This window comes from Aquimarina litoralis, from assembly GCF_039523995.1.
Classification (GTDB): Bacteria; Bacteroidota; Bacteroidia; order Flavobacteriales; family Flavobacteriaceae; genus Aquimarina; species Aquimarina litoralis.
The window spans coordinates 346,028-403,698 of record NZ_BAAAGE010000001.1; the positions used below are offsets into that span (position 1 = coordinate 346,028).

Annotated in this window: 40 protein-coding genes (2 of these 40 running past the window's edge); 20 read left to right on the forward strand and 20 right to left on the reverse strand. The window is 33.8% G+C overall.

Annotation, left to right across the window (positions count from 1 at the left end):
• The 6 genes from ABD077_RS01240 to ABD077_RS01265 all read left to right on the forward strand — a co-directional run.
• A protein-coding gene (locus ABD077_RS01240; RefSeq protein ID WP_343909700.1) for a tetratricopeptide repeat protein crosses the window boundary here: on the forward strand, nucleotides 1-1,575 show its 3' portion. The gene continues 36 nt to the left of window position 1, outside the view; 1,575 of the gene's 1,611 nt are visible here — the last part of the coding sequence; its start codon lies beyond the left edge, outside the window; it ends in the stop codon at nucleotides 1,573-1,575.
• Between the two features lie 92 nt (nucleotides 1,576-1,667).
• Nucleotides 1,668-2,792 carry a Zn-dependent alcohol dehydrogenase gene (locus ABD077_RS01245; protein WP_343909702.1) on the forward strand — a complete coding sequence of 375 codons (1,125 nt, stop codon included), beginning with the start codon at nucleotides 1,668-1,670 and terminating at the stop codon, nucleotides 2,790-2,792.
• Nucleotides 2,793-2,822: 30 nt separating this feature from the next.
• Entirely contained in the window at nucleotides 2,823-3,635 is an 813-nt protein-coding gene (locus tag ABD077_RS01250; protein WP_343909704.1) for an alpha/beta hydrolase, read from the forward strand.
• A gap of 91 nt (nucleotides 3,636-3,726) precedes the next feature.
• Nucleotides 3,727-4,884 carry a cytochrome P450 gene (locus ABD077_RS01255; RefSeq protein ID WP_343909706.1) on the forward strand — a complete coding sequence of 386 codons (1,158 nt, stop codon included), beginning with the start codon at nucleotides 3,727-3,729 and terminating at the stop codon, nucleotides 4,882-4,884.
• A 36-nt stretch (nucleotides 4,885-4,920) separates the two neighbouring features.
• Nucleotides 4,921-5,229 (forward strand): 2Fe-2S iron-sulfur cluster-binding protein, encoded by a 309-nt coding sequence (locus tag ABD077_RS01260; RefSeq protein WP_343909708.1) that lies wholly within the window; start codon nucleotides 4,921-4,923, stop codon nucleotides 5,227-5,229.
• Between the two features lie 42 nt (nucleotides 5,230-5,271).
• On the forward strand, nucleotides 5,272-6,531 hold the full coding sequence (locus ABD077_RS01265) for an NAD(P)/FAD-dependent oxidoreductase (protein WP_343909710.1): 1,260 nt from the start codon (nucleotides 5,272-5,274) through the stop codon (nucleotides 6,529-6,531).
• Nucleotides 6,532-6,554: 23 nt separating this feature from the next.
• Here the strand turns inward: ABD077_RS01265 and ABD077_RS01270 are convergent, their stop codons facing one another.
• Nucleotides 6,555-7,445 carry an AraC family transcriptional regulator gene (locus ABD077_RS01270; RefSeq protein WP_343909712.1) on the reverse strand — a complete coding sequence of 297 codons (891 nt, stop codon included), beginning with the start codon at nucleotides 7,443-7,445 and terminating at the stop codon, nucleotides 6,555-6,557.
• A 166-nt stretch (nucleotides 7,446-7,611) separates the two neighbouring features.
• Here ABD077_RS01270 and ABD077_RS01275 point away from each other — a divergent pair, with 166 nt between their 5' ends.
• Nucleotides 7,612-9,909: an FdhF/YdeP family oxidoreductase gene (locus ABD077_RS01275; RefSeq protein ID WP_343909714.1), complete on the forward strand. Its 2,298-nt coding sequence runs from the start codon at nucleotides 7,612-7,614 to the stop codon at nucleotides 9,907-9,909.
• A gap of 44 nt (nucleotides 9,910-9,953) precedes the next feature.
• Here the strand turns inward: ABD077_RS01275 and ABD077_RS01280 are convergent, their stop codons facing one another.
• From ABD077_RS01280 to ABD077_RS01295, 4 genes are all read right to left on the reverse strand, one after another.
• Nucleotides 9,954-11,318: a c-type cytochrome domain-containing protein gene (locus tag ABD077_RS01280; protein ID WP_343909716.1), complete on the reverse strand. Its 1,365-nt coding sequence runs from the start codon at nucleotides 11,316-11,318 to the stop codon at nucleotides 9,954-9,956.
• Nucleotides 11,319-11,394: 76 nt separating this feature from the next.
• On the reverse strand, nucleotides 11,395-12,513 hold the full coding sequence (locus ABD077_RS01285; RefSeq protein WP_343909718.1) for an NHL repeat-containing protein: 1,119 nt from the start codon (nucleotides 12,511-12,513) through the stop codon (nucleotides 11,395-11,397).
• Between the two features lie 11 nt (nucleotides 12,514-12,524).
• On the reverse strand, nucleotides 12,525-14,030 hold the full coding sequence (locus ABD077_RS01290) for a DUF1501 domain-containing protein (protein ID WP_343909720.1): 1,506 nt from the start codon (nucleotides 14,028-14,030) through the stop codon (nucleotides 12,525-12,527).
• Between the two features lie 7 nt (nucleotides 14,031-14,037).
• Nucleotides 14,038-17,277, reverse strand: coding sequence for a DUF1553 domain-containing protein (locus ABD077_RS01295; RefSeq protein ID WP_343909722.1), 3,240 nt, complete (start codon nucleotides 17,275-17,277; stop codon nucleotides 14,038-14,040).
• A 406-nt stretch (nucleotides 17,278-17,683) separates the two neighbouring features.
• Here ABD077_RS01295 and ABD077_RS01300 point away from each other — a divergent pair, with 406 nt between their 5' ends.
• A complete protein-coding gene (locus tag ABD077_RS01300) occupies nucleotides 17,684-19,309 on the forward strand; it encodes an alkaline phosphatase D family protein (RefSeq protein WP_343909724.1) in 1,626 nt (541 codons plus the stop codon).
• A gap of 9 nt (nucleotides 19,310-19,318) precedes the next feature.
• Here the strand turns inward: ABD077_RS01300 and ABD077_RS01305 are convergent, their stop codons facing one another.
• From ABD077_RS01305 to galK, 3 genes are read right to left on the reverse strand one after another with little or no spacing between them, the layout of a single operon-like run.
• Nucleotides 19,319-20,347: a LacI family DNA-binding transcriptional regulator gene (locus ABD077_RS01305; protein WP_343909726.1), complete on the reverse strand. Its 1,029-nt coding sequence runs from the start codon at nucleotides 20,345-20,347 to the stop codon at nucleotides 19,319-19,321.
• A gap of 31 nt (nucleotides 20,348-20,378) precedes the next feature.
• Nucleotides 20,379-21,410: a UDP-glucose--hexose-1-phosphate uridylyltransferase gene (locus tag ABD077_RS01310; protein WP_343909728.1), complete on the reverse strand. Its 1,032-nt coding sequence runs from the start codon at nucleotides 21,408-21,410 to the stop codon at nucleotides 20,379-20,381.
• A 20-nt stretch (nucleotides 21,411-21,430) separates the two neighbouring features.
• Nucleotides 21,431-22,579 carry a galactokinase gene (gene galK, locus ABD077_RS01315; RefSeq protein ID WP_343909730.1) on the reverse strand — a complete coding sequence of 383 codons (1,149 nt, stop codon included), beginning with the start codon at nucleotides 22,577-22,579 and terminating at the stop codon, nucleotides 21,431-21,433.
• A gap of 72 nt (nucleotides 22,580-22,651) precedes the next feature.
• On the opposite strand from galK, the gene ABD077_RS01320 reads away from it, so the two are divergent.
• Nucleotides 22,652-23,353, forward strand: coding sequence for an NUDIX hydrolase (locus tag ABD077_RS01320; protein ID WP_343909732.1), 702 nt, complete (start codon nucleotides 22,652-22,654; stop codon nucleotides 23,351-23,353).
• Between the two features lie 169 nt (nucleotides 23,354-23,522).
• Here the strand turns inward: ABD077_RS01320 and ABD077_RS01325 are convergent, their stop codons facing one another.
• The 3 genes from ABD077_RS01325 to ABD077_RS01335 form a co-directional block, all read right to left on the reverse strand.
• Nucleotides 23,523-24,719 (reverse strand): LamG domain-containing protein, encoded by a 1,197-nt coding sequence (locus ABD077_RS01325; RefSeq protein ID WP_343909734.1) that lies wholly within the window; start codon nucleotides 24,717-24,719, stop codon nucleotides 23,523-23,525.
• 77 nt (nucleotides 24,720-24,796) lie between these two features.
• Nucleotides 24,797-26,125 (reverse strand): Ig-like domain-containing protein, encoded by a 1,329-nt coding sequence (locus ABD077_RS01330; protein ID WP_343909736.1) that lies wholly within the window; start codon nucleotides 26,123-26,125, stop codon nucleotides 24,797-24,799.
• Nucleotides 26,126-26,298: 173 nt separating this feature from the next.
• Complete coding sequence (locus tag ABD077_RS01335; protein WP_343909738.1) at nucleotides 26,299-26,946, reverse strand: T9SS type A sorting domain-containing protein; 648 nt, start codon at nucleotides 26,944-26,946, stop codon at nucleotides 26,299-26,301.
• Between the two features lie 662 nt (nucleotides 26,947-27,608).
• On the opposite strand from ABD077_RS01335, the gene ABD077_RS01340 reads away from it, so the two are divergent.
• The 9 genes from ABD077_RS01340 to ABD077_RS01380 all read left to right on the forward strand — a co-directional run bounded on the left by ABD077_RS01340 (nucleotide 27,609) and on the right by ABD077_RS01380 (nucleotide 47,177).
• Nucleotides 27,609-30,653, forward strand: a complete 3,045-nt coding sequence (locus ABD077_RS01340; RefSeq protein ID WP_343909740.1) for a SusC/RagA family TonB-linked outer membrane protein — start codon at nucleotides 27,609-27,611, stop codon at nucleotides 30,651-30,653.
• 19 nt (nucleotides 30,654-30,672) lie between these two features.
• Nucleotides 30,673-32,391 (forward strand): RagB/SusD family nutrient uptake outer membrane protein, encoded by a 1,719-nt coding sequence (locus ABD077_RS01345; RefSeq protein WP_343909742.1) that lies wholly within the window; start codon nucleotides 30,673-30,675, stop codon nucleotides 32,389-32,391.
• Nucleotides 32,392-32,403: 12 nt separating this feature from the next.
• On the forward strand, nucleotides 32,404-33,951 hold the full coding sequence (locus tag ABD077_RS01350) for a hypothetical protein (RefSeq protein WP_343909744.1): 1,548 nt from the start codon (nucleotides 32,404-32,406) through the stop codon (nucleotides 33,949-33,951).
• Nucleotides 33,952-34,133: 182 nt separating this feature from the next.
• The gene (locus tag ABD077_RS01355) at nucleotides 34,134-35,279 is read left to right on the forward strand and encodes a family 16 glycosylhydrolase (protein WP_343909746.1); all 1,146 of its coding nucleotides are present in this window, start codon (nucleotides 34,134-34,136) and stop codon (nucleotides 35,277-35,279) included.
• Nucleotides 35,280-35,465: 186 nt separating this feature from the next.
• Nucleotides 35,466-37,187, forward strand: a complete 1,722-nt coding sequence (locus tag ABD077_RS01360) for an alkaline phosphatase D family protein (RefSeq protein WP_343909748.1) — start codon at nucleotides 35,466-35,468, stop codon at nucleotides 37,185-37,187.
• Nucleotides 37,188-38,363: 1,176 nt separating this feature from the next.
• Entirely contained in the window at nucleotides 38,364-42,236 is a 3,873-nt protein-coding gene (locus ABD077_RS01365; protein WP_343909751.1) for a carbohydrate-binding protein, read from the forward strand.
• 460 nt (nucleotides 42,237-42,696) lie between these two features.
• Nucleotides 42,697-45,291 (forward strand): carbohydrate-binding protein, encoded by a 2,595-nt coding sequence (locus tag ABD077_RS01370; RefSeq protein WP_343909753.1) that lies wholly within the window; start codon nucleotides 42,697-42,699, stop codon nucleotides 45,289-45,291.
• A gap of 210 nt (nucleotides 45,292-45,501) precedes the next feature.
• The gene (locus ABD077_RS01375; RefSeq protein ID WP_343909755.1) at nucleotides 45,502-46,506 is read left to right on the forward strand and encodes a sugar kinase; all 1,005 of its coding nucleotides are present in this window, start codon (nucleotides 45,502-45,504) and stop codon (nucleotides 46,504-46,506) included.
• Nucleotides 46,507-46,508: 2 nt separating this feature from the next.
• Nucleotides 46,509-47,177 carry a bifunctional 4-hydroxy-2-oxoglutarate aldolase/2-dehydro-3-deoxy-phosphogluconate aldolase gene (locus tag ABD077_RS01380; RefSeq protein WP_343909757.1) on the forward strand — a complete coding sequence of 223 codons (669 nt, stop codon included), beginning with the start codon at nucleotides 46,509-46,511 and terminating at the stop codon, nucleotides 47,175-47,177.
• A 44-nt stretch (nucleotides 47,178-47,221) separates the two neighbouring features.
• Here the strand turns inward: ABD077_RS01380 and ABD077_RS01385 are convergent, their stop codons facing one another.
• The 6 genes from ABD077_RS01385 to ABD077_RS01410 form a co-directional block, all read right to left on the reverse strand.
• Nucleotides 47,222-48,235 carry a DUF6588 family protein gene (locus ABD077_RS01385; RefSeq protein WP_343909759.1) on the reverse strand — a complete coding sequence of 338 codons (1,014 nt, stop codon included), beginning with the start codon at nucleotides 48,233-48,235 and terminating at the stop codon, nucleotides 47,222-47,224.
• A gap of 124 nt (nucleotides 48,236-48,359) precedes the next feature.
• On the reverse strand, nucleotides 48,360-48,494 hold the full coding sequence (locus ABD077_RS01390; RefSeq protein WP_299605287.1) for a hypothetical protein: 135 nt from the start codon (nucleotides 48,492-48,494) through the stop codon (nucleotides 48,360-48,362).
• Nucleotides 48,495-48,525: 31 nt separating this feature from the next.
• Complete coding sequence (locus ABD077_RS01395; RefSeq protein WP_343909762.1) at nucleotides 48,526-48,882, reverse strand: hypothetical protein; 357 nt, start codon at nucleotides 48,880-48,882, stop codon at nucleotides 48,526-48,528.
• A gap of 364 nt (nucleotides 48,883-49,246) precedes the next feature.
• A complete protein-coding gene (locus ABD077_RS01400; protein WP_343909764.1) occupies nucleotides 49,247-49,801 on the reverse strand; it encodes a hypothetical protein in 555 nt (184 codons plus the stop codon).
• A gap of 46 nt (nucleotides 49,802-49,847) precedes the next feature.
• A complete protein-coding gene (locus ABD077_RS01405) occupies nucleotides 49,848-50,759 on the reverse strand; it encodes a mechanosensitive ion channel family protein (protein WP_343909766.1) in 912 nt (303 codons plus the stop codon).
• A gap of 2 nt (nucleotides 50,760-50,761) precedes the next feature.
• Nucleotides 50,762-51,274: a Dps family protein gene (locus ABD077_RS01410; RefSeq protein ID WP_343909768.1), complete on the reverse strand. Its 513-nt coding sequence runs from the start codon at nucleotides 51,272-51,274 to the stop codon at nucleotides 50,762-50,764.
• Between the two features lie 531 nt (nucleotides 51,275-51,805).
• Between ABD077_RS01410 and ABD077_RS01415 the strand changes: the two genes are divergently transcribed.
• Nucleotides 51,806-52,327 carry a DUF3124 domain-containing protein gene (locus ABD077_RS01415; protein WP_343909770.1) on the forward strand — a complete coding sequence of 174 codons (522 nt, stop codon included), beginning with the start codon at nucleotides 51,806-51,808 and terminating at the stop codon, nucleotides 52,325-52,327.
• A gap of 64 nt (nucleotides 52,328-52,391) precedes the next feature.
• Here ABD077_RS01415 and ABD077_RS01420 read toward each other — a convergent pair whose 3' ends face one another.
• A complete protein-coding gene (locus ABD077_RS01420; protein WP_343909772.1) occupies nucleotides 52,392-52,901 on the reverse strand; it encodes a mechanosensitive ion channel domain-containing protein in 510 nt (169 codons plus the stop codon).
• A gap of 210 nt (nucleotides 52,902-53,111) precedes the next feature.
• Between ABD077_RS01420 and ABD077_RS01425 the strand changes: the two genes are divergently transcribed.
• Entirely contained in the window at nucleotides 53,112-54,281 is a 1,170-nt protein-coding gene (locus ABD077_RS01425; RefSeq protein WP_343909774.1) for a cation:proton antiporter domain-containing protein, read from the forward strand.
• Nucleotides 54,282-54,295: 14 nt separating this feature from the next.
• Here the strand turns inward: ABD077_RS01425 and corA are convergent, their stop codons facing one another.
• On the reverse strand, nucleotides 54,296-55,363 hold the full coding sequence (gene corA / locus ABD077_RS01430; protein ID WP_343909776.1) for a magnesium/cobalt transporter CorA: 1,068 nt from the start codon (nucleotides 55,361-55,363) through the stop codon (nucleotides 54,296-54,298).
• 153 nt (nucleotides 55,364-55,516) lie between these two features.
• On the reverse strand, nucleotides 55,517-57,671 hold the 3' portion of the coding sequence (locus ABD077_RS01435; protein ID WP_343909778.1) for an FG-GAP-like repeat-containing protein. It continues 941 nt past the right edge of the window; the window shows 2,155 of its 3,096 coding nt (coding positions 942-3,096); the start codon falls outside the window, past its right edge; it ends in the stop codon at nucleotides 55,517-55,519.

The window sequence follows — 57,671 nt, forward strand, 5'->3', positions numbered from 1 at the left end:
GCATTTTGCATTAGTATCTCATGGTCGCAACAACTATATAAAACAAATCAATATCTCGAAAAGGCTAGAGAAAATAAGTTTGTAAACTTTGAAAAAGCTATACATAACTACGAAAAGAGTATCGAGTTTTTTACATTCAAAAAAGACACTTTCAATTTAATTAATAGTATTAACGAACTCTCTGAATTGTATGGTCACAATCTTAATTATGGAAAAGCCTATGATGGATACTGGAAAGCATTATTTCTTGCTGAAAAAAGTGATGATTCATTCTCTAAATCCAGAGTCTATCAATCTCTAGGATGGCTATACAGTTTTTACAATCGCAACACTAAAGCATTAGAAAATTTTGGTAATGCTCTTACTATTAGCAAAGATCTTTCTTCTAAAAATGGTTTTAGTATCGATTACACTATTAGCGACTATTTTTCTATAGCGAATTTTTATAGATATAATAAGGATTATGAGACCGCAAGGACTTATTTGGATAGTTGCTATCTCTATTTTAGGTCTAAAAATGAAGGAGTTCGAAACTATTTTTTAGAATCTGAAAGAGGATTTCTTTTAGCAAATGAAGGAAAATTTGAAAAGGCAGAAGAAATACTTCTAAAATCAGAAGAATATTTCAAAGAAAATAACGAATCCTATTTAGTAATTATACACTACTTTCTTGCTAGACTATATCAGCTAAAAAAGGACTATAAGCAAAGTAAATTTCATTATAACAAATCACTTGAAGTATCTTATGTACATAATAGTCATATGAACTATCAAATTATTAATCACAAAGAAGTATCCCAATTATACTATGACTCTAAAGATTACCAACGTGCGTTTTCTCATATCAAGGAAGCTATTGATCTGGAAAACAAAATATTTGGTATTAATAGCAAAAATAATGAGTACCTATTTGAAATTAAAGATCAATATCGACTACAAAAAGAAAAGCAAGAAAAACTCCTTAAGGAACAACGTTTGTCGGAACTAGAGAGTAAACAAAAAATATCTCTTCTTAGCGCCACATTATTGTTTGTTACCCTCTTTTTTCTAATTATTGTAGGTATAATGACCTTTAAAAATCTAAAAAGAAAACACAAAAGAGAACAACGGTTGTTAAAACAAAAACAACGCTTAAAGCTAAATGAAAGTAAAAAGGCGATAGAGCTAAAAAATAAAGAATTGGCGAAATCGGCTCTTCAGCTTATCGAAAAAGATGAGTTTATTGTTGGCTTAAAAAATTCATTAGCAGAAAATAAAGACAATTTAAATTTAAACTCCGTAAATAAAATCATTAAATCCATCCAATCTGGAATGGGAAGTAACTGGAAAGAGTTCGAAGCAAGGTTTATCAATATAAACCAAGGTTTTTATAAAAACTTAAAATCTAACTTTCCAACACTAACCCAAACGGATCTAAAAATATGTGCCTTGATAAAACTGAATTTTTCCAGTAAAGATATGGCTTCATTACTAGGGATTTCAGTAGAAAGTGTACATACTTCGCGATATAGATTACGTAAAAAATTACAACTCGAAAGAAATGACAACTTAGTAGAGTTTATATCTAACTATTAGTCGAGAACATATAATACAACCAATTGCTAAAACAGTTTAATAATTAGCACTTACTAAACACTAATTTGCAGCTAACAATTATACTTTTACGGATGTTAGCAAAAGCAGCAATTACTGATGGAAATGGCGATTTTTCAATTGAAGATATAACGATAAGCGAACCAAAAGGAGATGAAGTTATCGTAAAAATAATGGCAGCAGGATTATGTCATACTGATTATGATTCTCTCCACTGGGGAAGACCTGTAATATTAGGACACGAGGGCGCCGGAATTGTAACGGATATTGGACCCGATGTCACATCTGTTTTACCAGGAGATCACGTAATTCTCAATTGGGCCATTCCTTGTGGGACCTGTTTTCAATGTCAAGAACAAAATCAGCATATTTGCGAGAATAATTCTCCAGTAGTTGCAGGAGATGCTTTACCAGATGGAGAAGTTTCAGCAGGACATGCTAGATTAGAAAGCACTACTTTTAATGATAAAGGTATAGAACGCTCTTTTAATATAGGCACCTTATCTACCCATACTGTTGTAAGAGAACAAGCTGCAGTAAAATATCAAACTGAAATCCCTTTCAGTTCTGCATCTATTGTTAGCTGTGGAGTAATGACTGGATACGGCTCTGCTGTAAATACAGCAAAGGTAACTCCAGGATCTACCGTAGCGGTTATTGGAACTGGTGGTGTAGGTCTTAATGTAATTCAGGGAGCTAAAATATCGGGCGCAGCTAAAATTGTAGCCATAGACATTAATGAGTCAAGATTAGAAATGGCCAAGCAATTTGGTGCAACCCATTTTGTACTAGCTCAAAAATCTGATAAAGGTTTAAAAGAAGCTACGATAAAAGTTAAAGAGATTGTGGGCAAAAGAGGCGCCGATTTTGCATTTGAATGTACTGCTATACCAGAATTAGGTGCTGCACCTTTGGGAATGATTCGTAATGCTGGAACCGCAGTTCAGGTAAGTGGTATCGAACAAGAAGTAACCATTGATATGCAACTATTCGAATGGGATAAAATTTATATCAATCCATTATATGGTAAATGCAGGCCTCATATTGACTTTCCTAAAATTTTGGAACTTTATGATAAAGGCGATTTGTTACTAGATGAAATGGTAACCTCAACATATAAATTCGAGGAGTTACAACAAGCTTTTGACGATATGCTTGCTGGAAAAAATGCGAAAGGAGTCATTGTTTTTGAACCTTAATGAGGCATTAAAAATCAAAAAAACATCGCTATGACATCAAAATTCAAGACAACAGAAATTTCAGACCCTCGTTTTGAAGCCAATCATCTAAGACATATTACCGTAAAAAGCGCTCATCTCAAACAAAGAGGTGATATTACCGTATATGTTCCTTCTGTTAAAAATCTGAAAGATCTACCGATCACTATTCTATTACATGGTGTTTATGGAAGTCATTGGATTTGGTCACAGAAAACTGGTATTCATGTAAAAATGGAATCCTGGATTCAAAACGGTGAAATTGAACCCATGATTATCGCTATGCCATCTGATGGATTATGGGGAGATGGAAGTGGATATCTTCCGCATACACATGCCGATTATGAGAAATGGATTACCGAGGATGTTATAAATGCTGTTATCGAATTGATCCCACAAGCTAGTACCAACTCCAAACTATGTATTGCCGGACTATCTATGGGTGGATTTGGTGCTTTACGATTGGGAATCAAAAACCATCAAAAATTTGAGGCCATATCAGGATTATCCTCTATAACGATACTAGAAGAAATGAAACTTTTTGTAGAAGAGCCTTTAGATGCTTATTTTCAGGAAGAGAAAGAAAATGAATCCATCTATCAAACCATCTTAAACTACAAAGAACATCTTCCTAAACTACGATTTGATTGTGGTATAGATGACCTTCTAATTGAAGGTAATCGAAAATTGCACCGCCAATTAAAAGAATTAAATATAGCGCACACTTATCTGGAACATCCAGGAAAACATGAATGGAGTTATTGGGAAACTCACATAAAAGACACGATACTTTTTTTCAATAATATCCTTCAAACTGATAAGTAAAATAGGTTAAAATAATTTAACTATTTATCAAAATAAGCTAAGTTTTTCAAAATACATCTCACTTACTTTGTTACACTAAATAATTCAGCTTATGAAGAATAGTAAGTTTTCTGATCCTTTTAATAAAGCTCGACAAGAAAAGGGATACGGTGAAATGAATGATCAGGATGATCCTGTTACTATGGTGTTACGTCTTAAAGATGTTAGAAAGTGCGCCCACAACTGGAAAACATATCAATCTGGAGCAGCTCCGGGAAGAATTGTAATTCCATCAGAAGTTCATATACGAGATACGCGTCAAATCCCATTTGAAGTAGACCCACCAATGCACAAAACCTACAGAGATCTCATTGAAGAATGGTTTAAAAGACCTCTACTTCCAGAGTATCAAGCTCAATTGGTTAACATTATTGAAGATATAGTTGATGAAGCCGTTACTAAAAATGGTTCTGTAGAAGTTGTAGAAGAATTTGCTTTACGCTTACAATCAAGAGCCTTAACCTTATTACTAAATATTCCGTATGAAGAATCTGAAACTTGGATCTCTTGGGGAACTCATGTATTTAGAAGTGAAGACAGTGCATTAGATGGTAGCAAAGCAAATATCTTATATGATTATATAGATGCGCAAATTGAAAACGTGTTAAAAAACCCAGGTAAAGACTTATACTCTGTGCTTTTAAATTCAGAAGTTAATGATCGAAAACTTACAAAAGAAGAAGTAAAGGGAGTTATGATTTTAACCTTTGCTGGAGGAAGAGATACTGTAATTAATTCCATCACAAATACGATTGCCTATTTTGCTGAACATAAAGATTCTTTACAATTACTAAAAGATGATCCTGAGATCATTGGTAAAGCTGTAGAAGAATTGATACGATATTTTGCACCATTAACACAAATGGGAAGAGTAGCTACTCAAGATACAGCAGTTTGCGAGCATGCAGTGAAAAAAGATACTCGTATTTCTTTATGTTGGGCATCTGCTAATAGAGATGAAACTGTATTTGAAAATCCAAATGAAGTAGTATTGGACAGAAAAATAAATCCTCATATAAGTTTTGGGTTTAGTCATCACAAATGCTTAGGAGCTACACATGCTCGTCAAATAATGAAAATACTCTTACAAGTCTTAACTAAAAAAGTAGTCTCTATAGATATTATTGACGCCCAAGAAAATATCGAGGAGCTTGGAGAATTTAAAAGAAAAGTAGGTTTTGATAGCTTAAGTGTGAAGTTTAACAAATAACGCTCTTTTCAAAAAAAATAATTAAAAAATATAAGTATGCCTAAAATAACTTTTATCACTAGTGAAAACGAAACCATTTCGGTAGAAGGAACTTCAGGATCTGTAATGCAGCTAGCTGTAGATAATGATATCAAAGGAATTGACGGAGATTGCGGTGGTGTTTGTTCTTGCGCTACCTGCCATGTATTTATTCATCCAGATCATTTCGAAAAAACAGGTGTTCCAGGAGAAATAGAAAAAGATATGCTAGAACTAGACGACAATGTAACCGAATATAGTCGATTGTGTTGTCAATTAGAAATTAGTGATAGTTTGGATGGCTTGATCGTCACAGTTGCTCAATAAATTTATGATAACCAGTCCGCTCTAATTACCTCAATTATTACTATGCTAAACGAAAACACAAAAGTTCCAATATGTTTGGTTATTGGAGCAAGTCATGCAGGAGTTAATTTTGCATTTTCTCTTAGAAAACAAGGGTGGACTGGTTCTATCATTATATTTGACAAGGATCCAGAGACTCCTTATCACCGACCTTCATTATCGAAATCCTATTTAACCTCAGCAGATGAGACGAACAATAATTTATTAAAGTCATTAGAGAGCTATGAAAAAGAGAATATTACGTTACGTCTTGGTGTTTTCGTAAAGAAAATTGACCGTATCAATAATACCGTTATTACAGAGGATGGGGCAATACATAAATATGACAAGCTTGTAATCGCTACTGGTGCAAGACCTCTAATTCCACCTATTAAAGGTTTAGACAAAGCAACTGAAGTATATACCCTTAGAACAGCATATGATGCTACTACGATTCGCCGGAAAGTTAAAGAAGATACAAACAAAAGAGTTCTAATTATTGGTGGAGGATATATAGGATTAGAGATTGCAGCATCATTAAGAAAACTCGGAACTTCTGTTACTATTTTAGAACGCGAATCCAGAATACTAGCAAGAGTGACATCTCCTATGATGAGTCAATTTTTCTATGACGTCCATACCTTAAACGGAGCTCAAATTCATACCAACAAAAATGTTTCTTCAATCACATCTATAAACTATACAAATACGATCACTTGTGATGATAGCACCTCGTATGAAGCCGAATTAATTATATTAGGTACCGGTATAATTGTAAATACTGAACTAGCAAAAGATGCAGGAGTTCAAATCGAGAATGGTATAAAAGTAAATCAAGCTTGTCAAACAAACGACAAAGATATTTATGCCATTGGTGATTGTACATTCCATCACAATCCTCATTATAATCTTTTTGTACGTCTAGAGTCTGTACAAAACGCTGTAGATCAAGCAAAAATTGCAGCGGCTTCGATCTGCGGAAAAGAAGTAGTTTATAATTCGATCCCATGGTTTTGGTCAGATCAATATGACATTAAACTACAAATGGTAGGTTTACCTTTTGATTGCAATGAAACAATTATTAGAAATGAAGAAGAAACTACCTATAAGTTTTCTATTTGGTACTTCCACAATGATGAATTATTGGCGGTAGATGCTATCAATAATGCGAAAGCATATGTATTAGGCACTAAATCCATTAAAGAGCACTTAAAAATCAATAAAACCAATCTTCGGGATTCTTCTTTAAAGCTAAACCTTGCAAATCTAATCTTGAAAAAATAAAAAACTGTTTTAAAAAACCACTATTAATCTTTAGCAGATTTTCGCAGGGTATAAGGTGAAACCTTTTCTATTTTTTTAAACTGTCTATTAAAATAAGGAACAGAATTGTATCCACACTCAAAAGCAATTTCTTTGATTGGCATGTCTGTATTGATCAATAATTTTTTAGCAAAATCTATTCGTATTTTATTTAAATAATTGGTGAAGGTAAAGCTAGTTTCACTTTTAAAATATCTACAAAAAGCAGATACCGTCATATTTACCATTTCGGCACACTTTTCTAAAGAGACATCTTGTTTATAATGCTCCATTATAAATTCGTGCACTTTTAAAATCCGATTTGATTTAAAATAGAAACTGTTTTTCAAATAATTTTCTGATGCTAATACCTGATATCCTGAAAGATTAATAAGGTCCAGTATTTTAATTAGTTTTAGCAACTGATCCAAAGGAGAAAACTTAGGGATTTCCTGAAGCAATTCAGCGATATGAGTTCGATGTTTTCCTATAATTTTTATACCTCTTTCAGATGCCTGAAGTACTTTACGCACTCCTTTCAGTTCGGGCACATCTACAAAATGAGATCCAAAAATATCTTTTCTAAATTGCACATAAATAGACTCACAGTACTCTTCAGAACTCTCCTCCAGAAATCGGGCATCCGGAATCCATGCATGAGGTAAATATCCACCAAGCAAAACCAAATCTCCTACTTCAAAATCTTCGCCATGATCCGCTACTAATCTTTTGCCTTGCCCATTAACAATCAATAATAATTCAAACTCGGGATGATAGTGCCAGTTACCACTAAAATAAGGTTGTTTGTACACTCCTGTATGAAAAGAAGCGTGTTGAGAAGTTTCTATTTTTTCTAGTGAAACTTCTATTTTTGGATGTTCTGAAACTGGTTTCAATACGGCAATAAAAATTAACTTATTGCAAAAATAGTATAATTACTATTCTCGACAACATTCTATCTTCGTGAAATCGATATACCAGAACTATTTATTTTTACAAATAGATTATTTATTATACCGATAATTGTATCTTCCATTTCATTAATTTCTTCATTTCACAAAAATGGCTAATTCCAAAAGAAATATTTCTATCACTGGATCTACTGAGTTTTCTGATTTACTAGTAAAAGAACCTTCTACCTATGCTGCTGGAACCAAAGCGGTAAAAGTAGCTTTACAGCATGCTTTTAAAGAAATGGGGGTTGTAAAATCGTTAAAAGGACTTGCTCAAATGAATCAAAAAGAAGGTTTTGATTGTCCTGGTTGTGCTTGGCCAGATCCTGATAAACCTTCTAAAGTTGCAGAATATTGTGAAAATGGAGCAAAAGCATTGGCAGAAGAAGCCACCAACAAAAAAGTAGATGCTGCTTTTTTTAAAAAATACTCGATAGAAGAAATTTCACAATGGACAGATTATCAAATTGGGAAAAGTGGACGGATTACAGAACCCATGGTTTTATATCCAGATAGCATACATTATGAGCCGATTAGTTGGGAGAAAGCTTACGAACTTGTTGCCGAACACTTACATCAACTTAAAGAACCTGATGAAGCTATCTTTTATACCTCTGGAAGATCCAGTAATGAAGCTGCTTTTTTATATGGACTTTTTATACGAGCTTTTGGCACTAACAATATGCCGGATTGCTCCAACATGTGTCATGAATCTAGTGGTGTGGCGCTTAGTGAAACGCTAGGTATTGGCAAAGGTTCCGTTACACTAGATGATTTCGAAAAAGCTGAAGTTGTTTTAGTTATCGGACAAAATCCAGGAACAAATCATCCTCGTATGTTATCGGCATTACAAAAATGCAAAGAACAAGGTGGAAAAGTAATCAGTATCAATCCGCTTGAAGAAGCAGGGCTTATTCGATTTAAAAATCCTCAGGAAGTAAAAGGTCTTATTGCAGGAGGAGAAGCGCTTACTGATATTCATTTGCAAGTAAAGATCAATCAGGATGTAGCATTATTAAAAGCTATTCTTATCAAACTTGCTGCATTAGACCAGCAAACAAAAAAGGTGTTTGATCATGAGTTTATCCAAACTTACACGCAAGGGTATGAATCACTTTTGGAACATCTGGAAAATTTTGATGCCCAAGAATTGATCAAACAATCAGGAGTATCACCTGCCTTAATCGACCAAGTTGTGGAACTACTAGCTCATAGAAATAGGATTATTATTTGTTGGGCTATGGGGCTTACTCAACATAAAAATGGTGTAGAAAATATTAAAGAATGTGTAAATCTATTATTGCTAAAAGGAAGTCTAGGCAAACCTGGCGCAGGAACTTGTCCCGTAAGAGGACACAGTAATGTGCAAGGAGATCGATCTGTAGGAATTGTACATCATGCATCCCCAGCATTTAATAGTGCTGTAGAAAATGTTTTTGGTTTTACACCACCTACTAAAGCAGGGCTCGATACTGTACATTCTATAAAAGCAATGCATGAAGGAAAAGCAAAAGTATTTTTTGCGCTAGGTGGTAATTTTGTGTCTGCTGTTTCAGATACAAAATATGCTGCAGATGCTTTACAAAATTGTGAGTTAACCGTGCAAGTAAGCACCAAACTAAACCGTACGCATACTACTGCTGGGAAAACAGCATTAATACTGCCAACTCTAGGAAGATCTGAATTTGACCTAAAAGATGGGAAACCACGATTTTTCACCGTAGAAAATAGTATGGGAAAGGTACACAGATCAAAAGGAATGCTATCTCCTGCTTCAGATAATCTTAAAAGCGAACCTGAAATCATTGGTGGTATTGCAGATGCTTATTTTAATGGAAATCATCCCGTAGATTGGCTACCATTAAGCGAAGATTATACGGCTATAAGAGCAAAATTACAAGAAGTTATTGCTGGTTTTAAAGGAATAGAAGAAAAATCCAAAGGATCAGGCTTTTATCTTCCTAATAATGTTCGTGAATTAGATTTTAGTAAATTACCAAATGGTAAAGCTCAATTTAGTATTTGTTCTGTACCAGATCATCATTTACAAGAAGATGAATTTTTAATGATGACTATTCGCTCTCATGACCAATTTAATACCACCATCTATGGTATGAATGATCGTTATCGAGGTATTTTTAATGAAAGAAGAGTGGTTTTAATGAATCCTAAAGACATTGAGAAGTTTGATCTAACCCCTTTAGAAATTGTTGATCTTACCAGCAACTATGACAACACCTTAAGGAAAGCGGAAAACTTTAAGATAATTTCCTACAATATCCCTCAAGGAAATATTGCTACGTATTTTCCGGAGACTAATATTCTGGTTCCTTTCAACCATTATGCAGATAAAAGTAATACTCCTATTAGTAAGTCCGTAGTGGTTAAAATATTGAAGAAAGAATAATCGAGATATGATCTAATTTATACAGACGAAGTAATACTTTGTTTCTATAAAATTACTTTCTTATTCATGCTATCTTCTTTTTTAACAGAAGTGTTCCACAGGTATATTTTTTCTAGCTTTTTAAATTTGGAAAGCTGTTGGATACTTTTATTCGTTATTGAAGAATTACTATGTAAGTTTAAGCTTTCTAATTGTTCTAAACTAGTTAAATGTTGAATACCAGTATCCGAGATATTATTTTTCTGCAAAGCCAACTTTTGTAAACCTTTAAAACTACCTATTATTTCTAGATGGGTATCTGTAATTCCTTGAGATGGTAATGACAGCCAAACAATATTATCCTTAATTTTTGAGAGTTCTTCCAGAATTTCTTTTACAACTTTTACTTCAAATTCTTTGCTGTTTTTAGGTAACATAGAAACATCATATCGGTTTGATTCTGACACGATTTCTCTCATGTTCACACCTTTTTGTAGTAAGCTTGCTATAACTTCTTCTGATACTGGTGAAGCTACACTCATCGTTGACCGAACAGAATGATCATTATCTAAATGAAGTTGCTCTATTAATAGTTTTTTAATTTCTTCTGAAGTATCTATCGTTCCTACTGTTGCTTTAAAATCCGCTTGACCATTATCTATCCAATACTCAATTATTTTTATTTCCTCTTCTGTTAAAGGCGTCTTTCCTTCAGGTGGCATGAATTCTTTGTCATCTGGATCTAGATGAACTCTTTTAATCAACTCTGATTGTTCACTATTTCCAGCAATTAAAGCAACATCATTTTTTCCTCCTTTTAGAATTGATACCTGATCCGCTAACGAGAGTCCTCCCTTTTTCTTAGAGTTATTATGACAACTCAAACACTTATTATCCAAAATAGGATGAACGACATGAGCAAATAGTTGTGCCTCTTCAATAGAATTGATTTTAGGCACTTCTTTTTTTTCTTTCTTTCCAAAAGGCAAATAAGCTGTTAAATAATCCGAACCATGAGTTAGATTACCTCCATAATGTCCTGTAATACTTAATAACAAAACAATAAAAGTAAGTGTAGCAATATTCAATCTTACAGATTCTTTAGTAATGTATTTAATTCGTTTCGTTTTTAACATCCAAGCGAGAATCGCTATCACTGTAGTTGCTATACCAAACCAAAAATGTTTATCCAAAGCTTCACCTTCATACTCACCGCTTAATGACAACATATATCCTAATATACAAGCAACAATAGCACTGAATCCTCCTAGAAATAGGGCTAATGGTATTGCTTCTTTCAATAGCTCTTTTTTCTGGTATTTCGCTGCTATTTCAAGTATACATGCAAAAAACAAAAACCCAATTGGTAAGTGTACAACTAGTGGATGAAACCTTCCCAAAAACAAAACAAAATCAGATACTTCGTTCATGAATATTCTTATATAATTTTATTACCATATCTCCCAAACTCCAACTTCGTAGTTTGAGAAAATTATTTTACTTTTCTTAAACTCTTTCTAATTTTAATGGAGGCGTTCCATTGGCATTCCATTGACAGATATATAGGTTCTTATCCTCGTCAATACACACATCATGACCATGTAAAATTGGCTTATGCTCAAGCTGATATGATTTTTGTAATTCTCCATTAACATATAAGGGTTTTGTTCCTCCAGGATTAGATACAACTTTATCATCTTCCAAAATGGTCACAAAACCTGTATGATCTTTCCAGGTAGTTCTTCCAACCTTAGGTTGTGACCAACAAACACCTGCATATAAATTCTGATCATCGAAAACAGGTCTACAGACTTGCATATTTGGTAAATGCAATGTTTTTACATATTTCCCTTCTAATGTGAACCATTTAAAAGATTCTTCATTTCTAGATGTACAAACTACTAATGGGTTCTCTTTATCACGATAATCAATAGCCACTCCATGGGCATTATCCAATCTATAGTTACGGTCCTCATTTTGTTTACCACCCCAATGTCTTATATATTTCCCATTAGCATCGTATTGGATGATATAATCCATTCCGTATCCATCTGCTACATAAATATCTCCATTAGGTGCTACGGCAGTTTCTGTAGGACAAAAATGATCTCCAGCTTTGTAAATTCCTATAGTTTGAGGATGTCCAATATCAAAAATTACTTTCCCATCGGTGGTAGTTTTTGTCACTCTCCCATTATGATGTATCCATTTCCCATTTTTGTCTAGAAACCATCCAGAATCCGTAAGAAATAATACATCTTCTCCTCCTTCATCAAACAACGTAAGACCGTGTCCTCCTGGATATGCAGTACCCCAATAATCCAAAAGCTTCCCAGATTTATCAAAGATCAAAATATTATTATTTGTATGATCTCCTATCATGATTAATCTGCCTTTGCTATCCATTTGCATTTCATGACAGTTAAGAATAGGATTTCTGACAGTACTGATATCTGCCCAATCTCTTATAATTTTATATTTATAATCTCCGTGACCTACTATATTTTCTTTGTTCACAGTATTCTTTTTAAGAATATGAAATCCGAAAGAAGGAACGGTCGCCGCACCTGCACTTAATAAGGTAGTATTCTTAATAAACTCTCGTCTTGAATTTTCTTTATTCATGGGAAGAAAAATTAGCTTAGTATATCTTTTACTATATGTCCGTGTACATCTGTCAATCTGAATCTTCTTCCTTGATGCTTGTATGTTAATCGTTCATGATCAATCCCAAAAAGATGAAGTAATGTAGCTTGAAAATCGTGTGTATGAACAGGATCTTTAATTACATTATAACTAAAATCATCTGTCTCTCCATAGGTGATTCCAGGTTTTACACCTGCTCCTGCCATAAACATGGTAAAGGCTTTAGGATGATGATCACGACCATAATCTGTAGCCGTAAGTTTTCCTTGCGAGTATACTGTACGACCAAATTCTCCTCCCCAAATCAATAATGTATCTTCGAACATGCCTCGTTGTTTTAAATCCTTGATCAAAGCAGCATTTGCTTGATCTGTTTTCCGGGCATTTCCTAAAATTCCTTTTGGACATCCGATATGCTGATCCCAACCTTGATGATATAACTGCACAAATTTCACTCCTTTTTCCAGCAATTTTCTTCCTAAAAGACAATTTGCAGCATACGTACCTGAATCTCGACTATCTTTTCCATACATATCGAAAATATACTCGGGTTCATCACTCATATCAGTTACTTCAGGTATCGATGTTTGCATACGAAAAGCCATCTCGTATTGGGACATTCGGGCATTAATTTCGGGATCTCCATAAAAACTGTTTTGTACATCATTCAATTTCCCTAGATAATCTAACATATTCCTTCTATTATGCCCATCATAGTTTTCAGGATCTGTGAGATATAATACAGGATCTTTTCCGCTTCTAAATTGTACTCCTTGATGTTCTGTAGGCAAGAAACCATTTCCCCAAAGTCGAGCATATAAAGGTTGTCCTCCTCCATTTTTAGAGATTAACGTAATAAATGTGGGTAAGTTTTCATTATCAGAACCTAAGCCATAACTAATCCAAGAACCTATAGAAGGTCTTCCCGGCTGCTGACTACCTGTCTGAAAAAAGGTAATGGCGGGATCATGATTAATAGCATCAGTTTGCATCGATTTTATGAAACAGATATCATCTACTACTTCCGACAAATAAGGCATAGCACTACTCACCCAAGCTCTAGATTCTCCGTATTGTTTAAAATCGATAATAGATGGAGCAATAGGTAAAGAGGTTTGATCAGCACTCATACCCGTAAGACGTTGTCCTTTTCTTACCGAATCTGGTAATTCCTGACCAAATAAGCCTTTTAGTTTTGGTTTATAATCAAAAAGTTCAATTTGTGAAGGACCGCCACTCTGAAATAAATAAATAGCTCTTTTTGCTTTCGGAACATGATGTGGTAATCCTAAATCATTTCTGCTAAACATTCCTAAATCAGGCTTAACGTTATTTTTGACAGCGCTCCAAGCTTTATCTGCATTTAGAAGAGAACCTAAAGCCAAAGCTCCAAAACCTAAAGACGTTTTGGTTAGAAAAGCTCTCCTATCCATCATTTTTTCTACTTGTTGTAGGTCTTTATTATCAGACCGTAAGGTATCGTGGTGATCGCACATAATCGTATTATCTTTTGGTTATAGTGGCATCCGAATTCATAATGGTACTGGCAACTATTGCATTTGCTGCTATCATCGATAAGTTATCATCTGGATTAAAAGCAAAATCTCCTGATGCCAACCAGCCTTTCGCTTTTGAAATATCACCATTGAACCTATTATATTCTTCCTGTTGAAGAGTAACTAATAACTGTAACTCCTTTTGAGATATCTGTCTTCCTGTTAATCGGATATAGATATCTTTAATACCTTCTTCTACAGAAGCAAAAGCTGTCATATTTTTGCCCATTACTTTAGAAGCTTCAATGTAAGTTGGATCATTTAGCAACACTAAAGCTTGCAAAGGAGTATTCGTTTCTTGTCTTCGAGTCATACATATTTCTCTGGTTGAAGCATCAAATGTTGCAATGGTAGGATTGGGAGCTGTTCTTTTCCAGATAGTGTATAAACTTCTTCTGTATAACTTATCTCCAGTATCTCTTTTATAGGGTAAGTGTGTCATCTTCCAAAGTCCTTTTGGTTGATATGGTTTTACACTTTCGCCTCCTATTTTAGCATTTAACAATCCACTTGCCAATAATGCATTGTCACGAAGCATTTCACCTGATAGACGTTTAGAGGGTCCTCGAGCTAATAATAAATTATCGGGATCTATCTCTCTCAATTCTTCTGAAACATTAGAATCTTGCTGATAAGTCTGAGACATCACAATCTGTTTATTTAGTGCTTTCAGATCCCATCCAGACTCCATAAAATTAGTAGCTAGCCAATCCAGTAACTCAGGATGTGTTGGTAAGCTCCCTTGATTACCAAAATCTTCGGAAGTTTCTACGATTCCTTTTCCGAAAAAATTCTGCCAATATCTATTTACCGCTACCCTAGCAGTTAATGGATGTTTGGAATCTGTTAACCACTTAGCTAATCCCAATCTGTTTTTCGGTAAATCATCTGACATTGCCGGCAAACTGCTTGGTGTATTTGAGAAAACTTCTTCTCCATGAGCATGGTATTGTCCTCTTTCTAATAAATATGTTTTTCTGAGTCCTGGAGAATCTTTCATTACCATTATCTCTTTAATATTATCTGCACTATCTGCTTGTATGGTTCGAACATCTTGAAGAGACGAAATTGCTTCTCTAGCAGGAATTGATTTTACGGACAAATAATAGTCGGTAAGCAGTTTTTTATCTGTATCCGAGAGTTCTTTGGATGTTTTTGAAATCAAAGGTTTCAAAAGCTTAGTGTCAGAAAGTTTTAAAATCTCTAAAGGAGTTAGCTCTTTGGTAAATACTTTTAAGTCATCTACGATTGCTCCTGCAATTCCTTTACCACGCCATCTAGCTCCAACTTGTAAACCAGGTTCTATGGGTTCTGGATAGATATAATCTTTTAAATCATGGAATATAATATCTTTATATAAGTTGTCGATTTCTATATTAGTTTGCATATGTTCTCCGTTCATATACAACTTTAATCCGCTAGCTTTGCTAGAACCATCATAGGTCATTGTTAGTTGAATCCATTGCTCCCTTGGTACTTCTTTAATCGTTGTCTCTACGATCGCATTATCTGGCCAAACGTGTGCTAACAGTAACTCAAAAGTGTTGTTTTTTGTAATCGACAAATGGTATCCTCGATAACTATGCAATCTTGTTCCTTGTGCTTTATGAAAAATTACTCCTTCTTTGAGATCCTTCGGAATAAAAACACGTATTCCAATACTGAAATTCTCACTTCTCTGAAACACTCCCACTTTACCTAAATCTAACCATGCATCACCATCAAACTGAAGTCCCTTCCCTTTGTACCCTTCTTTTAGAACAATTTTTTGATTTCCAGCAAACTGGGTTTTCATTTCTCCCTTATCTTGATAATTTAATTTGTTTCGTAAAGAAGAGTTCTCAAAGTCATAATATGCTACCAGATGTTTGGAATCTGTAAATGAATCTTTTTGATACTTTTCATTAGTAATCCACTGATCTGCTTCTTCCTTTTCACTGTATACAACTTCTTTTATTTTATTTTGAGAGTTTTTTACAAGATCGTTGATGTAGGCCATCATTTGCTCTTCTTCTTTAGTAGGAAGTAACATTGTAGGAACAGGCATTGACCAGTCCCACGGAATTTGACCAGATTCATTTACCTGATTAAAAAAACTAAATAATTCAAAGTAGTTTTTTTGAGAAATCGGATCGTATTTATGATCGTGACATTTAGCACAGGCAACGGTTAATCCCATGATACCTTGTCCTACCACATTGGTTCTATCTGAAACATACTCTACTCTAAATTCTTCATCTATAATACCGCCTTCCAAATTCTGGGGATGCAGCCTGTTAAAACCAGTAGCCAAGATTTGGTCTTTTGTTGGGTTTGCTAATAAATCACCTGCTAACTGCCAAGTAATGAATTGATCATAAGGCATGTTCTTATTAAAAGAGTTAATTACCCAATCTCTCCAAGGACTCATATCTCGATAGCGATCTACAAAATATCCGTGTGTATCTGCATATCTTGCCAAATCTAACCAATCGATTGCCATCTTTTCTCCATAATGTTCTGAAGCCAGAAGCCTATCAACTTGTTTTTCATATGCATCGGGACTTTTATCATTCAAAAAATCAAACAATTCTTCTTTGGTTGGTGGTAGACCAGTAAGGTCTAATGAGACCCTTCTTAATAACAACTCTTTACTAGCCTTTTTTGCTAGATCTAAATTATTTTCTGATAGTTTTTTGATTACAAAATTGTCAATCGGATTTTTCTCTGAGGAGTTTGTTTCTATCTCAGGTATCTTTGGTTTACTTGGAGAAATAAAAGCCCAATGATCTTTATATTCTGCACCTTCTTCTATCCATCTAATCAAAATTGCTTTTTCTTCAGGAGAGAGTTTCAAATAAGATTCTGGGGTAGGCATCACCAGTTTAGGATCTTCGGACAAAATTCTATGAAAGACTTCTGATTTTTTTAAGTTCCCCGGATCGATAGCAAACTTACCAGGTGATTCCGGCAATTCCAGAAAAGCAGTTTCCTCGGAATGTAATTGTAAACCCGCAGAGATCTTTGCTTTATCAGGACCATGACATGCAAAACATTTATCAGATAGAATTGGTTTTACATGCGTATTATAATCTATAGTTTTAGGAAGTTTCTCATATGCATCAGCTACGTTCTCTGGTAATGAGGGCTTACAGCCTATACAGATATTCGAAAGAACCAGTATTATCAAAAAAGAACCTTTTTTCATTTTTTATTAATTATTCCACAACATTATTAAACCAAAACTACTATATTATCAATTTTATGTTGACTACATTGCCTGAACAAAAACTGTACAATCACTGTTTTAAAACTAAACTGATATGAATAAATCAATAAAAATCTCATCAATTTGTTAGAAAAATCGAATACAACAAGATCCCTATAGAATCTAGTTTTTGATCAGAACTTTTTACCGAAAAGTGTTGAAAAACAAAACGAAATACCTTTATTATTAAGAAGAAATTGTAAATAATTATTTAGAGACGATTCTTCACATTTTCTTCTTGTTTAGTTTTTGTCCAGTCTATTTTTTTTAACAAACTAGAGAACTTCGTAATTTTCAATTTCTAATAAATAACACAACCACAACTTTTATATTCATATTTCCAATCATGAAAAAAGCTTGCTATTTCCTTATCTTATCTATTTTGCTTCTAGGATGTTCCAATAAAAAATCACAAAAAGAAACGGCATCTGACCCTACATATGTAGAATCACCATTTACTGGTATTGATACTATCTCCACAAATGATTGGTGGAATAGAAAGTCGAACACCATCATTGATGTAAAGGTTCCAAGAGAAGAAGTTATTGCATTCGGGATTTATACAGTTAGTAATCAAACATTAAAATTAACTGCACAATTATTTCCTTTATATCCAAAAGAAACAAGGGAAGTTAGGTTAGAAATCAAAGAAAATGGAACATGGAGAGAAGTCCAGAAAAAAATGGTGAACGAACTTGGTTGGTCAGCTACTTTTAGAATTAACAATTGGAACTATAAAGAAAATATATCTTATCGGATTTTACACAGCTCTGAAGCTAGGTATGACGGTGTTATTAGAAGAAATCCTACTGACAAAGATGAGATTACCCTAGCTGCTCTTTCTTGTAATAGTAACAAAGATAGAGGTGATAGAGATCACTATATACGAAACATAAATTTTCAGGATCCTGATTTAGTCTTTTTTGCTGGGGATCAATCATATGATCATCAGGAGCATACTGCTGCTTGGTTAAAATTTGGATTGCAGTTTAGAGAAGTTTTTAGAAACAGACCTTGTATCACCATACCAGATGATCATGATATAGGACAAGGAAATTTATGGGGCGAATATGGTAAGAAAGCTTCTACTATGGCGGGAGATGATGGTGGTTATTTTTACCATCCTGAATATGTAAAAATGGTTGAAAGATGTCAAACCTCACATCTTCCAGATCCGTATGATCCAACACCAATACAGCAGGATATTGGGGTTTATTATACTAATTTGATTTGGGGAGGTGTTGATTTCGCCATTATTGAGGATAGAAAGTTTAAATCAGGCCCAAAGGGTAAGATTCCTCAAATTGGCCCAAGACCTGATCATATTAGAGATCCTAATTATGACCCTAATACCGTGGATCTAGATGGATTAGAATTATTAGGAAATCGGCAACTTGAATTCTTAAAATCTTGGGGTAGCGATCAACAGACAACCAATTTTAAAGTAGTTTTATCACAAACTGGATTTTGTGGAGGAGCACATTTACATGGTTCCATGGATAATAGATTACATGCTGATATGGACTCTAACGGATGGCCACAAAAGGGAAGGAACAGCGCTTTAGAAGCGATAAAAAATGCCAATGCAATACACATTGCTGGCGATCAGCATCTGGCAACCGTAATAAAACATGGAATTGAGTCATATGATGATGGTCCTTGGGCTTTTGTTGTACCTGCCATTGTAAACAACTTTTACAGCCGATGGTGGTGGCCAGAAGATGCAAAACCTGCTACATCTTCTGATAGGCTTCCTTGGATCGGCAAATATCTAGATGGCTTTCATAACAAGATTACTATGCACGCTTATGCCAATCCTGATAGCCCTTCGAACGGAGCTGGTTATGGTATGATTAGATTTCGAAAAAATGAAAAAACTCTAACCTTTGAGTGCTGGCCAAGGTTTGAAGACGTTCGTAAAAAAGGGGCTAAACAATTTATTGGCTGGCCAATAACTATAGAAGTAGAATAGATTGATTTGCTACTTAAATTTTGTAGAACCTCTTTCTATTAGATAAGTTTCAAGTACTGTAGTTTCATAGGTAATAGCTTCCTTCTGGCTGTCTTCTAACCTACTAATTATATTATTAGCAGCTACTTTTCCAAGTTCTACAGCTCTTTGATCTACAGTTGTCAATGGAGGATTACTATTACCAGCAAGAATCCCGTCAGTAAAACCAATAACAGAAACATCTTCGGGAACTCTATGACCCGCACCAATTAACAAATTCATTGTATAAATTCCAGAGAGTTCATCAGCCGCAACAACACCATCTACTTTATTATCCTTTAGAAACTCTGTAAAGCTATCTGTAAACTTTTGGTAATCTTCAATTACCAAAACCTTGGGTTTCCCTTTTCTTTTTAATATGTCCTTTAATGCTTTTTCATATCCACTTACCCTATCTAATCCTACACTTGTATGATGAATTGGCGTTACAAAAACAACATTTTTACAACCCGATTTGATTAGCTTTTCTGTAGCGGTATAAGAAGATTGAAAATCATTAATAACAACTTTATCGCAATAGACTTTATCAGTCACCCTATCAAACATGGATATAGGTAATCCTTTATCTATAGCTCCTTGTAAATGCTTATAATTCTCTTTTACGAAAGTCTCTTTAGATACCGATATGATAAATCCATCAACACTTCCATTTGCTAGCATTTCTATACTTTTTACTTCTTTTTCAAAAGATTCATCCGAGATACAGGTAATAATATTATATCCTTTTTCTGTTGCTTCTTTTTCAATACCAGATAAAACTTTAGCAAAAAAATGAGCCAAAATATTAGGAATGATCACTCCTATAGCTCTTGTTTTTCTCTCTTTTAGGTTTTTGGCAGTTATGTTTGGTTTATAATTGTAAAATTCTGCCAGCTTTTTGATTTTATTTTTGGTCTTTATACTAATCTCAGGGTTATCAGCCAATGCTTTTGACACGGTAGAAACCGAAAAATTAGATAGCTCTGCAAGCTTTTTTAATGTCATCATTTGATTACTCATATCTCACTTTTTATCGACCGCTGAAAGAAAATTACTCTATAGTATAATGCACTGTTGATAAGGATTTTAAAGTTCCTGCTGCTTGTTCTGCCGTAATATCACGCTGTGGATCTGCAAACATCTCATAACCTACCATAAACTTTTTTACGGTTGCTGATCTTAATAATGGAGGATAAAAAGACATATGAAAATGCCATTCTTCATGAGGGTCTCCATCTGTTGGGGCTTGATGAATCCCTGCAGAATACGGAAAACTGCAATTGAATAAATTATCGTATCTAATCGTTAAATCCTTTATGATTTGCGCAAACGAGGCTATCTCCTCTTCATTTAACTCTTTAATACTTCGTTTATGTTCTTTTGGTAATATCATAGCTTCATAAGGCCAAATTGCCCAATATGGTACCAGAGAAACGAAGTGATCATTTTCTAAAATTATTCTCTCCCTAGCTTCTAGCTCCTGTTTTAAGTAGGCTTGTAATAAACTTTGATTCGTATCAAGCCAATATTTCTTCATTTGCTCTGTTTTCTTAGAAACTTCTAGCGGAATAGACTCTTGAGCCCATATTTGACCATGAGGATGCGGATTACTGCACCCCATGACATCTCCTTTATTTTCAAATATCTGAATATGGTTGATATACGACACCTCACTTAATTCCTCATATTCTCTTTTCCATAGTTTAACAACATTCTGAATCTCTTCTACCTTCATTATGGGCAATGTCAAAGAATGATCAGGAGAAAAGCAAACTACTTTACAGATACCTCTTTCAGACACTCCCTTTAGCAATCCTTCGGAAAAAACCTCTTTTGGAGTTTCAGACAATAAGGCAGAAAAGTCATTTACAAAACTGTAAGGCCCATCATATTGAAGATTTGTAGCTCCACTTGCTCTAGTATTTCCAGGACATAAATAACAATTAGGATCGTAAGAAGGTCTCTTAGCTATAGATTGTTTTTCTTCTTTTCCTTGCCATGGCCTTTTGGTGCGATGAGGAGATACTAAAACCCATTCTCCTGTTAGTATGTTATATCTTCTATGAGGATTTTCGTTAATCATGTGATATCTTTTTTAACTTACTATGATACTTTAGACTCTGTAAATTCAACACTCGTTCCTTTGCTTGGCATTACCTGAAAAGCATCTAAATCGATATTAAATCGTTCTTTATATGCTATACTCACTTCTTCTGTATAAGCATCGATGTAATCTTTATGTACAATATTTACCGTACATCCTCCAAAACCTCCACCCATCATCCTAGATCCAATTACATATTCCTTTTCTTTGGAGAAATCCACTAAAAAATCTAATTCATCACAACTAACTTCGTACTTATGTCGAATTCCATCATGACATTGATATAAAAGATCTCCAAACTCATTTAGCTCGTTATTTTTTAAAAACTCCGCAGCCGCTAAAACTCTTTTATTTTCTTGGATAATATATTGACATCTTTGGAAAACAGTTTGACTTACTTCATCTTTTACCTCTTCTAACATATCTAAATTAACGTCTCTAAGAGACGAAACATTTGGATGTCTTTTTTTTATAAAAGCTACTCCTTCCTCGCATTGTTGTCTTCTAACGTTATACTCGCTAGTAGCTAGGTTATGTTCTACATTGGTATTTAGAATTAGTATTTTATAATCCACCAAATCAATTGGAATTAAACTGTGTTCTAGAGATTGACAATCAAGAAATAGAATTTTGTTTGTTTCACTAAAAACAGAAGCATACTGATCCATTATGCCGCATTTAGTACCAACATATTCATGTTCAGCATCTCTGCTTAGTACAGTAATTTCTTTTTTAGAAAGTCCTAACTCGAATAATGAATTTACACCGTATGCAAGACCACACTCTAGAGCAGCAGATGAACTTAATCCAGAACCAATTGCCAATTCACTAGAAAAGAAACAATCAAAACCTCGGATCTTATCTGATCTTTTAGATAGCTGATGTAGTACTCCTAAAATATAATTTTCCCAATTTTCTGTACTAGGTGAAATATTATTTAGATCTACTCTTAAGGATTTATCATAATTTCTACTATAGAAATTACAAATATCCGCTGTTCCATTTTTTTTAAACTCAAAACGTATTTTTTTATCAATAGCAGTAGGAAGTACAAAACCATTATTATAATCCGTATGACCACCCATAAAATTTATTCTCCCTGGAGAAGATACTATGAGCTCTGGGATAAATGTATTTTCTTTGTTCATTATTAAAACCTTTATTTATAACAAAAATAATAAATGTAATTATTACATTTATTATTTTTTAAAGAATATTTTATGGAGTTTGCCAAAAATCAGCAAAATAGTTGGTATGAAAATAAAGAGCAGGTATTAGTTGCTGTAGACTGTATCATCTTTGGATTTGATAATGAAACTTTAAAACTTCTTGTTTTTAAGCGAGAAATACAACCTCTTAAAGGTTCGTGGTCTTTGATTGGAAGTTTTATCAGACAAAATGAAAATGCTAATCAAGCTGGTTTAAGGATCTTAAAAGATATTACGGGCCTAGAAAACATTTTTATGGAAGAGCTAAAGACCTACTCGGCAGTTGATAGAGATCCCGGAGCACGCTGTATTTCTATTGGCCAATATGCGCTAATCCGAATCGATGAGAATAATAAAGAACTCGTGAATAAACATGGTGCCTTTTGGTTTTCGCTAGATGAGTTACCAGAATTGGTATTAGACCATAATCAAATGGTAAAAGATGCTTTGGATAGACTACGAGAAAAGGCTAGATTTTCTCCAGTTGGATTTGAATTACTTCCGAAGTATTTTACTTTACCCCAAATTCAAACCTTATATGAGCAAATCTTTCAGAAAAGATTGGATTCTCGAAACTTTAGAAAAAAGTTACTATCACTTAATTTTCTTAAAAAAACAGAAATTAAAGATAAATCCAGTTCCAAAAAAGGAGCTTACTTATATGAGTTTGATTATGAAAAGGAAACAGATCAAAGCTTTATATTTAAAGGATAGTATAAGATTTCTTAAATAGAATTTTCGATATTTTTTTCAAAATTAAGAAATTACTCTTCAATAGTTTTCAGCAAGTTTGAAAAGAAAAGCTTAGTTTATAACTAAAAGTAACGAGTCTTACCAAGCGTTTATCTTTTCTCACTTACTTCAAACAAAAATCTAATCTAAATCAATTAACTTCTTTAGGTTCATATATACGTATCCAGTCTACCTTAAAGGTATGATTGTCTTCATTTTGGATCTCTGAATTAGAAGGAGTTCTCCCATTACAAGCGTTCCAATTTTGATCCTCAACATTAATAATAATATCCATTTCTTTATCCAAATTCATCCCATTATTAAGATAATTAAGAGGATCTATAACACTGGTAGAAGAATTGCTTTGCGCTTGATCCAAGCTACTCGCTTGATTAACTGCTTGGAATCCATTGGCCGCAGTTGGCAAAGAACCATTGCTAACAGGTTGTGGATAAGTATAAGACCAATTACCATTCACATCTCTACTTGCAAATGTATTGTCCGACAATATTCTTACTTTTTCACCATCAATGTAATATTCCAAATGTTTTGGATCTCTCCAATACACTCCAATTCGAACCCATTGACCACCCCACTGACTTACTCCATTTTTTCTCCACCAACTTCCTGCATCTCTTGGCTGATAATCTTGAAAAGGATTTCTAATAAAAGTATGATGACTAAGGTGTACCCGCTCTGCTAGCCATAAGTTTCTATCATCTTCTCCAGTTCCACCATAGGCTTCGATAATATCTATTTCCTGAGTATCATCAGGGCTTAATAGCCAGACATCAGAAGCTGTAACTGCATCTGCAACTCTTACTCTTGCTTCTACATATACAGGGTACATTACTCTAGTGGTAGAGGTAATACAGCCTGCTCTGGTAGTAGGTAAAGTCCAAGTTTCTGCCACACCATCTACATCACAATCTACATCAAAAGATTTCGTTTCTCCTGTGACTCTTGTAGCCTTGATTTTAAGATCTCCATCTCCGACAGAAACATTTTCTCTAACCCACTTGGTAGGACCTGGTCCTTCCCAATCATTGTGATAAAAATTAGTCCATTTCCCTCCAAATGTCGCTGCACTTGGCGTAGCGTCAAAATTGTAATTAAAATCATCCGAAGCTTCCTGATTTAATTTCCAAAACTTGCCTTCGCCTGCTTCCGGCGGAATATCTACACCTTCCCAATCAAAACCTTGATCATCTGGATCCGTTAGAACGATGTCAGGATCAGGATCGGGATCAGTAATGGTTATAGGATTTGCTATATCATCTCCATTAGAACAGGATTTTAATGATATAAATACGCTAAAAAGTAATAAGAATGATATTTTCATTTTCATAATATTGAGCTTTTTTTTCTCTAAAAATTTACAGGGTTTTAAAAGCTTTTTTAAATATTTTAAATGTTCTCTCCGGCTTACTTATCTTCTAATTTCCAAGTTCTCACCCAATCAACTCTCATAGTGTTAATGGTATCATCTCCTAAATCGGACTTTGGTGGAAGTCCTCCTAGCCAATCCGCTTCATTAGTCCATAAATCAAAAATTATCTCTAAATCTCTGGTAAAAACACGACTTGGAAAATTATCTCCTGTTTCATGGTTCCCAACTACTACACTGCCTGCAGGTTCACCATCTAGATAAAACTGAACATTTTTATTATCCTTCCACCATACTCCCACGACATGATATTCCTCATTCCATTGCACTCCTTTTAGCGGGTTTGCGTCTGATAGATTATTATTACTATAATTTCCTTTATTTCTTATGGTAACTGGTGTCAAATTTGAATCAGCATGAAAATACTGAGAGTTCATAGTTGTTGGAAAGTCTGGTTGACAATTACATGAAGGTTTAGAGTTGTTTTCTATAATATCAATTTCATCTCTATCAGAAATATCACCATTATTTAACCAATAGGTATTATACGCAGATATATGAGCTGTTTTTATTCGAGCTTCTGTATACATCGGATAGCTTGTTTTCTCTCTAGAATGGATTCTTGCCGTTTGAAACCATCTTTGTTCTGGGTTAGATTCATTAAGAGTAGCCTTTATCCATAAATTACCGTTAGCAACGCCCGAATTTTCATTGGAATTAGACATAAAAACTGGTACTCCATAGTTCCAGGTGGACTTAAACCATTTATTAGCATCCCAGACATCAAATTCATCCGACATTGCTTCCATTTTTACCCACTTTTTGTCAAGAGGTGTGGTATCATCTATAGAAACAAAAGATGGTAGATCGGGATTTATATTATTAAAATCATCTGCTGTAGGCACAAATGGATTTACAGTTATACTTACGCTTGCTGTAGCTTCATCTCCATCCGCATCTGTTATGATATATGTAAATCGGTCTGTTCCGTCATAATTGTAATTAGGAATATATTCGAATACACCATCACTAATTTCAGTAAGTGTACCATTCGAAGGTTCGGTAGATATACTATAATCATCTCCATCTCCACCATTTTCTCCAATAATATCATTTGTAGAAACATTGATTCTATTTGCCTCACCAGAACTACTATCTTCTTCAACTGTTAAGGTATCATTTACAGCTACTGGTTCGCTATCCATAGAATTCGTATCTGGCTTTGAGTCTTCATTGGAACAATTAGACATTACCATTGCGAAAGCAACTATTGGTACAATTCTTAAGTCTATTTGTGAATACAATTTTTTAAACATTTTCTTTTTCTTTTTAATTAATTCAACTTTTTTATCCAGGCTTGACTTCATATCATAAACTTCTTATGTGATAGGATCTAATGACACAAGTCAACCATAATTAAATGTTCTAGACATAATTTTACGATCCAAAATAATTCGTTTAGGAGTATTGTATAAATAAGTATGATTAGGCATTAAAAAACGCCCAATCATACGAAACAATAAAAACTAATAACTCTAAATTAGATTTTTACAAATTTTCCAGTTCCTTTTTCAGTTTGTATAAAATAGGTACCTGCGGTTAATTCCTCGACATTCAATGAGGTCGCTCCTTTTACAGATTTTACAGTCCTTCCTGTAAAATCGATAATAGTATACTGATCGGAAATCAATTCATCATTAAAGTATAAAACATTCTTTACTGGGTTTGGATAAAAACCACTTATACTTTTTTCATTATCAAAGGAGTCTATAGATAGTGTTGAGTCTACTGTTATACCTGTATTATCATTAACAAACCCACCGTCATTATTATAGGACATGAATATGATCAATAAATATTGGTTTCCGGATGACAAACTACTTGAATTTGGAGCATTAGCATCAATAGTATAATCAAAGGTCACATTGTTTTGAGCATTTGGTTGTTGACCAGCATTTTCATCTATAGGAAATATCTGATTGTAATCATTTACAATATTAAAGGCAGCATCAACCTCTCTTAATATGATACTAACATAGAAAAAGTCTTCTGAGCCTGCATCATAGGAAACATCCATATTAATAGTTTCACCAGGAACGACTGCACTAATTGGATTGTTCCATGTAATACTTTGAGAAAAACCTAAAGAAATAATAAAAAGGAAATAAATTAACGTAACTTTTTTCATGATCTTAATTTTTAAAGATCTAAAATTAATATTTAATAAAACGATAAAATAAATAAGTAACTAGACTAAAACTGAACTAAATTGTATAGTTTAGAAAAATTATGATAAAATGATATCTTTTAAACTTTATCACGCAGGAGGTTCACAGTTTTTTCAGGTAATTTTAAAAAAAGTAAACTTTTGTAAAGATACGATCCAAAAAGCGATACTTTTTTTTAAACAATTTATTATCTTATTGTTTCTAATACGTTAAGAACTAAAAAACCTTGAAATCCAATGATTATTGGGCTTTTGAATTTGTTTTTCTTATCAAAAAGAAGAATTAGCATTAATAAATATATGTCTTTATTAAATTGCAAATTGTTAATACTACCTCTACCTTATCTAAGCAAATTTTTAACACTTTTTTTTACAAAAACTCATTCGTCTATTTTTTGTCTAGTTTCTTTTTTTTTAATAAAACCTTAAGATTTATATGTTTGTTTTGATCATTTCAGTGAATTGAGTTTAAAAAAATGAGAAATCATTAATAAGTATTAAATTTTACTAAGTTTCTATTATCATTTATGAAAAATAACAAAACAACTATGACCAAAAAGTATCATTGGTTATTGATCTGTCTACTGATGTTATGTTTCGTCAGTACGAAAGCGCAAGATAAAATGAATATTACCGGACAAATTATAGATGAAACCGGCATGCCCTTATTAGGAGTAAACGTTTTAGTAGAGGGAACCAAAAGAGGAGCCGTTTCTGATTTTGATGGAAATTATGAAATAAAAGCTTCTAAAGGAGAGGTCTTAGTATTTTCATCTCTTGGTTTCACCACACAATCTATAACCATAGGCAATAACACTACAATCAATATTGTTCTCGCTCAGGATAGTCAAGAACTGGAACAAGTAGTCGTTATTGGATATGGAACGCAACGAAAAATTGAAGTTACAGGAGCAGTAAATACAGTAAGTGCCGAAGTTATTTCTAAAGCACCTGTATCGGATGTTGCAGAATCACTCCAAGGACAAATTGCTGGTGTTAACATACAAGCAAGTAATGGTAGACCTGGTGAAGAGGCAAACATACAAATTAGAGGAGTTGGTTCTTTAAGCCCAGGTTCATTAGGTCCTCTTTTTGTCGTAGATGGAATACCTTTTCAAGGAAATCCTAATATAGCACCAGAACAAATAGAGTCTATTGATATTTTAAAAGATGGTGCTTCTGCTGCTGTTTATGGAGTTAGAGCTGCGAATGGAGTTATCCTCATAACCACAAAAAAAGGTAGGCAAGGACAATTAAAAGTAGATTATTCAACTTACTTAGCTGTTCAAAATATTACATCTGGTGTTCCTTTAATGAATACGAATCAACAACTTTTTTCTGATCAAGCAGTAAATGATGCTGATGGAACAGTAAACAATACATTCTTTTTAAATCCGAATGCTCTGGATTTTGACAGTGACTTTGTAGGTGATGTTCAAAATGACAATGCTTTAATACAAAATCATAATTTAAATATATCTGGAGGAGTTGGTGATCTCTCTTTAAATATTAATGGTTCTTATTTTGATCAAGAAGGGGTACTTATCAATTCTGGTTTTAATCGATTAACCACTAGAATTACAGGACAGTATACCAAGGAAAGGTTAAAAATCTTTACAAGTATTGGTATTACGGATGAACTGAGAGTTCAGGAACCATTTGCCCTATTAGAGCAAGCAGTTGCCCAAAGACCTTTTCAGCCTCCGATTTCAAATATACAACCCGTGAATGGTGTGGTACAATTAGGAGTGGGAACTGGACAACCGGAGTTGTTGAGTTTTTTAACGAGACTTTTGAATGATGAAGATGAAAGACGCATAAGGAGTTCTAACATTGCTTTTAGTTTAGATTATGAAATTCTTAAAGGATTAACCTATAAAGTGAATTTAGGTAGGAATAATTGGAATTTTAGGAGAAACTTTTTACGCCCACAGTATCTTCTTTTCAATGTACAAGGAGATTTTGTACCTGGTGCATCACGTGAAGATGCAATCCTACAAGAGAGTTTTATTTTTACACAAAGAAATACTATAGAAAACTCTTTAAGCTATAATGTTGATTTTGGAAATCATAATCTTAAGCTTCTTGCGTTGACATCTTATGAACAATTTGATTCTAAAAATTTAAGTACTGGTGTTATTGGTCTTGCTAGTAATAATACACCTGTTCTAGGTCAAGGACAAGAACCTATAAATCCAACTGGGTTTGACATAACCAATAAGTTAAGTGGTTTATTAGGAAGAGTTCAATATAATTTTGATGATAGATACCTTTTATCCGCAAGTATAAGAAGAGATGGATCTTCTAATTTCCCTACTTCTAATAGATTTAAGATCTTTTATGGAATTTCCGCAGGCTGGAATGTTAGCGAGGAACCATTTTTCAAAAATGCAAATCTCGACTTCATTAATAACCTTAAATTTAGAGGAAGTATCGCCGAAGTAGGAAATCAAACCATAGCAGGTACTAATCCGACTCCATTTATACCGACAATAGAATCAGGAGTGAATTTTATTTTTGGAGAAGCCGAAAATTTGGCATTTGGTCAAATCGGAAGACGTTTGGTAGATCCTGATATACAATGGGAAACTAAAATCTCCAGAAACGTAGGTGTTGATTTATCCATGTTTAGCAATAAACTTAATTTTACAGCTGACTATTACCTAAATGACAGAAAAGATCTTCTATTAGAAGAAAGACTTCCGCCATCAACAGGAACCAGTGCACCAAGAGATCAAAGTTTTAGAAGTCGAGTTGTTAATGCCGGAAATTTAACAAATCAGGGAATTGAAATAGCATTATCTTATAAAGATCAGACTTCTTATGGATTAAAATGGAACATTGCGGGTACTTTTACACGAAATGTCAATGAAGTAACAGATCTTAACGGTACAAGCAGAGGTTTTTCTGGGGGAACTCCCGTATTTACTGTAGGTAATGTTGATAATACTACATTTTTAGCAGAAGGATTTGAAGCAGGTGCATTTTTTCTACTTCAAAATGAAGGAGTAATCCAAACAGAAGAAGAGTTACAAGCCTATCAACAAATAGTTCCTGATGCAAGAATAGGTGATATAGCTTATATTGATCAACTTACTGTAGACACTAATGGTGATGGAATTCCTGATACAGCAGATGGTACTATTAACGATGATGATAGAGTCTACGCTGGTTCTGGACAAGCTGATTTCGAAGCTGGTCTAAGTTTAAATCTGGAGTATAAAGGTTTTGATTTTTTCATACAAAATTACTTTTCTTATGGTGCAGAAGTGTATAACGGAGCACGTCTTTTAGCTTACATTAATGGAAGACATGAAGAACAATTCAATCAATGGACACCACAAAACCCATCCTCTAATATTCCAGCAAGAAGGGCAGGAAATGTCTCTACTGCGAGTACTAGAGCAAGATCCGACTTTTTTCTAGAAGATGGATCCTATTGGAGAATACGAAATATTACCTTGGGCTATTCGATCCCTAAGGATGCTTTACCAAATTTCTTTTCCAGTTTTAGAATATATGCTACTTCTCAAAACCCGTTTACGTTTACCGAATATACAGGTTTTGATCCTGAAATTGGAGGAGACGGAATTTTTACAAGAGGAGTTGATCAATTGACCTATCCAGTATCCAGAAGAATTTTATTTGGTGTTCAACTTGGTTTTTAAACTTACAATATAATTTATTATGAAAATTAAACATAAACTAATCACGTACATCGCACTAATTTTAGGCTTTATTGTGATATCCAGTTGCGAATTAGACGTAGATAATCCAAATGCAGTAACTGAAGAAACTTTTTGGAGTACTCCAAATGATTTTGATGCAGCCCTCACAACTGTGTATGGTGCGCTTCAGTTTCAAGGTATCAGTGGATCTGGATTAGCATTTGAGATGCTTTTAGGAGATGAAGCAGGTACCGAAAACTTTTATAGACAAATTGAATTTGCTTCTTTAAATTTTGGTGATGCAAGTGAGCAAGTAGTAGATAAATGGAACGAACTATATATTGGTATCTTCAGAGCTAATCAAGTACTTGAGCAACTTCCACTAAACCTTAATGTATTTGATGATCCGGAAGAAGCAATATCTATTGAAGCTCAAGCACGATTCTTAAGAGCATTTTATCATTTCCAGATAGCACATTCTTATGGTGGTGCAGTTATTAGAACCTCTGTTGCAAGGACTTCAGAAGAAATAGCAGCTCCTTTTAGTTCAATTGAAGAAGTAACTAATCAAGTAATCATCCCAGACCTTATTTTTGCTAAAGCTAATTTACCAGAAACTTGGCCTTCCAACGACTTGGGTAGAGTTACTTGGGGAGCAGCTACAGCTTTATTAGGAAAAACATATTTATATAGTCAACAATGGGAACAAGCTGCTAACGAATTTAGAGAAGTGATAGATTCTAATCTTTATAGCTTAGCTCCTAACAATCTTGACAATTTTTCTCATTTAACGGAATTCAACTCTGAATCCATTTTAGAAACCCCTTATTCTGTAGAATTTAATCCAGGAGCAAATGGTAATGTTGTAGATGATAATACCTTCGAAACCGGAGCAGAAGCAAGTGGAGTAGCTCAGTCTATGGGACAATTACAGTTTGGAGCATTTAATGTTGTGCTTCCTACCTATTATCTTCATGAGCTTTTTGTACGAGATGAAATCGACCCTAACAATCCAATTAATGATGGAAATATGCAATCCAAAAGAATGGGAGCTAGTATTGTTCCTGTAGATGGAGATGGTCTATATTATGGATTGCCTATTAATGATAAGCCTGGTTGGGTATTTGGTCAAAGTTCTTACGCAAAAAAATATTCTAACTGGTATCACTTGGAAAGTGAAGATGGGAATAGTCGTTCCGAAATCAATTTTAGACATATTCGCTTAGCAGATGTGTATTTAATGTATGCTGAAGCTGTTCTTGAAGCAAATGGGGATGTTGACACAGCAATAGAATTTATTGACCGAGTAAGAAGAAGAGCTGGAGTCATTACCTTAGATCAGTATATAAATGATAATGGAGGATTTCCTCAATTTCATATTAGTGAGCAAGTAAACGGCATACAACCTTTTGTATCGGCTTCTGTAGCCACGGTAATGACGCACTTAAGACGTGTAGAAAGGCCTTTGGAATTATGTTTTGAAGGGCATAGATGGAAAGATCTGGTTAGATGGGGAATTGCAGGTAATGTCTTAAATGAATTAGTACAAGATGAATTGTGGAGAGAAGCAAATTTTGATGCTCTGGACATTGGCGGTGTTGGTGTAGCTCCACTATTTATTAGAGAAAAATTAAGACGCGATTTTGGTATAGCAAGCCAAAATTATAACTCGGCAGTTCATGACTATTTCCCTATTCCAGCTGCCGAATTACAAACAAATGATGAAATTGGTAATTAAAATTCTGCAAATATGAAGAAGTTATTAAAATTTATAACAGTACTGATAATCGGTTTGATTACCATTATTAGCTGCCAAAATGATGATGTAGATACTGATGTTCCAAGCCAACGAGTAATTTTTACTTCAGAGCAAAGTCAGGCTAATCAAATTAGAGTAAATACAGATCTGACGTTCGGTGATGTCTCTACTGGAGTAGTTTCCCGAGTATGGAAATTCCCAGAAGGTGTTGCTAATGTTACAGAGTCTAATAGTGATGTTGTAAAAGCAATCTTCACACAGGTTGGAGAACATAACGTAACCTTAAGTCAGGTTTTTGAAGAAGATGCTTTTGTAGATGGAGAACTTAGAGGACGGGAATTAGACACAACTATTGTAGTAACTGTTATAGAACCAATTGCCATAGATCTAAAGGCTAATTATATTAATCCGGATGGCACTCTGGGAGCTGCACTAACTATAAGCGATAATGCCGAAAATGAGGTGATTGCTAGTAGGGCTGTTCGTTATACTTTTGACCTTGTCGGAGAACCTTTAAACATCGATTGGACAATAGACGGTGGAGATCCAGAAACAGCTACTGGAACTAATCAAGTAGATGTTATCTATAAACGTTTAGGAACTTATGGAATTAATGTAGATGCAAATACCAATAGGCCGGCAGGGCAAGCTATAGCTGCTTTTTCGAACTTAGTAAAAGTTATACCTTCTACAGATCCTGTTACTTTGGATGGAGTTCAAGGAAAAAGAGATGGAACCTTGGCGTTAGAATTTAGCAGAGAAATGGATGAAGCTACCGTTGTAAGTGATCAATTCTCCATCAACGTAGAAAATAATGGAACTCCGATCTCCGCAACCATACAAAGTGTTCAAGTGAACCCAGCAGAAAGAAATATTTTATTAGTTTCTTTAAGTGGAGACCAAATCTACATTGATGACACAGTATCTGTTTCCTATACTGCAGGATCATTATTCACTACAGATGGAGTTCAGGCAGATAGTTTTATCGATGTACCAATGGATTCTTTTGAACAAGGAGAAAACTTATTGGAATCCACAACAATTGACTATAGTTTTGAAAATTCTGCTGATGACGCAAATTGGCCCTATCAATTCTGGGGTGGAAAATGGGAGTTATATGATTTCTCAATTGATTTTTCCAGAGCACGAACAGGAACTAGAAGTGGAGTAGTTGATATGCAAGCAAATGGGGGTATGATCATTGCACATACAGCTGGAAAATTACCAATAGAATCTGGTAAAACATATGAAATTGGTGTTTGGGTATTTGTAGAAAATGTTGGAAATACTCCAGCTGGATCTAACAATCCTGATCTCAGAATTTATTTAAGACCTTCACCTGACTTCGGAACAGGTCCAAATCCAGAATTTAGTGCTTCGTTCCCAACAGGAGAATGGGTATATAGCTCCATTTTAGTAACTGGAAATGCGTCGGAAGAAAAGGAATTACTTATAAGAGGAGACAATGAGTTTAATAATATGCCTATTAAAATTTATATGGATGATTTATTTGTAAGCGAGGTTGAACTTAGACCATAATATATTAGCCAATTTTTATTTTCATTTATTACCAAAGTAATATCTGAAATAAGAGAGAAAGAGCGCAGGGTTATTCTAAACAGTTGTTTTTTAGTCATAAACAGTTTAGGCCTCTTTCTCTTTTTTTTAACATTTTCCTTTTGTCCAATATAGTTGCCATTTAATTTAAAGTTTTATCGAAAATGAACAGAAAAACAAGCTTATGTAACCTTTCGGGATTGATCATATTTTTTCTTTGTTGTATCCTTGGTTGTAATAACGATGATAACATTCTTCCAGAAAACAATTCAGATGATCCTGACGAGGAAGTTGAAGAAGAAGAGGAAGAATTAGGTTCAATAGCTATTTTATCTGATTGCTTATTCGGAGACACCAATTTATTTGACACTCCAGTACATAATACTATAGAAGAAACTTCTTTAGTTGATAATGGAATGGAAAACTGGCAAAAGGTAGAAATATTATCTGATGAATTTGATTATATAGGAGGGAAACAATCTCCAGAATTTCAGAACAAATGGCGACTCGGATATGTAAACAATTTTCAACCTTTACCAACCATATGGACTGGTGATCAAGTATCATTTGAAGATGACACTTCCAATACAGGAAATCGAATACTAATTTTACAAGCTATAATTGATGAGACAGGAAATGAAAAAAGACTACGTTGTGGTATGATTTCATCAAAAGAAACAAGTACCTATCCGCTCTATCAAGAAGCCAAAGTAAAAATAAGCAACTCTCAATTAGCTAATGCTGTTTGGATGATCAGTAAGGAAACACAAATAGAAGAGATCGATAACGTAGAGGCATATGGACCGCGAATAAGAATAGATGGTCAAGAATGTGATCGACCATACTTCGCGGATAGAATACATCTTAGCCACCACACATTTAGACAAACTGAGACTGAAAGGTTTGATTATCAACCACAAAAACATACTTGGATGTCTAGAAAAAAAGATAATAACGATTGCTCTAGAGATAATGATGTAGTTTGGAGTGAGCAGTTTCATATTTTTGGAGTTAAATGGGAAAGTCCTACTAAATTAGTCTATTTTATAGATGGAAAAAAGGTGAAAACTGTGAATGGTTTGAGAGAAGAAGATGCTATAGATCCAAGAGGGTATACTACTTGTGGAGACGGTCTTACTAGAGAGATGCATATGTTGATAAGTCAGGCTTCACAACCGTGGCGATATGGAGGTGTTGATGCTTTTTGGAACAGTAATGACATAAAATCTGGTCCTAATACTAAAATGGTGGTAGATTGGATCAGAGTCTACACACCAAATGGTCAATTGAATAAGCAAACTTGTAATTAATACCTAATTTATTAAAAATCTATACCCGAAACACTAATGAAAATAAAGAATCGAACCTATGTTAAATTACAAACAACTTTATTTTTAATACTATTTTTAATTCCCTTTTTTACAATACAAGCACAATCAAAGGATCTTTATTCTTACATAGCATACAACAAATTAAAAGATAGAATTTGCTTTGCCATGTACACCGTTCATGAAAATAAGCTTAAACTAACCGCACAGTTTTATCCTATAAAAAACTATGAGCCTTTTGAAGCTTCTTTAGAAATAAAAAAAGATGGAAAATGGTTAGAAATAGCCAAAACAGACATAATTTATCCAGGATATACAGCTCCGTTTAGTATAGAAAACTGGGATGACTCTAGAGAGATTCCATATCGTGTTGTTTACAATGAAAAAGCAACTTACGAAGGTATTATAAGAAAAAACCCTATTGATAAAGACGAATTTGTAATGGGAGTACTTTCATGTAATTCTTCATTTGCTAATCATGGGGGTGACATTTCTCGAAATGACATTGTAGAGAATTTTAAAAAGATTAAACCAGATTTATTGTTTTTTGCTGGTGATCAAGTATATGAACATAGCGAACATCTTGTTCATTGGTTGAAGTTCGGCCGAGATTTTGGAGATATTATTCGAAATACTCCGACTATCTGTATAACAGACGATCATGATATCGGCCAAGGTAATATTTGGGGACAAGGAGGTATCAAATCTGATTCTAGAAGAGGTGTTCACGGAGGTTATTATATGCCTATAGAATATATAAAAGAAGTAGAGCGAGCACAAACAAGCCACTTGCCAGATCCTTATGATCCAACTCCTATCGATAGAGGAATTGGTGTGTATTACACGGATTTAAAATGGGGAGGAATAAGTTTTGCAATTTTAGAAGATCGTAAATTCAAATCTGGTTTAACCGAGGTAACCAATCAAAATCCAGATATCTTTAAAAATGGTCCAGCCGAAACCTTATTTCGAAAAGATATTAATGTTAAAAAATTAGATGTCCATGGTGCCACTTTATTAGGAAAAAGACAATTGGAGTTTTTAGAAAATTGGACTACTGATTGGAAAGACAGTGAAATGAAAGCTGTCCTTTCTCAAACGATATTTGCTCAAGTAAGCAACTATACTGGTAAATCTACGAATGAAGTTACTCAAGATTTTGATAGTAATGCTTGGCCTCAATCACCTAGAAATAAGGCATTGTCTGTTATTCGAAAAAGCTTTTCTCCCATGATAGCAGGAGACCAACACTTAGCTTCTTTTGTACAACACGGTATTGATGATTGGGGAGATGCTGGCTTCTCTTTTGCTACTCCAGCAATAGCAAATCTATGGTTACGTTGGTGGAAACCTTCGGAACAAGCTAGAATTGATAAAGTTATCGATAACTCTCCTAGCTATACAGGTAAATTTCTGGATGGTTTTGGAAATAAAATGACCGTCATGGCTGTCGCCAATCCTACAGAAGATGAGATTAATAAAGGTAAACTATTATCTACTAGAGCTGCAGGTATAGGAATTGTAAAATTCAATAAACCAAATAGAACAATCACATTTGAATGTTGGGAGAGAAATGTGGATATTACAGACACAAAGAGCAAACAATATTTGGGATGGCCTATAACCATTTCTCAAACTGATAACTTTAAGATTAAAAAAGGCTTTGAACTTCCTACACTATTACTCAATAAAGAAAATCAAGTTGTTTCCATCAGAGACAGCTATACTAAGGAACTAATTTCCTCAATTAGAGTAAAAGGTGAAACGTATCAACCAAAAGTTTTGAAAAAAGGTGAATATGACGTTGAGATAGGTGAAGGCAACCTAAAAAAGATCATTTACAAGATTTTATCTAGAAAAAAGAATAAAGAAAAACTACAAGTTAAATAAAATAAAAATCATAGTAATTTTAATGGTATGAAGATGTAAAAAATTAAGAAAAAGTACATTATCACGCTTTTTTCTAAATGCGAAAGTATTATGCTTTTGTTTTACTAAAGTAGATTTCTTCTTACTTTCTACTTACTCTTGTTTAAGCTTTAATAGATATTCTTTCGATATACAAAATTAATATCCCATAGAATTACTTTGTAACATCCCCCTTTACCAATAAAATTTCAAGTAATAGATTAGAAATAAAAACTTTATAAAATTCACAACACATGGCTTTTATTGTTAAATTTTTATGAAAAAAATATTCAATTTACTCTTTTTAAACCTTACCATTATAACAATATTTTTTTAGATGTTTTAATATTAATTATTCTTTTAAAAAGTTAAAAAAATATTGCATTCACATTCGTTTATTCATTAATTCTTCATTTTGTTGAATATTAATCCAGTTCAATTAAGGAATATTATCGTTTTGTACAGTTTTTGTCTACGCTCTTTTTAGGCCTTTTATCGCTAAGAACTTATAATTTTATTATTGTTTTTACGAAGCATGGATTAGGGATAAATTTCATATAAATTATCCTCGCTTAAGTTTTTTATACCAAAGTTTTTATAATCGATAATTATCCATTAAAGAATCTCTTATCTATTTTCTAGAATGGTTAAACTAAAAAGTTCTATGGAATATTGGATATAAAATATGTGAGTGCTAATATATTCTGCTAGTCAAGAAAATTTTAACTCTTTTAATAATGCCACTCGAATTGTTTTGTCTAATTAATCACTATTACCTTATGTAAACTAAAACACAAACTCAACCAACATTACTCTTTTCAATTAATACTTAAAACCTATTTTCTACGAACCTTATACTTTATAGAAGTACACTTTTAATTGCTTGATAAAAGGCAATTGACAATAGATTTACCGATCACAATTATGTTCATCACCAAAACTTTGAACATGTACAATTTGATGTGATTATTGAAACATAACAAAACTCAACACATAAGAACAAAGTATTTCAATCGATTAGTTCTTGATTCAATATATCTCATCTTTTTTAAAAGTATATACACTTTTAACAGGGAGATCTATTGTCAAAATTTAAAACCTAATTAGAAAAAACTCCGAACCACACACATATATATTATAAACTCAATTTTATTAATCATGAAAAAAATCAATTTCATTATTGTAATGGGCCTTTTTATGCTATTTCCTATAGCAAACAGGGCTCAAAACGTCGAAGTAGATGTCAATGTAGACATTAAACACTCTGTAAACGGGGTCTCCGATTTCGGTAGAGAAAGACACATTACCATCCATTCAAATTTATATGAAGGTGACTGGAATGGAGAACTGGATAAAGCAAAATACCTAATCGATGATCTGGATGTCTATTTTGGCAGAGACAACGGAACCTCATCCTTCCTATTTGGATTTTCACCTGCCGATACAGAAAGACCTAACAAACACGATAGAGATAGCTTAACCAATATGTTAGAATTTTGGAGAGGCTTTTTTGAAGATCGATTGGTAGATGAAAATCGTGTTCAATTTAAAGATAAAATCCAAAGTATGATTATGGGAACTAATCCTCATCCTACCTATCCTACACTATCTTATGGTCATCCTAGCGGATCTGTTTGGGGTAGAGAAAACGGATCGATTTGGATTCCTCAGGATATCGAAACTTCAGCTGAATGGGTAGTGCAATATATGGATGAATTTTTTACCCAAAATGCGGGTAATGAGATGCCAAAGCCTAAATATTGGGAAGTCGTTAATGAACCTGATTTTGTACTAAACACAGGACAATTTATGATGTCTAGTTGGGAAGACATCTTTGAGTATCATAATCTGGTTGCTAAAGGTATCAAGGAAAAACTGGGAAGCAGAGCTCCAAAAATAGGTGGTATGACATGGGGACTTCATGACCTGTTCAATGGTGATGGTTTTTCACGTTTTCAAACTGTTGATTATGTAAATGGTTTTTATGGTAATACTCCGGCTGATGAAATAGCAAAAGCCTACGCTAGAAACCAAGTAGACAAACCTTCTTTTTATATTGATAGAAATCAACCTTGGTTTCAGTGGGATGTGCTATGGAAAGGCTTTATGGATACGGCAGGAGATAATATGGATTTTTACGCTGTACACTTATATGATTGGCCTACATACGATGCTACTGGCGGAACCACTCGAAGAGGTGGTCATGTAGAAGCCACATTAGAAATGTTGGAATGGTATGATGTATCAAAAAACGGGGTTAACAATAGAAAACCAGTAGTTATATCAGAATATGGAGGTGTAAATAATGCATGGGATTTTAAACCTCATGATACAAGATATGATTGGGAAATTATGAAACCTTTCAGTTCCATGTTGATGCAGTTCTTAGAAAGGCCTGATTATGTAGAACTATCCATGCCGTTCACTCCGATTAAAGCGCAGTGGGGAGATACGGATTCAAACGGAGATGGTATTCCAGAATTTTTTTATCAATATAAAATGCTTAGAGATGATGACCGTGATGGAAATTGGGAATGGAGCGATTATATCAAGTGGTTCGAACTTTGGTCTGAAGTAAAAGGAACTAGAGTAGACACAAAGTCGACTGATCCAGACATTCAAGTAGATGCATATATAGATGGTGATGATGTCTACTTAATTCTAAATAATCTAGAACCTGTGGCCAAGAGTATAAATCTTAATTTCTTTGGAAACGCACCTAACCTTCAAAATGTAACCACAAAACATTTATACTTATCTGGTGTAAGAGATATACGATTGGATAGTAGTTCGGATAATGTTGCTCCCAACACGATACAGTTGGCTGCTGATGGAACTATGATATTAAAATATACTTATTCAAGTAACATCAATATAAATGAAGACTCCATAGAAAGGAAATTTTATGGAGCTGCCGTTAGTAATAATGAACGAATCCAGATACAACCAGGTGATAATAATTTCTTTGTAAATGGGGTCTCTGTTCCACAAAATCCAGATCAAGCAGAAGCAATATTAAAAGTTACTGCCAATCTTTTTAATGACGATGATAATGATCCTGCCAGCTTTTTAAGTATCGATAAATTCGTTTTTAATGGCGTTGAAGTCGAAACTCCAATTGACTGGAGAGGAGGAAACCAAAATAGAAGCAGATGGTTTGGAACTCTTGAAATTCCAGTTCCAGCCAATTTGATCCAACAAAACAATACCATTACATTAGATTTTCGTCATGTAGGAGAGGTTTGCGTAGTAAACCTAGTAACATGGGAATTTACCAAAAAACCTGGAAGGTCAGATGAAGGACCGGGAAGTCCTGATCCTATAGCAGTTACTGGTGTTACTGTTTCACCGACATCTATAACCTTAGATCAAGGTAATACTGCGACAATTACAGCAACGGTAGCTCCTGCTAATGCTACTGATAAAACAGTTACTTGGTCTTCTAATAATCCTTCTGTTGCTTCCGTTTCTAGCAATGGCTTGGTAACAGCCTTAGCAATGGGTACTGCAATTATAACAGCAACTACAGTAGATGGCAACTTTACTGCTACTGGTACTATCACTGTTAATGACATCACTATCCCTCCTTCTGGAGATCACATCATTATTGAAGCTGAAGACTTTATCGCCACTGGTGGTACCTTTAATGATTCATCTGCAGGTGGACCTGGACTTGGAGTAAATGCTAATGCTAATAATATCAATTATGTAAATAGTGGAGATTATGCAGAATATACCATTAATGTTGGAAATCCTGGTGCTTACAGAATCGATTATCAAATATCTACACCTTCTGATAATGCACAAATCCAACTACTCATTGATGGAACTGTAGTAGCTACAGATAATGTGCCTAATAATGGACAATGGGATGATTACAGCGTATTAGTATCATCTAGTACGATCTCTAATCTAACTGCTGGTGTACATACAGTTCGTGTGGTAGCATCTGGATCTAATCCGTGGCAATGGAACTTAGATAGAATTACACTGACTAGAATAACAGGAAACACACAAGTAGATGGAGGAACCATAACGGGTGGTCCTTTTGTATTTACTGTAGGCGACGGAATTGAGGATAATGTATCTGGAATTACACTTTCAGGAAATTCAGGAACTAATTCACAATGGGTGGTAACCGATGACCAACAAAATATATTAGGGCTACCTCCTACTCCTGAAGCTGTAAATTTCGATGAAGCTGGAGATGGATCTTGTTTTATCTATCATCTAAGCTATGAAAATGGAATTAATGGATTAAGTGCTGGAGCTAATCTATCTGGACTTTCTGGAAACTTCGACCTTTCTAACAGTATAGAAGTGATCAGAAACTCAGTAACACCTCCTAGCGCATCCTTGATCATAGAAGCTGAAGATTTTATCGCTACTGGAGGTACTTTTGATGATGTTTTTGCTGGAGGACCAGGTTTAGGAGTGAACAGAACCTCTTCTAATATTAATTATGTAAATAACGGTGACTGGGCAGAATATACCATTAATGTTACAACAGCTGCAATGTATAATATCGAATATTTGATCTCCACGCCTTCCAGCGGAGCACAAATTCAATTGTTTGTAGATGGAAACCTTGCAGCTACATCTAATGTACCTTCCAATGGAGCCTGGGATAACTTTACTTCTCTTGTGGATGGAACGGTAACTTTAGCAACAGGAACACATACCATTAGAATACAAGCATCAAGTAATACAACATGGCAGTGGAATCTGGATAAAATTATATTATCTACTAACAATGCTAATCGCATTAATCCTGATACTACAACCAAGCCCATAGCACCAGAGGTATACCTATTCCCTAATCCTGCTACTGGTAGTGTATTTATCCAAGGATTATCTCAGGAAAAACAACACAACATCAGAATTTATGATATCAAAGGAGCTACTTATGTAGATCAAAAATTAAACGAAAATCATATCATAGACATACAAAGTCTACCTCAAGGTATTTATTTCTTAACGGTAGTAAATCCTAAAGATGGAAACAGAACCCTAAAACTGATTAAAAAGTAAAATCCAAACTACCGATTGAAATGTAAATCCTATTTCAATCGGTAGTTTTTAATGATATTTTTTTGCATTGTACATAAGCATATTATAGGATGATTTTATAAATACAAAGATGACCATTTTATATCTAGTTTTATTTAGGATCTATTGGCTTTTGTTCAGTTTTTGTCTATGCTCATAAATAAACAACAACAGTATAAAAATTTAATTTTGTAATTATATTTTGAACGATTTCACTTGTTCAAACTTATGCAAGTCTTTGATTTTTTTACCTACTACTTCCCACCCATTTTTAGGTAATTATAAAATCATAATTATTAATTATAGATCTCGATTTTGGATAAATTCCAAGCTGGATTGTGGTACGTTTTAACCAAATCCTCTAAAGTTTATTTCAAAAAGATTTCTACGAACCTAAATATCATTTAAAACCTATTAACTAAACAGTAATTTATTGTAAACCATGAACTTTCTAACACACTTTACAAATACCTCATTTGTAAAAAATCAAACTCAACTATTATTTTTATTCTTTTTATGTACTATTTCTTCCATCGCACAGGATTGGAACGGAATACCTGTGCCTGCCAATGCAGGACAAGGAAATGTTTGGGAGCTTCAACCAGCTCCATCAGATGATTTTAATTATACTTTTAACGAAACCAATCAATTATCCAACTTTGGGAATAACAAATGGTATAACTTTTATCATAATGGCTGGGATGGTCCAGGTACCACCTACTGGAAATATAATCATGTATCCGTGGATGGTAATGATTTAATACTAAGGGCATCTCGTTGGAATCGTACTGGCGGTGACCTTCCTATTACAGGGCTTCCTGATAAAATGGGACGCCCTAATGACGGAGTAAGTTCAGGATGTATCACGGGGAATACGCGTGTTAAATTTCCAGTTTTTGTAGAAGCAAGTGTAAGCGTTGCCGATATTGTACTGGCATCAGATGTTTGGCTTTTAAGCCCTGATGATACACAGGAAATCGATATCATCGAATGTTACGGAGGAGATGAGCAAGGAAATGAATTCTTCTCTGAATTTATTCATCTAAGTCATCATTCGTTTATTCGAAATCCATTTACAGATTATCAACCAAGAGACTTTAATAGTTGGTGGAGTCAATCAGATGTTTCTGTATGGGGAGAGCACCACTGGAATAATGGAAACAGAAGATATGTTCGCATTGGTGTAAATTGGATAAGTCCATTTCATTTTGAGTATTATATAGACGGTAACCTAGTACGTGTGCTATATGATAAAGCAGTTGCTACTAATAGAAATGGCACCTGGACATATGCATATCCAACAATGACAAATGGCCAGTTAGATTTTGATGCTACAGGCTTCCAACAAATGACGGAATTTGCAACAGGAACTTCTTATTCTTTTCAAACTCTACAACAAGCCAGTAATACATCTTCTGTAAGTATTATAGACCCATTTAATTTTCAAGGAGGTAACGGATTTACCAAAGAAATGGATATTATTATCAATGTAGAATCCCAAGACTGGCATGTATTAGCCAATCGTACACCTACTGATGCAGATCTAAGTGACCCTGCTAAAAACACTATGAAAGTAGATTGGATACGCGTATATAAACCCGTTGGAGGAGGTACTAATATTCCTGTCACTGGAGTAAATGTAACACCTGCCAATCTTACTCTGGTTGCAGGAACAACAGGAAATTTAACCGGAGCGGTTACCCCTGCAAATGCAACTATTAAAACCATGACATTTACCTCTAGTAATACATCTGTAGCAACGGTAACACAAAGTGGTGTTGTTACAGCAGTTTCTGCTGGTATGGCAACCATAACTGTAAATACAACCGATGGTAATTTTACAGATACTGCTACCATAACTGTAACAGGAGGTTCTACAGGAGATGGACAAACTCCATTTGGTGGTAGTCCTCATCCTTTACCAGGAACAATCAACTCTGTTGATTTTGACAATGGAGGTCAAGGAATAGCATATAATGATACAGGATCTGGTAATAACGGAACCGGACCAAGACAGAATACTGATGTAGATACCGAATTTAGGACTCCTGCCGGTAATATCGGATGGATTTCTAATGGAGAATGGCTAGAATACACCGTTAATGTAGCCACAGCTGGAACTTACACTATTGATGCTCAGGTAGCTTCTATAAATAACAACGGAGCCTTTCATATAGAATTTAATGGTAATGATGTCACTGGACTTCAATCTGTAAGTTCAACTGGGAATTGGGGTTCTTTTGTAAACAAAACAATTTCAAATGTATCTCTTCCTGCGGGTCAACAAGTAATGAGAGTATTTATGGATCGTGGAAGTTTTAACTTAGGATCCATGAATTTCACAGCAACTGGTGGTGGTACTAGTAATTTAATCATAGAAGCAGAAGATTTTACTGGTACTGGTGGAACTTTTAACGATGCTTCTGTAGGTGGTCCAGGATTAGGAGTTAATAGAAGAGCTACTACCATTAATTATGTTAATAATGGTGATTGGGCGGAGTATGCTGTTACTATTCCTACTGCAGGATTCTACAATATTGAATATCTAATTTCCACACCATCTAACGGAGCACAAATTCAGTTATTGGCAGATAATGTTCTGGCATCTACCACTAATGTTCCTAACAATGGGGCTTGGGAAAGCTATGAATCATTAAATGGAGGTGTCTTAAATCTTACAGTAGGACAACACACTATAAGAATATTAGCGTCAAGCAATACTCCTTGGCAATGGAATTTAGACAAAATCATACTTACTAGAGATGTTAATAGAAGTAATGAAGAAGAACTAACCAAAGAATTAGATAAACTTCAGATGTATCCAAACCCATCATCGGGAGAAGTATTTCTAGATGGTTTAGATGCTGAATTAGAATATCACATTCGCATATATGATATCAAAGGAACCACACATATGAATACAACTTTGAATCAAAATCATATCATTAATATTGAGAATTTATCTAAGGGGATCTATTTCCTATCTATAAAACATCCTAAAAAAGAGACTAAAACATTAAGATTGATTAGAAACTAATTAATTTCTAATACTATCAAAATTTGCCTCAATCCCGTTTCGATGATAAAGTTGTATAACAATATCGAAACGGGTTTTTATTTTAAAATAAATGTATTTTTTACATTTAAAAAATGTAATTTTGAAATCATTAAAAGTAAGTCAACATTTTGTTCTTAACTACGGATTATTTTGTTATAAAATTACTTTGAGAACAATAAAACCCTGCAGATGAAAAAAGTTGTAACCTTTGGTGAAATCATTATGAGGATTTCACCTCCTGGCAATAAAAAGCTCATCCAATCGAATCAATTGGAATATTATTTTGGTGGAACAGAGGTAAATGTAGCCATATCCCTTTCGCAATTGGGAAATGGGGCAAACCATGTTTCTGCAGTATCTAATGACTTTCTCGGAAAAGCAGCCACAAGTTATTTGAATACTTACGGAGTTGATACTGATTTTGTGCAAACTTCAGAAGATCCTTTAGGTTTATATTTTCTTGAAGTCGGTGCTGTTATGCGACCAAGTACTATAAGTTATCATAGATCACATTCTGCATTTTCTACAATAAAATCTTCTGATCTCGACTGGGAGCAAATTTTGGAACATTGTAACTGGTTTCATTGGACAGGAATCACACCAGCATTATCTGAAGAAGCCTATAAAGGATTAAAAAATGCGCTTTTAGTAGCCCAGAAAAAAAATATTCCTGTTTCTGCAGATCCTGCATACAGGAAAAACCTTTGGAATTATGGAATTGATGCCAGAGCAGCACTATCTGAATTATCAGGTTTATCAACTATTTTTATCGGTGGTCCGAATGAGATCAATGAATTATTAGGTACTAATTTCACTAATGATACAGATGATTTTATCAAAAGTTGTAAGTATCTACAAGAGAAGTTTCCCTACATAGAAAAAGTTTTTGATAAAACAAGAGTATCCTTAAACGCGAATTGGCATAAGATTAAATCTCGAATGTGGGATGGAAACACTTTTCATGAAACAGAAGAATTAGAAATTACTCATATTGTTGACCGAATAGGAACTGGCGATGCCTTTGCCTCTGGGTTGATTCATGGACTATTACATTATGATGATCAGAAAGCATTACAATTTGCCAATGCATCCTGTGCATTAAAACATACCATTGAAGGTGATGCTAATTTGGTAAACGAAGAAGAAATAGTATCGGTAATAGAAGGAAATTTAACAGGAAGAATAAAAAGATAAACATGGCAAAATATACTAGAATAGAAGTTGCGCAAACAATGGGAAGCACTAAGATTGTTCCCCTATTTTATCACGAAGATATTACGATTGCAAAAAAAGTATTAAAAGCTTGTTATGATGGTGGTGCCAGAGTATTTGAATTTACCAACAGAGGTGATCATGCTCATGAAATTTTCTCAGAATTAATAAAGTGGGTAAACTTAGAATTACCAGGCATGGTGCTAGGTATTGGATCAGTAGTAGATGCCGGCACAGCTTCTATTTTTATACAAAACGGTGCTAATTTTATCGTTTCTCCTGTACTAAATCCTGATATGGCTAAAGTATGTAATAGAAGAAAAGTTGCCTGGTTACCTGGATGTGGAACGTTGAGTGAAATTAATTATGCAGAAGAATTAGGAGCCGAGATTGTAAAAATATTTCCAGCTGGTCAAATTGGTGGTCCTGATTTTATAAAATCAGTGAAAGCACCTTGTCCTTGGTCACTTATCATGCCTAGCGGAGGTGTTACTCCAGAAGAAGATAACCTAAAAAAATGGTTTTCTTCTGGCGCTTATTGTGTGGGACTAGGTTCCAAATTGATATTTAAAAATAATAATGGTGATTTCGACTATGAAGCGATCACGGCAACCACGAAAAAATCAATAGCAATAGCTTCTAAGTTTCAATAGATTTCTTGATAATCATAAAACAATTTATCTAATAATCTCTGCTATTAGAATCCGAAATTGAGCCCTAGAGATGCTCCACTGTATTCGGCTATGTTATACTCTAGATTTGCTTTAAAAAATCCAAGAGAAACCTTTGCTCCTATCGTACCTCTTACACCAGATACTTTACTCTCTATCGAAAAAGGATCTGTAATCTCTTCGGATGATATAACACCCGATTGTACTCTGTAGACTCCTTTTAAATCAGTATTAGAAGTTCCCGAGATATACCCAATTCCTCCGTAGACATTAAAAACAGGTAATTTTGTTGATCCGATCAACTGAAATAATAGCGTATTGGTATCATTCTCGAAACGTTGGTTTTCTCCATCTACAATACTAGTATCTGTAAAATCATAACTCCCGTCTAAGTGCGTGTACGCTATTAACCCAGCAATTGCGACTGGAAATAATTTCTCAGCTGGCAACCAAGATGTAAATTCATGTTGCAACCCTATTCCATAAAATCCAACCTTTGCATCACTTGTATTTATTTGCGGGAAAAAACGCGCTTTTATTTCGGTTCCTTTTAACGGGCTAAAACTTGCTTGTAAAAATGCTGTCGGTACAAAATTGATATTAGATTCTCCTAAACCAGTTGGCAACTCAAATTCAGCATCTTGTGGAGGTAATCCTGGTATAGTACTTTCTCCTTCTACAAAAACAACAACTCCTTCAATATCTCCAAAAGCGGTCGCCACTTCTTGCTGCGTACTCCCATCTCTAAACTGAAGATTTTCATACTGCGAGGTATCTAGAATAAAAGACTTATTATCACTTCCTACAAAAGAAGCATTAGCAATGAGAGAAATTTCAAATCTAAATTTCTTCTTGGATTTTGCACTATTAAACCAACCTTGATTCATACTATAAATCAATCCATCTGAAGCTGGACGTAAGTAATCCGATGCAAAACGTTGGGCATCATTTACTCCAGCGGCTAATAGATCATCTATATTCTGTTGTCCAAAAGTATAGGAGAGATTACACACTAAAATAAGAAGCAGTATTTTTTTCATAGGTTTTAGGCTTTCAGGGAATTTTTATATCAACTACAAGATAACTTTTTTATTTAAAAACAAAAAAACGTTCCTACAATTTGTCTGTAGAAAACGTTTTTATGATTGGAAAACTCTTGTTTCCTTATAAAGCCGAGTTTGTGCTTACAACTTCCCAATAAGACATTTCCGAGAAATCCGTACACTTTCTTTTTTCATTTTGTTTTTTCCAATAATCGATAGCTGTTTTTATTTTTTTTGAGTTTTCTGTTTTTTCCAAAATATAAATGGTTTTGTTTATGTGGTTTTTATTATAGTGAATATACCATCGCGTTGATGTTATATCTTTTTATTAATCTTTCTGCATGTGCTTTATGTCCTTTGGGAGCTAACAAATGTAATTTTCCTCTTTTTACACCTGCGATAAAACTAAGTACCTTCCATTTTACAACTTGCTTTTTAGTATCCATGTTTTTTAACGCTATTTCTATAAAGTGTTTAGCGCCTCCATGGGTTACAAAAGATATATCTGCTCTGATTTTTTCTTTTGAAGATTTACTAATAAAAGCTTTAGGATCATCATAATCTTCTGCTATAGAATTTACAGATACTGTTGATCGTTTTTCGACCCAGGATAATGCTTTTTTCAAATATTTGTCTTTTCTCATATCGTTTAGCTATATATAGCTTTTTTAGGTTTCATATTATGTTTTATTTTATTTTGGAGCTTTCTTAAAAAACCTTTGCTTCCGAAATATTTTTTTCTCAGCCCAGGTCTCTGTATATGGTGTTTATGTTTCATAGTTTAAAAATTAAATGAGTATTATTATTAGTTTCAATTCATTATCGATGAATAGCATTGCTGCTGGCAGCGGGTAATTCTTTCACAAACTTCATCACGCTATTCATTAATATTCTTAAGTATCTGTAATATATTGTCATCGTATTTCCTTTAATGTGATTATATTTTTGAAACTGGTAAAGAAGTCGATTTCTCAACCTCTCTCCAGTGTATATTATTTTAGATCTGGCTTATTTTAATTCGTCATAAGTTTCTACACTTATTAAATGCCTATCCCCATTTGCAAAGGTGAGTTCGTATAACCCTTCATCATTCAATAAATCAGTATCAAGCATTTTTCCATTTTCGATTTTATCAATCCCTTTTATGCTATTTTCTTCATCATCTGCCGATACAGCCAATCCTTTACTGGTAAGATCAAAATCATATAATTCCTTTTCTCCTCGTCTATAAAATAATGAGATCATTTTATCATAAAACTCATCGCTATCGTTATCCAACATAATTACTTTTGTTACCTTATGTGGTATATCTGACCTATCCTGATTTAATTTATATTTATCTTCTTGATCCAAAACGATAGATTGCTCTGCTGACTCTGTTTCGAATTGCTTAAAAGTAATTTCTTGCCCATCTTTAATCACTTTATTCTCTTTTTTTATAGTCTCTATCAATACATTTTTATTCTCCTGGGCAAATGCACTGATTAAGGCAAATGTGAATAGAAATACCGAGGTCAATGTTAGTATGATATATATTTTGTTTTCTTTATTATTTGATTTCATATGCTTTAATTTTTGTATTTGTAATTATTTTTTCAATTCGTATTCTTTAATTTATTCCAAGGGTTTCTAATTGTTTTAATTCACTGGTTAGGTGCTTTTCATTTACATGTAGTGTTCGGATAGGAAATGGAATATTTACTCCATTCTTATCAAACGCTTTTTTAAGCTCAATAATCGCCTTACTTTTTGCCCTTAATCTGTCTAAACCACTCATTCCTTCAATCCAAAACCTACATAAGAAATTAATAGAACTGTCCTCAAACCCTGTGTAATAGAATTCTATCTGTTTATTAATTTTTTCTTGGTCAAATAAGTTCGAAATTGTTTCGATAGTAAGCTTTTGAACGGCTTCCAAATCAGATTTGTAATCAATACCGCATTCTAAAGAAATTCTCATTTCCTTGGTTAATGAGAAGTTTTTAAACGGATTCTCAATAATTTGTTTATTAGGAATGACAACTGTATTGTTATCTACCTCCTTTAAAACAAAATAGTTTAAATTAATATCTAATACTTCGCCAGAAAAACCATTAGTTTCGATCCAATTACCAACCTGAATATTATTTCTAAAAGACAAAACAATTCCGGATATAGTATTAGACAATGTGCCTTGTAATGCCAGTCCAATCACTAAACCTGAAACTCCAGCACCTGCTAATAGACTTGTTAATACTTGCCCTAGATTTAAAGCTGCTAATGCTAGAAACAATCCTCCTAAAACAACTATAATTGAAGCTCCTCTGGCAATAAGTTTTGTTATAGATGTTTGTCTTACTCTTTTATAAATTAACTTTAGCGTTACGTTATAAATTAATCTAGAAACTAAATAGGAGGCTATTAAGACCACTATCGCAACCCCAATATTAGGAAGGTTTGCTAACAACGTTTCCCACCAACTATATAATTTTTCCGTAACAGTTTCTAATGATTCCGGAACTTCATTTTGTAATAAGAACATAACTATTGCTTATTAAAATTTAGAGAAACTGTTTCCAAGTGCATTTTTGGTCTCTTACTCCAGGTTGCTAGGGTTACACTAGATTTTTTTATTTCATTTATATATGATTGGATCAAATCCTTGGTTTTTTCATCTCCTGTTATTGTCGTATTATTTCTGATACTTTTCATCCGATCCAATATGACAGCATGATCCCTTATGATCTCTTTTATCATTTCCTCATCTGTTTGAGGAAGTAAACCTCTTTCTATCGAAGTAATTTTCTTTAATTCTCTATATCCAGAAACAGGCTCATCCTGTATATCAGCTATTCTTTCTGCCAAACTATCTATATTGGTTTTAGCTTGATTATATAATTGTTCAAATCTATCGTGTAAGTCATTTTGCTTGTTGTTTCCTATATATCGATGAAAATCTCTTATTTTCTGATAATACATTTGATAATCAGCAAGCAGTGCATTACACTCCCATATAGTAGAAATTCTCAAATTATTATTGATAGTTAAATGATTCATTTTTTAAGTTTTGATTTCGTAAATGGTTTGTATTGCATCAACAGTTAAAAACTAGTTACAGAAAGTAACAGAAAAGAAAATGTTTTTTTAATAGAGATGCTGATTATAAAACAATACACTTGTAATATATGGCTCAGTAGAATTTTGTCAAGGCATTTAACGGGCTTTAACTTCAGTTAAGAATCTTTAACATAAGTATTTCTAAAATCACCTCTTATATGTTAATAAAAACTTAATTCATTTAACACCAAAAAATATGTTTTTACCCAAAAACAAGATAAAAAACAGCCTAAACCATCATTTTTTAATCAAAAAATATCATTTTTCAATCAAAAATTCAACTTTTTAAAAAAAATGAAATGTAATAAAAACATCATGTTTTTTATTAAAAAAATCATAACTATCATTTTTCAACATATTTGAAGTCACTAGAAAAACTGAGTTATTTTGTATACAACCTCCAATATAATTTCGGATATTGCTTACGCAAATAGTTATAATCTATTTGTATAATCTTTATAAATCAGAATCATGAGGTATTTACAGCGTTTGATGTATTTTTTAATATGTATTGTTTTATGGTCTTGTGTGGAAAAAAATCCCAATAAAGAAGTAGAGCAAGGAATTCTGAAAGAAAACAAAATGCCCTTATCAGGAGACGGTTTTAATTATCCTATTAAAAAGGAAGTATATGTTCCTATTTACTCTGATATTTATAATAAGACCAAAGACTTTAGATTTCAGCTAACTGCTACTTTAAGCATAAGAAATACAAGTCCGAGAGATTCTGTGTTTATTAAAAATGTTGACTATTATAACACTTCGGGAGATTTTGTTAGAGGTTATATACAACAACCCATTTTTCTGAAACCACTAGAATCTATAGAATATGTGATAGAAGAAGAGGATACTACTGGAGGTAGTGGTGCAAACTTTCTAATTACCTGGGGTTCTAACACAAATGTTAAACCACTATTTCAAGGGGTTACGGTAGGTGTCTCTGGTCAACAGGGTTTCAGTTTTACCACTGAAGGCATTACCGTTTCTGAATAGAAGCTTTATTTTCCAGAACATACCGAATGATTAAAAATTAAGACAATTAACCCAAGAACTATTTTTATTCTTTGTCTTTTTTTCTTTCAACAATTTCAATCCCTTTTTGAATTACTAAGGAATTAGGAAGTGTAATATTTTTACCATCATCAGTTCTTATGAACAAATAAAACCCGGTAATATCTACTAGCTCGCCTGTCCAATCAAAATCTTTATCTAAAACCCGAATCTTATCACCAATTCTGACTGGATGACTAAAAAACAAAATAACACTGGCAGTTAAACTGGAAAGTAAAGACCACTGAGCAAAAAAACCAATACCTAATACCGCAAGTACCGAAGAAATAAAAACTATGAATTGTCTGTAGTCTACACCCCAAATTACAGCAAGTATCGAAATAGCTATACCGTAAATAAAGAGATAACTAAGATTTAAGATGATTTTTCTACGGTTGATTTCGATAGATCGGATAAAACTAAATCTTCTGAGAGCCCTCTTAGTTAATATGATTATCCCAGTCATGGTTATAACTAATACGACTGTAAAAAGAATTTCTTTCTGATGATTAAACATATGACTACTATTTTTACAGATTAAACAGTGTAATCTTGATACATCAATTTTCTAAAAACCCAAAAAATGCATGAGTTTAAAACTTGAAAAAATTAACTTTTTATACCCACGCAAAGTTAAATTGTTTTTTACCAATTTATATAATTGATTTCATGTTTTAGTAATATTTTAAAAAGTATATTTGAAAGGAATCTTATTTACTAAAAGCATATGTTGTTTATAGCTTCCTTAGATCCGATAATTATACTAATTGCAATTTTTGCTATTTTAATTATTGGTATCAGTATCATCCTCAGAAAATTAAACCAAACCTATATCATAGGTTACATTCTTGTAGGTGTTATTTTAGGAGAGCACGGAATGAACTTGGTTCAGGATAAAGAATCGATACACCTTCTCGGAGAACTAGGTATCATTTTATTATTGTTTTTTATAGGTATGGAAATCAACCTTATTGATTTCATAAAACAGTGGAAACTTGCCGTAATAGGTACTATTTCGCAAATTGGACTTAGTGTAGCAATGGTATTGCTGATAGGATATTATTATGATTGGAGTTTTGCCAGATCAGTTGTACTTGGATTTGTTATTGCATTAAGTAGTTCTGCAGTTGTGATCAAGTTACTTCAGGATAAGAAATTAATAGATACTAAAGTTGGCAAAAATGTCCTCAGCATTCTATTAGCTCAGGATGTTGCTTTGGTTCCTTTGCTTCTAATTATTTCTCAATTAGGAGGCAAAACAGAATCCATAGAACACATACTTCTTATGATCTTAGGAGCAATCCTTATCGTTGGCATTTTAGTTTATATTTATATAAAGAAAACCATTACGCTACCCTTTTTCTCCAAAAAAATAGAACGTGACCATGAGTTACAAGTTTTTATGGCCATATTTTTATGCTTTGGAGGAGCACTGTTCACCTTGTTGTTTGGGTTGTCGGCTGCTCTAGGAGCTTTTATTGGGGGAATTATAATGAACTCGGCAAAAGAAACCGATTGGATTCATGATACGCTCCATTCGTTTCGAATACTATTTGTCTCTTTCTTTTTTATTAGCGTAGGACTGCAATTAGACCTTTCATTTATCTATAAAAATTTGTGGTCTATATCTATTGCAATTTTAGTTGTCTACTTAACCAATCATTTTCTAAATTCATTTATTCTACGATTTTTTTCTTGTAATTGGAAAGAGGCATTGTTAGGTGGTGCTCTTCTTGCACAAATCGGTGAACTGAGCTTTTTATTAAGTTCAACAGCATTTAGCTTAAATATTATAGAAGACTTTGGTTATAACTTTACCATTAGCCTTATTTCATTAACTCTGGTTATCAGTCCTTTTTGGATAGGTATTACAGAAAAGCTTACAGAAAAAAAGTGATTTTCATACGATCGTTACAACCATTTTTTACGTTTAAAATACATCAGTAGGGCTATAAAAATTAGTAAAAGAACTGCCCAAAAAATATAGTATCCATATTTGAATTTGAGTTCAGGAATGTTTTCAAAATTCATCCCGTAAATTCCCGCTAAAAACGTTAATGGAATAAAAATCGTAGCAATAATCGTGAGCACTTTCATGACCTCATTCATTTTGTTACTGATCGTTGTCATATACATATCCATTAAACTCCAAGTCATCTCTCTGTAGATTTCTACATTTTCAGAAACTTGTATGATATGATCGTATAAATCTCTGAGATATAAACGCGTTTTTTTAATCACGAGTTTATGTTCATTTTTTTCTAGTTTATTTACTACTTCTCTTAATGGAAATACGGCTCTTCTTATTTTTAGGATTTCTCGCTTAAGACCTTGTATTTCGAACGTAATGGCGTCGGTAGATGTATTTTCGAATAACATATCCTCTAATTCTTCAATCTTATCTCCAACCACTTCTATTAAATTGAAATAATTGTCTACAATAGCATCCATTAGCGTATACAACAGGTAATCTGCTCCCATTGTCCGAATTCTACCTTTATTATTTCGTATTCGATTTCGAATGGAATCAAAAACATCTCCATCAGATTCTTGAAAAGACAAGACATAACCATCGCCTAAGACTAAACTAACATGCTCTATACATAACTCATGCTCTTCATTGAAATACAACATCTTCAACACCACAAAAAGATAATTATCATATTCATCAATCTTGGGTCGTTGATGCGTATTTACAATGTCTTCCATTATTAATGGATGAAGATTGCAATAAGCTCCAAGTTTTTCGATAGTCTGGGTATGACCAAGACCATTAATATTTAACCAAGTGATCGGTTTAGAATCTATATATTGATAAGCATCATCAATGCTATGTAATTCATGTTCTTCCATAAAACTCTCATCATAATCAAAGAGTTCTATACTAACATCTGTAGTATTTTTTTTTCCTACATAAACTACGGTACCAGGAACTAAGCCTAATGATTTCTTAAAGGAAGACTGTTGTATCTCTTGCATTCTTTTTAATTAAGAAGTACAAATTATCACATTTTTTTGTCTCCTCAAAACATTGTAAAATATAGAAAGTAATCTCTTAATTAAGCTAACTAATAGAATATAAAAACATCATAATGATTTAATAAACCCAACCACGATCTACTGTAAAACACTTTATTTTTTTACAAACTGAACTCCTTCTAAACCATCATCAATTTTTACAAAATAGGTTCCTCTACTTAGATCTCTGATATCAATTGTATGATTCTCACTTTTAATAAGTGTATCTTTAACAAGTTTACCTGCAAAATCAAAAATCAGTACTTTATGCTTTCCAGATTTCACCCCTAAAAGTTGAATTTCTTCATAAGAAGGATTCGGTGAAATACTGAATGGTTGCTCATATTTTGTAGTATCAATTTTTGATTTCGAACCATTTGGCACAGTCACATTATCCTGAATACAAGTTGAAATGTTTTGCTGCCATCCTGTTCCTTCTGGTCTTATAGCTCCTCGTAAAGAATATGTTGTTCCTGAAACAGGAGCATTTGGTACGGTAATCGTGACATTTGCAATACCAGATCCTGCAGACACGGTAGTTTTTCCTACTCCAAGCCAATTGGTATTCCATAAAGCAACGATTACATCTCGATTAGTGTTTGCAGCGTAGTAAATCGGAACCGTAATACTTGTATTCGAGTTGATTTGAACAGGTAACACAGAACAATCCACAAGTTCAGTTCCGTTAGCAACAGCAATATTTTCATTGGTACATAATGTTATACTTTGTTGCCAAGGAGCATCAACAGGTCGAATAGAAGTTCTAAATTCGTATGTTGTACCTGCTACTGGAGTACTTGAAAAATTCATCACTACATTAGCAACTCCAGAGCCTTTGCTAACTGTAACTTTACCTATACCTGCCCAAGTATTATTAACATAAGCTAAAACCACAATATCTCTAGTTTGATTTGCCGTGTATCGCACCGGAACTACAATGGATTGTTTTGCAGGAATCATACTCGGTATCAAATCACAAGTTGCTTTTTCTTCTTCTGTTATATTACCATCTGTGCTCAAAACTTGATTAACTGATTCATTTGTGAATATTTTGGTTTCACCATTGCGCCATCTCACTGTTATTTCTTGAATTTGAGCATCATTACCCAAACCAAAATGAACCATATTGAGTAAACTTTGAGAGTGTGCAGAACCAGAAGAACCCACACGCTTAAACAATGTTTTTGTATTGGTTTTTACAGTTATTTCTGCAGAAATTGGATCAATATTCGAATTAGGAGAATACCCTACGTTTACTATCACGTAATTATTAGCATCTGTTCTTTGGTTTGAATACAAATGCCAAGTCCCTCGTTCATCACTTCCGTCCAAAATATCTACATCTCCATCAAGATCGTAATCAAAAGCCTGACTTTGATCTCCATGACTGCTTTCACCTGCATCATCAGCTCCATGAGAAGTAGTCACTTCAAATTTACCATTACCAGTATTTAATAGCATGTAATCAGCAACTCTTTCGTTCAATAGTGGATATCGATTCACAAATAAATCTGCAAACCCATCATTATTAAAATCACCAGTTGTGACACCCCAACTATTTCCTCCTAAAGGAACATTCCAATCATTAGCAACATTTACAAATTTGTTTCCTTCATTTTTAAGTAATATATCATATACATTTTTGTTGTTGGGTGTAAAACCTGGGGTTGCCGAGCTAATACCTTCAAGAGTCCATGATATCGACCAGTACAGTACACCTGTTCTAACGGATTCTAGTTTCCAGTTTCCATTACCTGTATGACCGATATATATCCCATTTTGATTTCTTGTTGCTGGCCAACCTTGAGCTTGATTTCTCTTAATAACTTGTTCTCCTGTAATTTGAGTTAGATCCACTCTTGTTTTTGCACTACCTAAGAATATTGGATAATCTCCATTATAAGTACTTCTAAAAACAGCTTCAAAACCTTTTAAGGTAAAATCTCCTTCCGCTGTAAAATCAATCAGAGATCTCCCTTCATCCCCTCGGTCTTTGACGTGCATAATCTGAGTGACCGGATTATAGTCAATTGCCTTATCTGCTACTTGCGTATAAGTTTTTCCACGAGAGATATAAATATCCAAATCTCCATCATTATCCATATCAAAGTCCGCCATTGCGAGCATGCTAGGAAGCCCTTGTACTCCTGCTGGTATCCACTGAGAAGTTACATTTGTGAATGTAAAATCTCCATTTCCTTTCCATACGGATATCGGAAAGAAAATAATAAAATCATCTATATGATCGCCATCAATATCTGTTAGCAAA

Bases quoted from the DNA above. Each gene is read 5' to 3' on its own strand.
- ABD077_RS01310 (WP_343909728.1), bottom strand. From the start codon at position 21,410: ATGATTAACGAAAATCCTCATAGAAGATATAACATACTAACAGGAGAA.
- ABD077_RS01360 (WP_343909748.1), top strand. From the start codon at position 35,466: ATGTACACCGTTCATGAAAATAAGCTTAAACTAACCGCACAGTTTTAT.
- ABD077_RS01335 (WP_343909738.1), bottom strand. From the start codon at position 26,946: ATGAAAAAAGTTACGTTAATTTATTTCCTTTTTATTATTTCTTTAGGT.
- ABD077_RS01275 (WP_343909714.1), top strand. From the start codon at position 7,612: ATGGCTAATTCCAAAAGAAATATTTCTATCACTGGATCTACTGAGTTT.
- ABD077_RS01380 (WP_343909757.1), top strand. From the start codon at position 46,509: ATGGCAAAATATACTAGAATAGAAGTTGCGCAAACAATGGGAAGCACT.
- ABD077_RS01305 (WP_343909726.1), bottom strand. From the start codon at position 20,347: ATGAGTAATCAAATGATGACATTAAAAAAGCTTGCAGAGCTATCTAAT.
- ABD077_RS01425 (WP_343909774.1), top strand. From the start codon at position 53,112: ATGTTGTTTATAGCTTCCTTAGATCCGATAATTATACTAATTGCAATT.
- ABD077_RS01355 (WP_343909746.1), top strand. From the start codon at position 34,134: ATGAACAGAAAAACAAGCTTATGTAACCTTTCGGGATTGATCATATTT.
- ABD077_RS01245 (WP_343909702.1), top strand. From the start codon at position 1,668: ATGTTAGCAAAAGCAGCAATTACTGATGGAAATGGCGATTTTTCAATT.
- ABD077_RS01265 (WP_343909710.1), top strand. From the start codon at position 5,272: ATGCTAAACGAAAACACAAAAGTTCCAATATGTTTGGTTATTGGAGCA.
- ABD077_RS01415 (WP_343909770.1), top strand. From the start codon at position 51,806: ATGAGGTATTTACAGCGTTTGATGTATTTTTTAATATGTATTGTTTTA.
- corA (WP_343909776.1), bottom strand. From the start codon at position 55,363: ATGCAAGAGATACAACAGTCTTCCTTTAAGAAATCATTAGGCTTAGTT.
- ABD077_RS01365 (WP_343909751.1), top strand. From the start codon at position 38,364: ATGAAAAAAATCAATTTCATTATTGTAATGGGCCTTTTTATGCTATTT.
- ABD077_RS01400 (WP_343909764.1), bottom strand. From the start codon at position 49,801: ATGAAATCAAATAATAAAGAAAACAAAATATATATCATACTAACATTG.
- ABD077_RS01260 (WP_343909708.1), top strand. From the start codon at position 4,921: ATGCCTAAAATAACTTTTATCACTAGTGAAAACGAAACCATTTCGGTA.
- ABD077_RS01340 (WP_343909740.1), top strand. From the start codon at position 27,609: ATGAATATTACCGGACAAATTATAGATGAAACCGGCATGCCCTTATTA.
- ABD077_RS01255 (WP_343909706.1), top strand. From the start codon at position 3,727: ATGAAGAATAGTAAGTTTTCTGATCCTTTTAATAAAGCTCGACAAGAA.
- ABD077_RS01345 (WP_343909742.1), top strand. From the start codon at position 30,673: ATGAAAATTAAACATAAACTAATCACGTACATCGCACTAATTTTAGGC.
- ABD077_RS01295 (WP_343909722.1), bottom strand. From the start codon at position 17,277: ATGAAAAAAGGTTCTTTTTTGATAATACTGGTTCTTTCGAATATCTGT.
- ABD077_RS01375 (WP_343909755.1), top strand. From the start codon at position 45,502: ATGAAAAAAGTTGTAACCTTTGGTGAAATCATTATGAGGATTTCACCT.
- ABD077_RS01395 (WP_343909762.1), bottom strand. From the start codon at position 48,882: ATGAGAAAAGACAAATATTTGAAAAAAGCATTATCCTGGGTCGAAAAA.
- ABD077_RS01320 (WP_343909732.1), top strand. From the start codon at position 22,652: ATGGAGTTTGCCAAAAATCAGCAAAATAGTTGGTATGAAAATAAAGAG.
- ABD077_RS01250 (WP_343909704.1), top strand. From the start codon at position 2,823: ATGACATCAAAATTCAAGACAACAGAAATTTCAGACCCTCGTTTTGAA.
- ABD077_RS01350 (WP_343909744.1), top strand. From the start codon at position 32,404: ATGAAGAAGTTATTAAAATTTATAACAGTACTGATAATCGGTTTGATT.
- ABD077_RS01410 (WP_343909768.1), bottom strand. From the start codon at position 51,274: ATGAATCATTTAACTATCAATAATAATTTGAGAATTTCTACTATATGG.
- ABD077_RS01370 (WP_343909753.1), top strand. From the start codon at position 42,697: ATGAACTTTCTAACACACTTTACAAATACCTCATTTGTAAAAAATCAA.
- ABD077_RS01325 (WP_343909734.1), bottom strand. From the start codon at position 24,719: ATGAAAATGAAAATATCATTCTTATTACTTTTTAGCGTATTTATATCA.
- ABD077_RS01280 (WP_343909716.1), bottom strand. From the start codon at position 11,318: ATGAACGAAGTATCTGATTTTGTTTTGTTTTTGGGAAGGTTTCATCCA.
- ABD077_RS01290 (WP_343909720.1), bottom strand. From the start codon at position 14,030: ATGTGCGATCACCACGATACCTTACGGTCTGATAATAAAGACCTACAA.
- ABD077_RS01420 (WP_343909772.1), bottom strand. From the start codon at position 52,901: ATGTTTAATCATCAGAAAGAAATTCTTTTTACAGTCGTATTAGTTATA.
- ABD077_RS01285 (WP_343909718.1), bottom strand. From the start codon at position 12,513: ATGAATAAAGAAAATTCAAGACGAGAGTTTATTAAGAATACTACCTTA.
- galK (WP_343909730.1), bottom strand. From the start codon at position 22,579: ATGAACAAAGAAAATACATTTATCCCAGAGCTCATAGTATCTTCTCCA.
- ABD077_RS01300 (WP_343909724.1), top strand. From the start codon at position 17,684: ATGAAAAAAGCTTGCTATTTCCTTATCTTATCTATTTTGCTTCTAGGA.
- ABD077_RS01405 (WP_343909766.1), bottom strand. From the start codon at position 50,759: ATGTTCTTATTACAAAATGAAGTTCCGGAATCATTAGAAACTGTTACG.
- ABD077_RS01330 (WP_343909736.1), bottom strand. From the start codon at position 26,125: ATGAAGTCAAGCCTGGATAAAAAAGTTGAATTAATTAAAAAGAAAAAG.
- ABD077_RS01385 (WP_343909759.1), bottom strand. From the start codon at position 48,235: ATGAAAAAAATACTGCTTCTTATTTTAGTGTGTAATCTCTCCTATACT.